The sequence below is a fragment of the Duganella aquatilis genome (assembly GCF_009674565.1).
GTDB lineage: Bacteria > Pseudomonadota > Gammaproteobacteria > Burkholderiales > Burkholderiaceae_D > Rugamonas > Rugamonas aquatilis.
This window is the reverse complement of sequence record NZ_WKJL01000036.1, coordinates 1-46,440: the sequence shown is the minus strand read 5'-3', so window position 1 is coordinate 46,440 and position 46,440 is coordinate 1. Positions and strand designations below refer to the sequence as shown.

General features: G+C 63.9%; 46 protein-coding genes and 1 pseudogene. 20 read left to right on the top strand and 27 right to left on the bottom strand.

All coding sequences use genetic code 11. From position 1 onward, the window contains the following. Positions 1-79: 79 nt before the first annotated feature. The 7 genes from GJ698_RS28120 to GJ698_RS28090 form a co-directional block, all read right to left on the bottom strand. Positions 80-1,444 (bottom strand): TAXI family TRAP transporter solute-binding subunit, encoded by a 1,365-nt coding sequence (locus GJ698_RS28120; protein ID WP_154361159.1) that lies wholly within the window; start codon positions 1,442-1,444, stop codon positions 80-82. Positions 1,445-1,603: 159 nt separating this feature from the next. Next, complete coding sequence (locus GJ698_RS28115) at positions 1,604-4,720, bottom strand: transglycosylase domain-containing protein (RefSeq protein WP_154361158.1); 3,117 nt, start codon at positions 4,718-4,720, stop codon at positions 1,604-1,606. Positions 4,721-4,938: 218 nt separating this feature from the next. Next, the gene (locus GJ698_RS28110) at positions 4,939-5,724 is read right to left on the bottom strand and encodes a competence/damage-inducible protein A (protein ID WP_154361157.1); all 786 of its coding nucleotides are present in this window, start codon (positions 5,722-5,724) and stop codon (positions 4,939-4,941) included. 3 nt (positions 5,725-5,727) lie between these two features. Next, on the bottom strand, positions 5,728-6,540 hold the full coding sequence (locus GJ698_RS28105; protein WP_154361156.1) for an EI24 domain-containing protein: 813 nt from the start codon (positions 6,538-6,540) through the stop codon (positions 5,728-5,730). Beyond that, a complete protein-coding gene (locus tag GJ698_RS28100; RefSeq protein WP_154361155.1) occupies positions 6,540-7,481 on the bottom strand; it encodes a sterol desaturase family protein in 942 nt (313 codons plus the stop codon). The genes GJ698_RS28105 and GJ698_RS28100 overlap by 1 nt, the downstream gene beginning before the upstream one ends. Continuing rightward, a complete protein-coding gene (locus GJ698_RS28095; protein ID WP_154361154.1) occupies positions 7,478-8,353 on the bottom strand; it encodes a polysaccharide deacetylase family protein in 876 nt (291 codons plus the stop codon). Before GJ698_RS28095 ends, GJ698_RS28100 begins: the two co-directional genes overlap by 4 nt. Further along, entirely contained in the window at positions 8,353-9,315 is a 963-nt protein-coding gene (locus GJ698_RS28090; protein ID WP_154361153.1) for a YVTN family beta-propeller repeat protein, read from the bottom strand. The genes GJ698_RS28095 and GJ698_RS28090 overlap by 1 nt, the downstream gene beginning before the upstream one ends. A gap of 145 nt (positions 9,316-9,460) precedes the next feature. On the opposite strand from GJ698_RS28090, the gene GJ698_RS28085 reads away from it, so the two are divergent. Beyond that, positions 9,461-9,817, top strand: a complete 357-nt coding sequence (locus GJ698_RS28085; RefSeq protein ID WP_154361152.1) for an FKBP-type peptidyl-prolyl cis-trans isomerase — start codon at positions 9,461-9,463, stop codon at positions 9,815-9,817. Between the two features lie 7 nt (positions 9,818-9,824). Here the strand turns inward: GJ698_RS28085 and GJ698_RS28080 are convergent, their stop codons facing one another. Continuing rightward, complete coding sequence (locus GJ698_RS28080; protein ID WP_154361151.1) at positions 9,825-10,598, bottom strand: zf-HC2 domain-containing protein; 774 nt, start codon at positions 10,596-10,598, stop codon at positions 9,825-9,827. Positions 10,599-10,813: 215 nt separating this feature from the next. On the opposite strand from GJ698_RS28080, the gene GJ698_RS28075 reads away from it, so the two are divergent. Together GJ698_RS28075 and GJ698_RS28070 are read left to right on the top strand one after the other, a co-directional pair. Further along, on the top strand, positions 10,814-11,101 hold the full coding sequence (locus tag GJ698_RS28075; protein ID WP_110847097.1) for an HU family DNA-binding protein: 288 nt from the start codon (positions 10,814-10,816) through the stop codon (positions 11,099-11,101). 162 nt (positions 11,102-11,263) lie between these two features. Further along, a complete protein-coding gene (locus GJ698_RS28070; RefSeq protein ID WP_154361150.1) occupies positions 11,264-11,515 on the top strand; it encodes an acyl-CoA-binding protein in 252 nt (83 codons plus the stop codon). Positions 11,516-11,556: 41 nt separating this feature from the next. Here GJ698_RS28070 and GJ698_RS28065 read toward each other — a convergent pair whose 3' ends face one another. Beyond that, positions 11,557-11,835 (bottom strand): polyhydroxyalkanoic acid system family protein, encoded by a 279-nt coding sequence (locus GJ698_RS28065; RefSeq protein WP_154361149.1) that lies wholly within the window; start codon positions 11,833-11,835, stop codon positions 11,557-11,559. Positions 11,836-12,077: 242 nt separating this feature from the next. Between GJ698_RS28065 and fdxA the strand changes: the two genes are divergently transcribed. From fdxA to nth, 5 genes are all read left to right on the top strand, one after another. After that, on the top strand, positions 12,078-12,401 hold the full coding sequence (fdxA, locus tag GJ698_RS28060) for a ferredoxin FdxA (protein ID WP_154361148.1): 324 nt from the start codon (positions 12,078-12,080) through the stop codon (positions 12,399-12,401). Between the two features lie 36 nt (positions 12,402-12,437). Further along, complete coding sequence (locus GJ698_RS28055; RefSeq protein ID WP_154361147.1) at positions 12,438-13,505, top strand: NAD(P)/FAD-dependent oxidoreductase; 1,068 nt, start codon at positions 12,438-12,440, stop codon at positions 13,503-13,505. 224 nt (positions 13,506-13,729) lie between these two features. Continuing rightward, positions 13,730-14,965, top strand: coding sequence for a polyhydroxyalkanoate depolymerase (locus tag GJ698_RS28050; protein ID WP_154361146.1), 1,236 nt, complete (start codon positions 13,730-13,732; stop codon positions 14,963-14,965). Positions 14,966-15,035: 70 nt separating this feature from the next. Beyond that, positions 15,036-15,710, top strand: coding sequence for an electron transport complex subunit RsxB (rsxB, locus tag GJ698_RS28045; RefSeq protein WP_371865460.1), 675 nt, complete (start codon positions 15,036-15,038; stop codon positions 15,708-15,710). Further along, the gene (gene nth, locus GJ698_RS28040) at positions 15,707-16,354 is read left to right on the top strand and encodes an endonuclease III (protein WP_154361145.1); all 648 of its coding nucleotides are present in this window, start codon (positions 15,707-15,709) and stop codon (positions 16,352-16,354) included. Before rsxB ends, nth begins: the two co-directional genes overlap by 4 nt. Positions 16,355-16,418: 64 nt before the next feature. Here nth and proB read toward each other — a convergent pair whose 3' ends face one another. The 4 genes from proB to rplU form a co-directional block, all read right to left on the bottom strand. Beyond that, positions 16,419-17,537 (bottom strand): glutamate 5-kinase, encoded by a 1,119-nt coding sequence (gene proB / locus GJ698_RS28035; RefSeq protein WP_154361144.1) that lies wholly within the window; start codon positions 17,535-17,537, stop codon positions 16,419-16,421. A 160-nt stretch (positions 17,538-17,697) separates the two neighbouring features. After that, a complete protein-coding gene (gene obgE, locus GJ698_RS28030) occupies positions 17,698-18,807 on the bottom strand; it encodes a GTPase ObgE (RefSeq protein ID WP_154361143.1) in 1,110 nt (369 codons plus the stop codon). 114 nt (positions 18,808-18,921) lie between these two features. Beyond that, the gene (gene rpmA / locus GJ698_RS28025) at positions 18,922-19,182 is read right to left on the bottom strand and encodes a 50S ribosomal protein L27 (protein ID WP_019921557.1); all 261 of its coding nucleotides are present in this window, start codon (positions 19,180-19,182) and stop codon (positions 18,922-18,924) included. 39 nt (positions 19,183-19,221) lie between these two features. Continuing rightward, complete coding sequence (gene rplU / locus GJ698_RS28020) at positions 19,222-19,533, bottom strand: 50S ribosomal protein L21 (RefSeq protein WP_154361142.1); 312 nt, start codon at positions 19,531-19,533, stop codon at positions 19,222-19,224. 250 nt (positions 19,534-19,783) lie between these two features. On the opposite strand from rplU, the gene ispB reads away from it, so the two are divergent. Together ispB and GJ698_RS28010 are read left to right on the top strand one after the other, a co-directional pair. Beyond that, positions 19,784-20,773 (top strand): octaprenyl diphosphate synthase, encoded by a 990-nt coding sequence (ispB, locus tag GJ698_RS28015; protein WP_154361141.1) that lies wholly within the window; start codon positions 19,784-19,786, stop codon positions 20,771-20,773. A 200-nt stretch (positions 20,774-20,973) separates the two neighbouring features. Next, complete coding sequence (locus tag GJ698_RS28010; protein ID WP_154361140.1) at positions 20,974-21,873, top strand: TIGR03571 family LLM class oxidoreductase; 900 nt, start codon at positions 20,974-20,976, stop codon at positions 21,871-21,873. A gap of 64 nt (positions 21,874-21,937) precedes the next feature. On the opposite strand, the gene arsC is transcribed toward GJ698_RS28010, so the two are convergent. From arsC to GJ698_RS27995, 3 genes are all read right to left on the bottom strand, one after another. Beyond that, a complete protein-coding gene (arsC, locus tag GJ698_RS28005; protein WP_154361139.1) occupies positions 21,938-22,285 on the bottom strand; it encodes an arsenate reductase (glutaredoxin) in 348 nt (115 codons plus the stop codon). A 41-nt stretch (positions 22,286-22,326) separates the two neighbouring features. Continuing rightward, entirely contained in the window at positions 22,327-24,648 is a 2,322-nt protein-coding gene (locus GJ698_RS28000; protein WP_154361138.1) for a TonB-dependent receptor, read from the bottom strand. 94 nt (positions 24,649-24,742) lie between these two features. Beyond that, positions 24,743-25,657: a LysR family transcriptional regulator gene (locus tag GJ698_RS27995; RefSeq protein ID WP_154361137.1), complete on the bottom strand. Its 915-nt coding sequence runs from the start codon at positions 25,655-25,657 to the stop codon at positions 24,743-24,745. Positions 25,658-25,757: 100 nt separating this feature from the next. Between GJ698_RS27995 and GJ698_RS27990 the strand changes: the two genes are divergently transcribed. The 4 genes from GJ698_RS27990 to pyk all read left to right on the top strand — a co-directional run bounded on the left by GJ698_RS27990 (position 25,758) and on the right by pyk (position 31,016). Continuing rightward, positions 25,758-26,846: a tartrate dehydrogenase gene (locus tag GJ698_RS27990; protein ID WP_154361136.1), complete on the top strand. Its 1,089-nt coding sequence runs from the start codon at positions 25,758-25,760 to the stop codon at positions 26,844-26,846. 71 nt (positions 26,847-26,917) lie between these two features. Next, positions 26,918-28,309, top strand: a complete 1,392-nt coding sequence (locus GJ698_RS27985) for a dicarboxylate/amino acid:cation symporter (RefSeq protein ID WP_154361135.1) — start codon at positions 26,918-26,920, stop codon at positions 28,307-28,309. Beyond that, on the top strand, positions 28,306-29,592 hold the full coding sequence (locus tag GJ698_RS27980; protein WP_154361134.1) for a glycerate kinase type-2 family protein: 1,287 nt from the start codon (positions 28,306-28,308) through the stop codon (positions 29,590-29,592). Before GJ698_RS27985 ends, GJ698_RS27980 begins: the two co-directional genes overlap by 4 nt. A gap of 2 nt (positions 29,593-29,594) precedes the next feature. Further along, positions 29,595-31,016, top strand: coding sequence for a pyruvate kinase (pyk, locus tag GJ698_RS27975; protein WP_154361133.1), 1,422 nt, complete (start codon positions 29,595-29,597; stop codon positions 31,014-31,016). On the opposite strand, the gene GJ698_RS27970 is transcribed toward pyk, so the two are convergent. The 4 genes from GJ698_RS27970 to GJ698_RS27955 all read right to left on the bottom strand — a co-directional run bounded on the left by GJ698_RS27970 (position 31,013) and on the right by GJ698_RS27955 (position 36,011). Next, positions 31,013-32,065 (bottom strand): DMT family transporter, encoded by a 1,053-nt coding sequence (locus tag GJ698_RS27970; RefSeq protein WP_154361132.1) that lies wholly within the window; start codon positions 32,063-32,065, stop codon positions 31,013-31,015. The two genes, pyk and GJ698_RS27970, sit on opposite strands and share 4 nt — an antisense overlap. Before the next feature lie 75 nt (positions 32,066-32,140). Next, positions 32,141-33,526, bottom strand: a complete 1,386-nt coding sequence (locus GJ698_RS27965; protein WP_154361131.1) for a cytochrome c — start codon at positions 33,524-33,526, stop codon at positions 32,141-32,143. A 7-nt stretch (positions 33,527-33,533) separates the two neighbouring features. Further along, entirely contained in the window at positions 33,534-35,312 is a 1,779-nt protein-coding gene (locus GJ698_RS27960) for a GMC family oxidoreductase (RefSeq protein ID WP_154361130.1), read from the bottom strand. 9 nt (positions 35,313-35,321) lie between these two features. Then, a complete protein-coding gene (locus GJ698_RS27955) occupies positions 35,322-36,011 on the bottom strand; it encodes a gluconate 2-dehydrogenase subunit 3 family protein (RefSeq protein WP_154361129.1) in 690 nt (229 codons plus the stop codon). Between the two features lie 184 nt (positions 36,012-36,195). Here GJ698_RS27955 and GJ698_RS27950 point away from each other — a divergent pair, with 184 nt between their 5' ends. Beyond that, positions 36,196-36,951, top strand: coding sequence for a FadR/GntR family transcriptional regulator (locus GJ698_RS27950; protein ID WP_154361128.1), 756 nt, complete (start codon positions 36,196-36,198; stop codon positions 36,949-36,951). Here GJ698_RS27950 and GJ698_RS27945 read toward each other — a convergent pair. Continuing rightward, positions 36,944-37,744, bottom strand: a complete 801-nt coding sequence (locus tag GJ698_RS27945; protein WP_166454955.1) for a substrate-binding periplasmic protein — start codon at positions 37,742-37,744, stop codon at positions 36,944-36,946. The two genes, GJ698_RS27950 and GJ698_RS27945, sit on opposite strands and share 8 nt — an antisense overlap. 7 nt (positions 37,745-37,751) lie before the next feature. Continuing rightward, positions 37,752-39,074, bottom strand: a complete 1,323-nt coding sequence (locus tag GJ698_RS27940) for a chloride channel protein (RefSeq protein WP_154361126.1) — start codon at positions 39,072-39,074, stop codon at positions 37,752-37,754. 73 nt (positions 39,075-39,147) lie between these two features. Between GJ698_RS27940 and GJ698_RS27935 the strand changes: the two genes are divergently transcribed. Continuing rightward, a complete protein-coding gene (locus GJ698_RS27935) occupies positions 39,148-39,636 on the top strand; it encodes a MarR family winged helix-turn-helix transcriptional regulator (RefSeq protein ID WP_154361125.1) in 489 nt (162 codons plus the stop codon). Here the strand turns inward: GJ698_RS27935 and GJ698_RS27930 are convergent, their stop codons facing one another. Next, a complete protein-coding gene (locus GJ698_RS27930; protein ID WP_229260199.1) occupies positions 39,637-40,254 on the bottom strand; it encodes a DUF1109 domain-containing protein in 618 nt (205 codons plus the stop codon). Between the two features lie 20 nt (positions 40,255-40,274). Further along, positions 40,275-40,859 (bottom strand): sigma-70 family RNA polymerase sigma factor, encoded by a 585-nt coding sequence (locus GJ698_RS27925; protein WP_154361123.1) that lies wholly within the window; start codon positions 40,857-40,859, stop codon positions 40,275-40,277. Between the two features lie 137 nt (positions 40,860-40,996). Between GJ698_RS27925 and GJ698_RS27920 the strand changes: the two genes are divergently transcribed. Both GJ698_RS27920 and GJ698_RS27915 read left to right on the top strand, forming a co-directional pair. After that, a complete protein-coding gene (locus GJ698_RS27920) occupies positions 40,997-41,197 on the top strand; it encodes a pentapeptide MXKDX repeat protein (protein ID WP_154361122.1) in 201 nt (66 codons plus the stop codon). Between the two features lie 10 nt (positions 41,198-41,207). Beyond that, positions 41,208-41,522 (top strand): FlxA-like family protein, encoded by a 315-nt coding sequence (locus tag GJ698_RS27915; protein WP_154361121.1) that lies wholly within the window; start codon positions 41,208-41,210, stop codon positions 41,520-41,522. On the opposite strand, the gene GJ698_RS27910 is transcribed toward GJ698_RS27915, so the two are convergent. The 3 genes from GJ698_RS27910 to GJ698_RS27900 form a co-directional block, all read right to left on the bottom strand. Further along, positions 41,523-42,488 (bottom strand): 2-hydroxyacid dehydrogenase, encoded by a 966-nt coding sequence (locus GJ698_RS27910; protein ID WP_154361120.1) that lies wholly within the window; start codon positions 42,486-42,488, stop codon positions 41,523-41,525. Beyond that, positions 42,485-43,807, bottom strand: a complete 1,323-nt coding sequence (gene dctA / locus GJ698_RS27905) for a C4-dicarboxylate transporter DctA (RefSeq protein WP_154361119.1) — start codon at positions 43,805-43,807, stop codon at positions 42,485-42,487. The genes GJ698_RS27910 and dctA overlap by 4 nt, the downstream gene beginning before the upstream one ends. 83 nt (positions 43,808-43,890) lie before the next feature. Next, positions 43,891-45,057: a mandelate racemase/muconate lactonizing enzyme family protein gene (locus GJ698_RS27900; RefSeq protein WP_154361118.1), complete on the bottom strand. Its 1,167-nt coding sequence runs from the start codon at positions 45,055-45,057 to the stop codon at positions 43,891-43,893. 85 nt (positions 45,058-45,142) lie between these two features. On the opposite strand from GJ698_RS27900, the gene GJ698_RS27895 reads away from it, so the two are divergent. Continuing rightward, positions 45,143-46,036, top strand: coding sequence for a LysR family transcriptional regulator (locus GJ698_RS27895; RefSeq protein WP_154361117.1), 894 nt, complete (start codon positions 45,143-45,145; stop codon positions 46,034-46,036). A gap of 71 nt (positions 46,037-46,107) precedes the next feature. After that, positions 46,108-46,440 (top strand): annotated as a pseudogene (locus GJ698_RS27890) (RND transporter); the annotation flags it as partial.

Genomic DNA, 46,440 nt, shown 5'->3' with positions numbered 1-46,440 from the left:
CTGCCAATCGCACACGGGCTCTGCCGTAGCGGCCGCTACGGCAGAGCCCGTGTGCGATTGGCAGAACTGACCCCGGTTTTTAAACAGGCACGGCGTCCGGTGCGGCGGGGCTGGCCTCGCCCATCAGGAACAGGATGCGCTTGCGCACGAACTGTATGTGGCTGCGCAAGCCATATAAGCCGTCGGCAAACGACAGCGGGATCGACACCTGGTTGACCAGCTCCTCGATCTCGTCGAGACGCTTGAGCTGCTCTTCATACACCTGCATGCGCGTCGATTGCGGCGCTTCCTCCACCTTCTGCTCCACCGCGCGCAACTGGCCATACCACTTGTACACGCGCGAACGGATGCGCCACACGTACAGCGGCGGGATCACCTTCGACAGCGGCAGGATCAGCGCGCCCAGCGCCACCACCAGCACCCACATGCGGTCGAAGAAGTTGGCCAGCCAGAAAGTCATGTAGCGCTGCAGGAACGGCGGCCCGCTTTTGTAGAACTTGGCCGCTTCCGCATCGACCGGAATCTCGGTGTACTTGGCCGACGGGAACTGTCCCTGCTGCTGGAACCAGCCGGCGCCGCTATGAATGGTCGATGCCGCCTGCACGAACAAATCCACCAGCGCCGAATGCAGGTCGTCGCGCGCCACCAGCGTGGCGGTCGGCGCGATCAGGTTGTAGTCTTCCGATGGAATATTGCGGCCCAGATCGACAATCCCCTGCGGCAGCATCACATGCGTCAGAAACGGCATCTTGCGCGCATACGCTTCGGCCTGGTTGAAGTCGAACAGCTTGATGCCCGGCGTTTGCAGCAGCATCTGGATCAACGGCGCTTCCGGCGCCGAGGTGAACACCAGGCCGTCGATGCGGCCTTCCAGCAACTCCACCGTCGCCGGCGTATTCGCCAGCGAAAAGCGCTCTACTTCGTCCTTCTCGACGCCATTCAGCTCCAGGATCTGGCGGAACAGCCGAGGCGAACCGGCCCCCTTGGGACCGTAGTTGATCTTCTTGCCGCGCAAATCGGTCAGCTTGGTGATCGGCGGCTTGCTCTTGTCCTCGCGCACGAACAGCCACAGCGGCTCAACAAACAGGCTGCCCAGCGAGGACAGGCCTTCGCGCTCGGCCGCCTCCTCATTGGTCGAGCCGCTTTGCACGAAAGCGATATCGACCTTGCCGTCGCGCAGATTGCGCAGATTCTCGCTGGAACCGGCGGATGGCACCATGGTCACCTTCACGCCATGCTTGGCCAGCGCGGCGGCGTACTTCTTGCCGAATTCCTCATAGGCCGAATTCTCCTGCCCCGTGCCGAGCCGCACCGTGCGCGGCGGCGCCGGGTCCACCAGCCAGTACGCCAGCAGGCAGACGCCGACGATCAGCAACACCGTCGGCGCAGCAGCGACAAACAGATCCCGGAGCGAGAACTGGGTGAACTTCAGGATTTTGGACATGTGATGGCGCATAGGTTTCATGGGCTCACACATTGCCAACAAATAGGCAACTATGCAAGAGAAACACGCGACCGAAGAGTGAGCCGCACAGCACCCCTTTGCGGCAAAGGGTCTGACCCAAGGGGTCAGACCCTAACGGAGCGCAGTGCGGGGTGAAAATTAACCGCCGCAGGCCTGCAGTAGTGGCTTCGTCACTTCGGGTGCAACGCCCCCGACTTTAACCACAGCCGCCGCGCCGGGTTTAGGCGCGGCATGCGGCTCAATCAGCGGCATCAGGCTAGGCGCCAGCACCACCAGCAACTGCACCGGCAGCGCACTGGTAAAGTCATAATTCTTCGACTCCGGCCCATGCACATACGCCGTCATCGAACCAAAGAAGCGCTCGCCGATATTGAATACAAACGTCGCCGACCGGTTCACATAACGCGACTCGATCAAGCGCCCGCCCGACGCATACACATCAAAGCGCTGGTCGCCAGTCCCGGTCTTGCCGCCCACCGGAATAATGGCGCCATCCGCCGCCACAAACGCCGCCTTGGCGCGCTTGGCCGTGCCGTCCGACACCACGCCACGGATCGCATCGGCCACCACGCGCGCCACTTCCGGCGCCAGCACCTGCTCGTTGGTGGTCGGCGGCGCCTTGGTGATCAGCGTCTCATACGGCGTGCCCTGCGCAAAGTGCAGCGACGTGATGCGCTGCGAACTCTTGCGCACACCGCCATTCACCACAATCCCCATCAACTCCGCCAGCGCGGCCGGTCGGTCGGCCGACGCGCCCAGCGTGGTCGCATACGACGGCACCAGCGATTCGAACGGATAGCCCATCTTCTTCCACTGCTTGTGGATTTCCATGAAGCCTTCCACCTCGATCAGCCCGGCGATGCGCTTGTCCTGCGCGTGCTTGCGGTGCGTCTTGAACAGCCACTGGTACACGTCCTGGCGTTCCTGCTCGCTGGCCTTGGTCATCTCGCTCAAGGTCGCGCCCGGATGCAGGCGCAGATACGCCGCCATCCACAGTTCCAGCGGGTGCACGCTGGCCAGGTAGCCTCGGTCCGCCAGCGACCAGTTGCCGATCGCATACTGGTCGTACAGCTTGGCCACGCGCTCGTCCGGCACCTCGTTCTGCGACGGCAGGTTCTCTTTCAGGAAGGCCGCAAACTGCTCCTGCGTCGCCAGCGGATACACGGTGCGGTGGATCACCGCCAGCCGCACCGGCGTGCTGCGGATGTTCGCCAGCAGGATCTTGTCGATCTCTTCCGGCGGCTTGCCCTTGTACTTGGCGTAGAAGCGGCCCAGGAATTCCTTGCCTTCCTTGTCCGCGAAGCGCGCCAGGTAGCCGGCGCGGCGCGGATCGTCCGCGTCCGCCAGCAGCGAGGCCGACGAGCCCGGATTGGAGAACATGTAGAACTTTGCCACGTCGCGCATCAGCCGCACGAACACCAGGTTGGTCGAATGGCGCAGCGCCTCGGTCACGGTCAGGATCTTCGAGTTGTCCTCTTTCGAGAAGTTGCCGAAGTGGTGCAGACCGCCGCCGGTGAAGAAGCCTTCGCCCGGATTGCCCGAATACTTGCGCTCCATGGCCGCGTTCAGCATCGGCGTCAGCTCGCGCTTGTCCAGCGCCAGCGGCTTCAGGTAATCCAGCGCCCACTGCGAAATCTTATCCTGCGGATCGACCTTGACCTGGCCCAGCGCCGCCGCGTCCATGCCGCCGTACTTCTTGTGCAGCTGGTCGACGATGTCCAGGTAGGTGATCAGCGTGCGCAGCTTGGCGGTCGAGCCGAGGTCCAGCTTGGCGCCTTCATTGATGTCCAGCGGCTGGTCGAAGTTATCGGTTTGCAGGCGCAGCAGGTTGTTGTCCTTGCCCTTCTCCAGCAAGGTGAAGCTGTACACCACGTTGGCCGGGTCGCCGTTGCCCAGCATGCCTTTGCCGGTCAGGCCGGCGGCCTTGGCTTTTTCCGGATCGCGCAGATCGCGCAGCACCTGCGTGACGGCGGTCTGCGCCTGCGCGTCCAGCGTGCTGACCACGCTCAGGTCGAGGCGGTCCAGGTTGTACATGCGGTTGTCGCCCAGCAGGTTGGCCAGGTGGTTGCGGATCGCGTTCGAGGCCTTGCGGCTGACGAAGGTCTGCGCCGGCGCCGACTGCAGGCCGTTGCCGGTGGCCGGATGCAGGTGCTGCTGCAAGGCCACGTCGCGCATGGCCGGCGTGATGGCGCCGTCGTTGGCCAGGATGCGCAGGTGGCTGTTGGCCAGCACTTCCAGGTCGGCCGCGCCGTCACCCAGGTAGTAGCTTGGACGGCGCTGCGCGATCATCAGGCTCAGCGCTTCCTTGAACACCAGCGCGGTTTCCGCGTCCGGCCTGTCGAGCTTGCCGCTGAGGCGCTTGTTGACGTCGTCAAACGAACGGCCGTACCACACCCACATGCCGTCGCCGATGCCGTTCACCTCGCCGTAACCAGGCTTGGCCGACAGCGGCACGGTGTTCAGGTATTCGATCACGATGCGACGCCGCGCCTTCAGCGTTTCCGGGCCGTCCTGGTAGGAACGCAGGCTGGCCGACACCATCTGCTGCAGCTTGTCCTTCATCGAACCGGTGCGGCCTTCCGGCGAGTGGCGATACTTTTCGATCTGCGTCGCCAGCGTGCTGCCGCCGGCCGCGCGGTGACCGCCGGCCACGGCGCTGACGCTCTTCTCCAGCACCGCCTTGCCCAGCCGGTCCCACTCCACCGCCGGATTGCGCTTCGGATAGGTGTTGTCCAGCAGCTCGCGGTTTTCGATGAACAGCAGGCTGCTGATCAGCACCGGCGGCGCCTGCTCGAACTTGTTGTAGATGCGTTCCGGATAACTGGCGGCAAACAGCTCCTGCGCGCGGCAGTCGACAATGCGCAGGCCGGTCTTGGTCTTTTCGCGGTAGGTGGCGAACACGCCCATGTCAGCCAGCTCGGCCATTTTCGGCGAGATGCGCGCCTGCGCCGCGACCTGGTAGTCGCGCTGGCTCAGCTTGCCGATATAGTCCGGCAGGCCGGCATAGCCCAGGCGCTCGTCGTACGGGCTGTCGTGCGGGAAGCGGATCGATTTGCTCGGTCCCTTCTCCACCTTGTAGGTCATCTTGCTGGCGAGGTCGGTGAACACGCGCGCCTGCATCGACGAGGTCAGCGTTTCGCGATAACCCCAGTAGACGGCAAACGACACGCCTACCAGCAGCACCAGCAGGAAGGCATTGCGCGGACGCTTGCTCTTCTTCGGCGCACCGGACTCCGGCGGTGGCGGCGGGTCCATTTGTGCTTGCGCCAGATGGGCTTCGGTTGATTCAGGTGTATTAGGAGGCAGCATCGCGATGTTTCAGTAAAACTTACTAGTTACCATTGCACCACATCAGAGCGTCGCTGACCGGAGCGAACGCACAATAAATCAAAAGCGCTGTTTATTTTCGCAAAAAAACAACGGCGCTCTCCTGTGTGGGAGAGCGCCGCGTCACCCTGCCGTCACAATGCGGATCAGGTCGGTTTGAACTCTACGTGGAGCTTGCGCAGCTCGTCGCACAATTGAATGAAGGCGGTGGCCGTCTGCACCGGCTCGCCTTTGACGCCAAGCTCGATATGGCGGCGCGTGTTGGCGTCGCCCACGCTCGGCAGGCTGAACACTTTGACGCGCGGATACTGGTTTTCCAGCGCCACCATCAGCGGCGTCAGCGCCGATTCGGCCGCCTCGTACACCAGCACCGACTGCTCCAGGCGCGGCTCGCGGTTGAACAGGTCGGCGTAGTGGTTGTCCAGCACCCATTCCAGCATCGGCCACGCCATCACCGGAAAGCCCGGCACAAAATAATGCTTGTGCAGCGCGAAGCCGGCGATGTTGTTGTACGGGTTGGGGATCAGCGCCGCGCCCTCGGCGAACTCGGCCATTTTGAGGCGGTGCAGGTTCTCGGCCGACTCCAGGTCGGCGACCTGGCCGGCTTCCTGCGCCATCTGCACGATGCGCTGCTGGATGTTGATCTTGCCCTGCTCGTGCAGCACCAGCGGCAAACCCAGCGCGTCGGCGGCGGCCTGGCGCGTGTGGTCGTCCGGGGTGGCGCCGATGCCGCCGCAGCACAGCACGATGTCGTCGCTGGCGAAGGTGCGCTTCAGCGTGGCGGTGATGCGCGCCGGATCGTCCGGCAGCACCTCGGCCCACGTCAGCTGCAGGCCGCGCGCCGCCAGCATCTGCACAACCTTGGGGAAATGCTGGTCGACGCGCCTGCCGGACAGGATTTCGTCGCCAATGATGATGAGTCCGATTGCCATTGCCTACTCCTTTTCGATGACTTCCTGAGCCCGCAAACGCGCCAGCGCATCCAGGCAATAATACGCAAACCACAGGCCGGTGAAGATAAAAATCAGCACATACAGCCAGATCGACACCGCTGCCAGGAACGGGAACATGACCACCGCCATCACGCCGCTGAGCCAGATCGCGCCCGGCAGCGCGCCGGCGGCGCCCGACACCACGCCGATGATCAGCAGCCGCCAGCGGTGCTCGCTCAAGATCTGGCGCCGCTCTTCGGCGCTGGCGTAGTCGGCCAGCGTGTCGTAGACCATCACGCGGCAGGTCAGCCAGCCCCACAGCAGCGCCTGCACCACCACCGCCAGCGGCGGGAAGGCGTACAGCGGCAGCGTCAGTATCCACAGCCCGATGAAAATCGCCATGCCGCCCAGCGCCACGCCGATGCTGCCGATGATCGAGCCGCCGTGGCGCTGCTCCAGCTGCGGATAATGGCGCAGGCCGACGTGGCGGCCGATCAGCGGCATCGCCACCACGCCGATGAAGATCAGCGCGGTCAGTATCATCAGCGGCAGCAGCGCCAGCATGGCGATCAGCGGCACCACCACCGCCGTCAGCGTGCCCAGGCCCAGGCTGCGCAGCCAGCTGGTGCTGGTCGAGAACAGATTATGCTCGGTGAACAGCGCGTGCAGGTAATCGATCAGCGGCTGCAGGCCGAAGTACAGCGCGGCCGCCCACACCGCCAGCGCTAGCAGGAACGGCGCAATGCTCATCAACAGCATCTTGCCATGCCACTGCGACAGAAACGCCCGTCCCCATGTGCGGAACACTGCACCCATCAGACCACATCCTTTCTTGCGTATTCAATCATGCGTTTGAGGCCCAGCCATTGCTGCGACCAGAAGCCGCGTCCGTATTCGCGCCCGCTCAGCTGGTCGCGGATGCCGGTGGCGACGAAGCGCGGCGTAAAGTCGGCGGTGCGGAACAGGATATCCCACACTGGCAGCAGCACCGCAAAATTGCAGCCGCCCTGGCCGGCGCCGATGGCGTGGTGCATGCGGTGGTAGCGCGGCGACACCAGCAGCCGCTCGCCCAGCCAGCCGAAATGAATCCGCACATTCGCATGCTGCAGGCTTTGCAGGATGCGCGACACCGACACCAGCAGCACGTACTGCGCCGGCTCGACGCCGATGCCGAGCGCGATCACGCCCATGTAAACGTCGCGCAGCAGGTCGTCGAGGATGTGGTTGCGGTCGTCGCTCCACAGATTCATGTTCTGCTGACTGTGGTGCAGGCCGTGCAGCGCCCACCACCAGTTGAACTTGTGCGAGGCGCGGTGATACCAGTAATCGCAGAAATCCAGCGCCACGAAATACACCGCGAAGGCGCCCAGCGGACCGATGCCGGGCCACAGCGCCTCCAGGTTGAACGGGTGGAAGCCGTCAAAGCGCAGCCAGCCGGCGATGCTGTCCAGCAGCGGATCGAGCGTGAAGAAGATCAGCAGCGAGAACACGCCGATGCGGTGCAGCACGGTGTAGAGGAAGTCGTTCCAGCGCGCGCGCGGATCGGTGATCGGCTGCGCCGGAATCAGCGACTCCAGCGGCCGCAGCACCAGGAACAGCAGCGCCAGTTCGAGCATGCCGATCAGCAGCCATTCCGTGCCTTCGAACGCATCTTCGACAAAGGCGCCGAAGCCGAGCTGGAACACCAGCGGCTGGATCACGGTTTCGAACAACCAGCCCTGGGCCACGCCCAGCCAGTCGGAGAGGGTTTCTGTCATTTCTTATAGTCCGGATGCGCGCGCAGCGTGGCAAAGCACATGCCCTTCTGTTCCAGCCCGCTGATCAGCGGTTCCAGATTGGCCGGCGCCCAGGCATCCTTGCGCGACCAGATGCCCATGTGGATCAGCACGATATCGCCGCCGCGCAGGTCGCGCAACGACTTTTGCAGAAGTACCGGATTCGGATACTTTTCGCTCGACAGTTCGTCGCCCGAGAAGCCGGCCGGCGACCAGCCCACGTGCGCATAGCCGCAGCTTTTGCCGATGTCCAGCAGGCGCGGCGAGGTATGGCCGGCCGGCGCGCGCCAGAACGGATCGAGATGCTTGCCGGTCAGTTCGACAAAACGCTGGTCGACGCGCTGCATCTGTTCGCAATACTGCTGCGGCGTCCAGCTGACCTGCTTGCCGGCCTGCGGACCGAAACCCGGCTTGAACACCACCTTGCCGTCGGCGCCATCGCGCACAAACACCGCGTGGTCCCAGGTGTGGGTGCCGACCGCATGGCCTTCCGCCACGCGCGCCTTCCAGTACGCCGCCCAGGACGGATCGAGCGAATAATCGCCGCGCACGGTTTTCTCGTTGGCGAGGAAGAAGGTGGCCTTGATCTGGTGGCGGTTCAGCGTGTCGGCGATCAGCTCGGCCTGCGACTGGCTGCCGGTGTCGAAGGTCAGATAGATCGTGCCCTTGCAGGCGGCGCGCGGCGCGGCGGCGTGACCGGCCAGTGTTTTCAGCTGGCGCGCCTCGGCATTGGCGGCGCGGGCCGCGGCGTTGACGTCGCGCGCGCTGTTATTGACCGACTTGGCGCTGTCATCCGCGCGCACGGCCGGCGCGACCGCCAGCGCCAGCAGGGTCAGGACGGCGGCGCGCTTCATCAGCGTTGCGCGGAGTTGAAGAAGAACACGCCGTGCGGCGAGCGGCCGACCGGAATGGTCTTGATGACCTTGCGGCTGGCCAGGTCGATCACCGCCACCTTCTTAATCCAGCGCAGCGTGACCCACATGGTCTTGCCGTCGTCGGTCACTTCCATGCAGTCCGGGCCGCCGGGCACGTTGATCTGGCCGACGTTTTCCAATGTCTTCTGATCAATGATATTGATCGAATTGGAAACACGGTTCGACACGTAGGTGTAGCGGCCGTCGCCGGCCGAACGGAAGTTGTGCGCGCCCATGCCGGTCTTGATGCGCTTGACGGTTTTCTGCGCCTTCCAGTCGATCACCTCGACGTAGTCGCTGCCCATGATGCCGACCAGCAGATACTTGTCGTCCGGCGTCATGGCGATACCGGCCGGCAGCTTGCCGACCGGGAGCGTCCACTTGACGCTCTGCGTGGCCAGGTCGATGGCGCTGACCTGGTCGCTGCCCTGCTGCGTGATGAACACCATATTGCTGGCGGCGTTGAAGGCCATATGGCTCGGCAGCTTGGCCAGCGGGATGCGCTTGGCCAGCGTCATGCCGGCGCCGTCGTATTTGTACAGGTCCACGCGGTCCAGCCGCAGCGAGTTCGAGACGAACCATTTCTGGTCCGGCGAAAAGCCGATCTGGTACGGGTCGAGGATGTCCTTGATGGTGCGCTGGACCTGGCCGGATTTCGGGTCCAGGAAAATCAGCTCATTGCCGACCGAGCTGGCGACGATCAGCGACTTGTTGTCCGGCGTCGCCATCAAATGGTGTGGCTCTTTGCCGACCGGGAAGGTCGACAGATCCTTGTAGCTGGCCTGGTCCAGCAACTGCACGGTGGCGTCGCGCGAATTGAGCACCACGACCACGTTGGCCTGGGCGCTGCCGACGGCGGCAAGAAGGCAGGAAAGGAGGACACGGCGCAGACGACGAAACATGAAGGACTTCACTATGAGGAACAAAGCCTTATTTTACGTGCAAACCAGCCCCAGGCAAGGCGAAAGCCGGACAAAACTTCATGCCCGGCGTCGTCCCGCTACAGCCCTGCTACAATTCGGGCCTGTTTCTAATGAAAGGAAGATCATGTCCACCATCACTACCGACTCCGGCCTGCAATACATCGAACTGACCGTGGGCGAAGGCGAAGAAGCCAAAGCCGGCCAGAATGTCACCGTGCACTACACCGGCTGGCTGCGCAACGACGACGGCACCAAGGGCCCGAAATTTGATTCGAGCAAAGACCGCAACGATCCATTCGAGTTCGCCCTGGGCGCCGGCATGGTCATCCGCGGCTGGGACGAAGGCGTGCAAGGCATGAAGATTGGCGGTACCCGCCAGCTGATCATTCCAGCCGACCTGGGCTACGGCTCGCGCGGCGCCGGCGGCGTCATCCCGCCAAACGCCACGCTGATTTTCGACGTCGAACTGCTGGGCGTTTAAGCCCCCGTTAGCGCTGCCAGTTCCTGCGCAGCGCTTCCAGTTCGGCTCTCGTATCAAGCATGCCGCCGACGATGCGCTGGTCGATCGCCTCCAGCAGCGCCGTCGGCATCTCGGCGCCCATGCGGTAGCCGCCCGCCCCCGCCACCGGCCGGCCGTTCTGCACCACCACCGGTATCCGCCACTCCTCGTTGGCGCGACAGGCAATTCCCACCAGATCCTGCGACACGCCCACCAGCGTAAAGCTGCGGCAGTAGGTGCCCTCGTTCGACAGAAAACTCAGGCCGACGCGCACATCGCCCTCGGTCTGCGCCGAGCCGCCCAGCTGCTGGCTCAAGGCCGCCGCCAGCTTGCCCTGCGCGACCAGCAAACCGCTGCGGCTGCTGACCTCGGTCTGCGGCTGCGCGCGCTCGCCGCTGAACCAGTCGGGCTGCCACTTCGCCAGGCCGAATTTGCCGGCCGCCAGCCCCACCACCATCACCAGCGCCAGCGCGCTCCATTCCAGCCAGCCCCAGTGCCGGCGCGTGGCCTTGCGCGCGGCCTGCTGCGTGGCCAGGCGCTGCGCCCGCACCGCCGCCAGCTGCACCACGTTGGCACCGTGGCGCGCGCGGCCGGCGGACGGGCTGCGCTGGTCGGCGTAGACATCGTCGCGCGCCGCGCGCAGCCGCGCCACCCGGCGCACCAGGCTGCTGTCATGGCGCATGGCGGCCTCAAGCTCCTGGCGGGTTTCCTCGTCCAGTTCGCCATCGGCATACGCTATCAGTGTCTCGTCTGAAAAGCTCATATTCCCGTCCTTTTACGCGTTCCATCATAAACCTTTTTTGCCGGTCATGCGGTTTTGTCGAAACTGAGAAACCCTTTAAATACAAGGCCTTGTTCGCGTTGCGGTGCAGCGAGGCAGCGGACACAAGGCTTACTTCGTACGTAGTTCGTACAGAAACCATTACTTTTAACAATATTTATGCTAATCTGCGCGCTCCAATAACCAAGGAGGTAGTAATGAAAAAAGGCGAACTGATTGCAGAATTTGCGAAACGCACCGAGCTGTCCGCTGCTGCCGCCAACGGCGCAGTGAACACCCTGATCGCCATCATCACCGAGCGTCTGAAAAAAGGCGACACGGTTGGCATCACCGGCTTCGGCACCTTCTCCGTAGCCAAACGCGCTGCACGCAAAGGCCGCAATCCCGCAACCGGCGAAGCGATCAAGATCGCTGCGTCGAAAACCCCGAAATTCTCGGCTGGCGCCACGCTGAAATCGGCTGTCAACCCGACGAAGAAGAAGTAATTCTTCCGGAGTTTTACGCGTGCCCGGAAGGGCACCGGAGACGGCGGTTCATGCCGGCACATGCCGGGCATGGCCGCCGTTCTGTTTTGGAGCGCGCACTCTAGCGGCTTTTGCCATGGCTGCGGTTATGATGGTGCATCCATTCACAGCCAGGAGTTAGGTATGAGTTTGCAAGAACAGTTTGAACAAGCGCAGGCGGACTCGAAGAATCTGTCCGAGCGTCCGGACAATATCACGCTGCTGAAAATCTATGCGCTGTTCAAGCAGGCATCCAGCGGCGACACCACCGGCGAGCGTCCCGGCATGACCGACTTCGTCGGCCGCGCCAAGTTCGATGCATGGGCCGAGCTGAAAGGCAAAACCCAGGACGAAGCGAAACAGCTGTACATCGACCTGATCGAAGACCTGAAGTAAGACCGACGCAATAAAAAAGGCCCGCACGGGCCTTTTATTTTTTAGACAACAAACACCTTCCGCATCTTCTCGGCCACCTTGGCCTCGATCTGCGACGCCATCATGCTGATCGGGAAGCCTAGGTCCAGTTGCAGCTGCGCCTGATGCGGCAGCAGGCTCAGCGAACCACTGACGCCGCTGCGCTCGAAACGCAGCACATCCCCCTCCCAGCGGCAGGCCAGTTCAAATTGTTCGGCCAGCTTGTCGGCCACTTGTTGGGCGGCCGCGCGTGCCTGCTCCGGCGCCAGGTGGTGTTCCTGGACGATGTTGATGTCCGCCATGCGGCTCTCCCTGCTCTGAATAACAAAGCCGCCATGATGCCAGTTGCGCCCCGCCCGCGCCAGTCCACAACGGCAGGGGCGAAGTGTTTCATCCCGCCCGAATGTATTTGCTTATATGTATTGTATATAAGCCCAATTTGTGAGAAATAGCGAATTACCTTAAAATACAGTGCTTTGCCAAGGTTAGCCAGGCAACTGCCCCGCCGCCGACGCTACTGCACACCAACATTGATAGGACTGTTATGACCCACGTTGTCACCGAATCTTGCATCGCTTGCCGTTATACGGACTGCGTCGATGTTTGCCCGGTAGATTGTTTCCGCCAAGGCCCGAACTTCCTCGCCATCGACCCGGACGAGTGCATCGACTGCGCCGTCTGCGTGGCCGAATGCCCGGTCAACGCCATCTACGCCGAGGAAGACGTCCCAGGCGACCAGCAGCAATTCATCAAGATCAACGTCGATCTGGCGCGTAACTGGCCTTCGATCACCAAGACTATTCCTGCGCTGCCGGATGCGGAACAGTTCAAGGACGTCAAAGAAAAATTGCAGCTGTTGGTACGCTAAGCAGCGGCCATCATTGAAATCACAGGAAAACCACGTATGAATAGCACTGTCACACCACCTGGCGTCATCGAAGCCGATGCCGTCATCATTGGCGCCGGCCCGGTCGGCTTGTTCCAGGTCTTCGAGCTCGGCCTGCTGGAAATCAAGGCCCACGTGATCGATTCGCTGGGCGCCGTGGGTGGCCAGTGCGTGGAACTGTACCCGGACAAGCCGATCTACGACATCCCGGCCGTGCCGTCGTGCACCGGCCAGGAACTGACCGACAACCTGCTCAAGCAGATCGAACCGTTCGAGCCGACCTTCCACCTGGGCCAGGAAGTGACCAAGGTCGAGCGCCGCGACGACGGCCGTTTCGACGTTGAAACCACGCTGGGCACCCAGTTCATCACCAAGACCATCTTCATCGCCGCCGGCGTCGGCTCGTTCCAGGCCCGCACGCTGAAAGTGGACGGCATCGACGTGTTCGAAGGCTCGCAGCTGCACTACAAGGTCAAGGACCCGGCGCAGTTCGAAGGCAAGAACCTGGTCATCTGCGGCGGCGGCGACTCCGCGCTGGACTGGGCCCTGAACTTCGTCGGCAAGGCCGAATCGGTGGTGCTGCTGCACCGCCGCGAAGACTTCCGCGCCGCGCCAGCCTCGGTCGCCAAGATGAAAGCGCTGTGCGACGACTACGAAATGCAGCTGATCATCGGCCAGGCCACCGGCTACGAAGCCTCGGAAGACGGCAAGCTGAACCACCTGAAAGTGACCGGCGCCGACGGCGTCACCCGCCGCGTGCCGCTGGACATGCTGCTGGTGTTCTTCGGCCTGTCGCCGAAGCTGGGCCCGATCGCCGAATGGGGCCTGGACATCGAGCGCCGCCAGCTGAAGGTGCAGAACACCGAGAAGTTCGAAACCAACGTGCCGGGCATCTTCGCCGTGGGCGACATCAACACCTACCCGGGCAAGAAAAAGCTGATCCTGTCGGGCTTCCACGAAGCCGCGCTGGCCGCTTTCGGCGCCGCGCCGTACATCTTCCCGGACAAGAAGATCCACATGCAGTACACCACCACCTCTCCGAAGCTGCACAAGGTGCTGGGCGTGGAAACGCCTGTGTTCGATTAAGCACTGACGACGGGCAAATGTCCTACACAAAAGCAGCGGAAACGCTGCTTTTTTTATGCCCGCCGCAGTATTATTCTTAATAGCAAGATTGCCTGTGGATAGTACGTAGCCCTTGCTGGGCAGCACCTCAGAGTGCTTTACGTCAAAAACACAGCGCCTATAATATGGCTTATGATGTCGGCATTGGTGCACCGCACCAAAACCTATAAAAACCGGGATGTCCTATGCTCTACCAACTCCATGAAATGCAGCGCTCCTTCCTGACGCCCCTGATGCAATGGGCGGACGCGTCGGCCAAGCTGTTTACCAATCCGGTGTCGCCGCTGGCGCATACGCCGTTCTCCCAGCGCATCGCCGCCGGTTACGAACTGATGTACCGATTGGGCAAGGACTACGAAAAGCCGGCATTCGAAATCGACAGCACCGTGATCAAGGGCGAGACGGTCGGCATCATCGAGCACGTGGCGGTCAACAAGCCGTTCTGCCGCCTGATCCATTTCAAGAAGGACCTGGACGACAAGAAATTCAAGGCCCTGAAGCAGCCGACCGTGCTGCTGGTGGCGCCGCTGTCCGGCCACCACTCGACGCTGCTGCGCGACACCGTGCGCGGCCTGATCGTCGACCACGACGTCTACATCACCGACTGGACCGACGCCCGCATGGTGCCGCTGTCGGAAGGCCCGTTCCACCTGGACGACTACATCTATTACGTGCAGGACTTCATCCGTCTGCTGGGCCCGAACGTGCACGTGATCTCCGTATGCCAGCCGACCGTGCCGGTGCTGGCCGCGATCTCGCTGATGGCCTCGGAAAACGATCCGAAACTGCCGAAAACCATGACCATGATGGGCGGCCCGATCGATCCGCGCAAATCACCGACCGCCGTCAACAACCTGGCCACCGAGAAGAAATTCTCGTGGTTCGAAAACACCGTGATCTACCCGGTGCCGCCGAACTACCCGGGCTTTGGCCGCAAGGTCTATCCGGGCTTCCTGCAGCATGCCGGCTTCATCGCCATGAATCCGGGCCGCCACGCCGAAAGCCACCGCGACTTCTACAACCACCTGGTCAAGGGTGACGAGGAAACCGCCGAATCGCACCGCAAGTTCTACGACGAATACAACGCCGTGCTGGACATGCCGGCCGAATACTATCTGGACACCATCAAGACCGTGTTCCAGGACTTCGCGCTGCCGAAAGGCGACTGGCTGGTCGGCGGCAAGCTGGTGCGTCCGGCCGACATCAAGACCGTCGCCCTGTTCACCGTTGAAGGCGAGCTGGACGACATCTCCGGCGCTGGCCAGACCCAGGCCGCGCACGACCTGTGCACCGGCATTCCGGCCGACATGCAGCAGGACTTCGTGGCGCCGGGCGCCGGCCACTACGGCATCTTCTCCGGCCGCCGCTGGCGCGAGATGGTGTGCCCGAAAATTACCGAGTTCATCAAGAAACACGGTTGATCGAATAGTAAAACGCCCCGTCTGACGGGGCGTTTTACTATAATGGCGTTTTATCGCCCAGCTACCTTCCGTGTCCAGCCCTCCCTCACTCGCCGACCGCATCGAAGACGTCCTGCCGCAGACGCAATGCACCAAGTGCGGCTATGATGGCTGCCGCCCGTATGCGGAAGCCATCGCGGCCGGCACGGCCGACATCAACCAGTGTCCGCCCGGCGGCGCCGAAGGCATCGCACGGCTGTCGTCAGTCACCGGCCGCGGGGTCATCCCGCTGAATCCCGTCAACGGCCTGGAACGGCCGCGCGCCGTCGCCTACATCGACGAAGCGCTGTGCATCGGCTGCACGCTGTGCATCCAGGCCTGCCCGGTGGACGCCATCGTCGGCGCCGGCAAACTGATGCACACCGTGGTGCCGGACCTGTGCACCGGCTGCGATCTGTGCGTGGCGCCCTGCCCGGTCGATTGCATCGTCATGTACCCGGTGACGGAAACCACCGGCTGGGCCGCGTGGACGCAAGCCGATGCCGATGCCGCGCGCGAACGCCACGACTTCCGCGCCTTCCGCCTCAAGCGCGACAAGGACGAAAACGAAGCCCGCCTGGCGGAGAAGGCCAAAGCCAAGATGGAGAAAGTCAACACCATCGATCCAGCCGACGCCGAATCGGCCGCCGCGCTGGAACGCAAACGCGCCATCATCGCCGCCGCGATGGAGCGTGCCCGCCTGAAAAAAGAATCCGAGAACAAATGAACGCAGCCAAACGCTACGAAATGTTTGTGCGCTTCCGCGCCGCCAATCCCAAGCCCGTCACCGAACTCGCATACACGACGCCCTTCGAACTGCTGATCGCCGTGCTGCTGTCGGCGCAGGCGACCGACGTCGGCGTCAACAAGGCCACGCGCCTGCTGTACCCGGTGGCCAACACGCCGCAGGCCATCCTCGACATGGGCGAGGAAGAGCTGACGGGCTACATCCGCACCATTGGCCTGTACAAGACCAAGGCCAAGAACGTCATCGCCACCTGCAAGATCCTGGTGGAGAAGCATGGCGGCGTGGTGCCGCAGGATCGCGAATCGCTGGAAGAACTGCCGGGCGTCGGCCGCAAGACCGCCAACGTGGTGCTGAACACCGCCTTCGGCCAGCCGACGATGGCGGTGGACACGCACATCTTCCGCGTCTCCAACCGCACCGGCCTGGCGCCGGGCAAGAACGTCGACATCGTCGAACAAAAGCTGCTGAAATTCGTGCCGCAGGAGTTTCTGCACGACGCCCACCACTGGCTGATCCTGCACGGCCGCTACACCTGCAAGGCGCGCAAGCCCGAATGCTGGAACTGCATGCAGATCGACCTGTGCGACTACCGCGCCAAAACACCGGCGCCCGCCACCGCCTGATCCTGGGTCAGTTCTGCCAATCGCACACGAGCTCATGTACCAATGGCAGAACTGACCCCGGTTTTTAGACCAGCACCAGGTTGTCGCGGTGGATCAGTTCCTGGCCTTCGACGAAGCCGAGGATCGCTTCGATTTCGCTCGACGGCTTGCGCATGATGCGGCGCGTTTCGGCGCTGGTGTAGTTGGACAGGCCGCGCGCCACCGGCACGCCGTCCGCGCTGACGCAGGTGATGACCGCGCCGCGTCCGAACTCACCCTTCACTTCCACCACGCCGATCGGCAGCAGCGACTTGCCCTCGCCGGTCAGCTTCTGCACCGCGCCGGCGTCCAGCACGACCTGGCCCGCGGTGTGCAGGTGATCGGCCATCCACTGCTTGCGCGCCGTCAAGTGGCCGGTCTGCGCCGCCAGTTCGGTGCCGATGGCTTCCCCGCCGGCCAGGCGCGCCAGCACTTCGTTCTCGCGGCCATAGGCGATGACGGTGTGCGCGCCCGATTTGGCGGCGCGCTTGGCGGCCAGGATCTTGGTCAGCATGCCGCCGCGTCCCAGGCTGCTGCCGGCGCCGCCGGCCATCGCCTCCAGCGCCGCGTCGCCCGCACGGCCGTGCTGGATCAGCGTTGCCGACGGATCCTTGCGCGGATCGGCGCTGTACAGCCCTTGCTGGTCGGTGAGGATGATCAGCGCGTCGGCTTCGATCAGGTTGGCCACCAGCGCGCCCAGCGTATCGTTGTCGCCGAACTTGATTTCGTCGGTGACCACCGTGTCGTTCTCGTTGATGATCGGCACCACGCCCAGGCGCAGCAAGGTGGTCAGCGTCGAGCGCGCGTTCAGGTAGCGTTCGCGGTCGGCCAGGTCGGCGTGCGTCAGCAGCACCTGCGCCGTGCCCAGCTGGTGCGCGCGGAAGCTGGTTTCGTAGATCTGCGCCAGGCCCATCTGGCCGACGGCGGCGCAGGCCTGCAGTTCGTGGATATCGGTGGGGCGCTGCTCGAAGCCCAGGCGCAGCATGCCTTCGGCGATGGCGCCGGACGACACCAGCACCACTTCCTTGCCCAGCCCACGCAGGCCGGCGATCTGCGAGGCCCAGCGCGCGATGGCGGAATGATCGAGTCCGCGCCCATCATTGGTGACCAGCGACGATCCAACCTTGATGATGATGCGGGTGGCTTTTTGTATGACGGAATTCATAAGGCGACAATCTCAAAACAAGCGGAGGAAAATATGCTGTATTTTGGCGGGCGGATTGCCCTGCTTTGCCGCGACAGTCGCCGGCTCCGGGATGCGGAGGCGGCGCCGAATGGGAAAGGCATAACCAGCTGATAACTGATTATGCCGGTGATGCACTGGATTAGTCGAGGATTTTGAAGCGCGGATCGTCCGGATCGATCGACGAAATGCCGCGCGCCTCTTCGGTCATCTGCGTTTCTTCCGAGCGCTGCTCGGTATGGCGCGTTGCTTCCAGGTGCTTCTGGATGGCGTTGACCAGCTCCTGCGTGCCGTCGTGGCTAAGCGCGGAGATCTCGAACACCGGACCCTTGAAGCCGAACTTCTTGATGAAATCCTTGACCTTCTTGGCGCGTTCTTCTTCCGGCACCATGTCCAGCTTGTTCAGCACCAGCCAGCGCGGCTTGTCGACCAGTTCTTCATCGTACTTCTTCAGTTCATTGACCAGCGCCTTGGCTTCCTTGACCGGATCGACGCTCGCCTCGAACGGCGCCAGGTCGACGATGTGCAGCAGCAGGCCGGTGCGCGACAGGTGGCGCAGGAACTGGTGGCCCAGGCCCGCACCTTCGGCGGCGCCTTCGATCAGGCCCGGAATGTCGGCGATCACAAAGCTCTTCTCGTGCGACACGCGGACCACGCCCAGGTTCGGATGCAGGGTGGTGAACGGATAGTCGGCGATCTTCGGACGCGCGTTCGACACGGCGGTGATGAAGGTCGACTTGCCGGCGTTCGGCATGCCCAGCAGGCCCACATCGGCCAGCACCTTCAGTTCCAGGCGCAGCGTGCGCACTTCGCCTTCCTTGCCCGGCGTCTTCTGACGCGGCGCGCGGTTGGTCGAGGTCTTGAAGTGGATGTTGCCCCAGCCGCCCTCGCCGCCCTTGGCCAGCAGCTCCTGCTGACCGTGTTCGCTCAGGTCGGCCAGGATCTCGCCGCTGACGTCATCGATGATCAGGGTGCCCAGCGGCATGCGCAGGAACATGTCGTCGGCGCCTCGGCCATAGCAGTCGGCGCCACGGCCCGGTTCGCCGTTGCCGGCGCGGTGCACTTTGGAGAAGCGGAAATCGACCAAGGTATTGATGTTACGGTCCGCTACGGCCCAGATCGAGCCACCCTTGCCGCCGTCGCCGCCGTCAGGGCCGCCAAACGGGCGGAATTTTTCACGGCAAAACGACGAGCAGCCATTGCCGCCGTCACCACCGATTACTTCAATTTTTGCTTCGTCGATAAACTTCATGATGTACCGCCATAAAACTAAAAGGCTCTACCGGGGGGGGCAGAGCCTTTCGATTGAAGGCTTGCGCCTTACAAAACAGCCCGACACGACATGCGCGCGGGCCGTGAGCGTAATTTACGCTGCTGCTACTACGGTGACGTACTGTTTCGAGCCTGCGCCCTTAACAACAAACTTCACCACGCCGTCCACCAGGGCGAACAGGGTGTGATCTTTGCCGGTGCCTACACCTTCGCCGGCGCGCACTGGGGTGCCGCGTTGACGAATGATGATGCCGCCTGCATTGATGGTTTGGCCGCCGTAGACTTTAACGCCCAGACGTTTTGATTCTGAGTCACGACCATTTCGCGTTGTGCCGCCGCCTTTTTTGTGTGCCATGCTAAAGCTCCTTGGATACTAAAAAGTGTCGATACGCGATTAGGCGTTGATCGAAACAACTTGGATTTCGGTGTAGTTCTGACGGTGACCCTGATGCTTCTGGTAGTGCTTACGACGACGCATCTTGAAGATCGTCACTTTTTCGTGACGGCCGTGGGAAACAACAGTAACCAGAACCTTCGCACCTTCAACCAGCGGAGCACCGAACTTGATGCTGTCGCCCGCGCCAACGGCGAGGACTTGGTCAATGGTGATTTCGGAACCAATGTCTGCCGGTATCTGTTCTACTTTAAGTTTTTCGCCAGCGGCAACTTTGTATTGTTTGCCACCGGTTTTTATGACCGCGTACATGATTTGAAACCTCTCAAATGTTTAGAAAAATCCCCGGAGAAACCGGAGAACCGCAGATTATACACAGGAACCATTTTTGCGTCAAAAACTATTCACAAACGGCGGGTGGCGTGGTATGTCAAACAATTTTACCGGGGCGGCGCTTGACATTACAGCAAGCGAATTGCAGCAAACAGAGGGGCTGACGCCCCTGTGGACGGGGCCATGACGTATAATCTCGCCACCATTAGTCTAACTGCACAGGTTCGCCTTGTCTGCCGCTACCCAAAACGCCACCCAAAACACCATCACCCAAACCATTGCCGCCGATATGGACGCGGTCAACCTGGTGATCCGTAAAAGCCTGCATTCCGAGGTTTCCCTCGTCAATCAGATTGCTGAATACATCATCAGCGCCGGTGGGAAACGCATCCGCCCGGTCCTGGTGCTGCTGGTGGCCAACGCCTGGTCCTACAAGGGCACGGCGCACCACGAACTGGCCGCGGTGGTGGAGTTCATCCACACCGCGACGCTGCTGCACGACGACGTGGTCGACGAATCGTCGCTGCGCCGCGGCCGCGCCACCGCCAACGCCCTGTTCGGCAACGCCGCCTCGGTGCTGGTGGGCGACTTCCTGTATTCGCGCTCGTTCCAGATGATGGTCGGCCTGAACAATATGCGCGTGATGCAGATCCTGTCGGACGCCACCAACGTCATCGCCGAAGGCGAAGTGCAGCAGCTGCTGAACATGCACGATCCGGACGTGACCCAGGAACGCTACCTGCAAGTGATCCGCTCCAAGACCGCCAAGCTGTTTGAAGCGGCCGCTGAGCTGGGCGCGCTGGTGGCTGGCGCCAATGACGAGCAGATCGCCGCCGCCGGCGAATACGGCCGCTCGCTGGGCACCGCCTTCCAGCTGATCGACGACGTGCTGGATTACGCCGGCGACGCCGCCGAAATCGGCAAGAACGTCGGCGACGACCTGCGCGAAGGCAAGCCGACGCTGCCGCTGATCTACCTGATGGAAAACGGCACGCCGGAGCAGCGCGAGCTGGTGCGTTCGTGCATCGAACAGGGTGACGAGCAGCATTTCGACACCATCCTGGCCGCCATCACCACCAGCGGCGCGCTGGACTTCACGCGCGAACAGGCGGTAATCGCCGCCAAGCGCGCCTCGGAAGCGATCGCCGGCCTGCCGGACAGTGTCTACAAGGAATCGCTGCTGCAACTGGCGCACTTCTCGGTACATCGAAATCACTAAAACTTAAACCCGGGGTCAGGTCCCTCATTTCTACACGAGCTCAACCCTATGTACACATACGGTTGAGCTCGTGTAGAAATGAGGGACCTGACCCTGGGTTTTTCATTGCGGCCACCGCAACAATCATTTGTTCCCGCACCGATTTTTCTTTGCCCATCAGAAGCCTAGACTGAGGCCTTCTAATATCGCAAGGACTCATCATGCTGGACAAACTGACGCAAGGCGGCTTCTCGATCGGCCTCGAACTGCCGCTGGATAACGACTGGTCCCCTGCCGGCGACCGCGCCCGCCGCGAAGCCGGCCGCCTGCCGGGCCAACCGGACATGCAGCACCACGCCGAACTGGCGGTGCTGGCCGACCGGCTCGGCTTCCGCGCGCTGTGGGTGCGCGACGTGCCGCTGTACGACCCATCGTTCGGCGACGCCGCCCAAGTTTTTGAAACATTCAGCTACCTCGGCTACCTGGCCGGCGTCACCAGGAACATCCTGCTCGGCACCGCCGCCGTGGTGCTGCCGCTGCGCGAACCGGTGCTGACGATGAAATCCGCCGCCACCGTGCAACAGTTGAGCAACGGCCGCCTGCTGCTCGGCACCGCCAGCGGCGACCGTCCCGTCGAATACCCGATCTTCGGTCGCGACTTCGACACGCGCGGCGCCGAGTTCCGCGACCAGGTCGCCAAGCTGCGCGCCGGGCACGATCCCGCCTGGCCGCCCGGCATCCAGCTGCTGCCGCGCGCAACGCAGCCGATCCCGCTGCTGGTGGCCGGCCTGGCACAGCAGACGCCGCAATGGGCCGGCGCCAACATGGACGGCTGGCTGGCCTATCCCGGCACGCCGGAAGACCACGTGCGCCGCGTGGCGCTGTGGCGCGAGGTGGCCGGCGCCAAGCCCTACGTCAGCTTCATCCACCTCGACTTGCTGGCCGATCCCGACGCCCCGCTGCGCCGCCACCGCTTCGGCGCCTCGACCGGCCGCAACGGCCTGATCGCCGAACTGCAAGCGATGCAGGATGCCGGCGTCGACCACATCGGCCTCCACCTGCGCCGCAACCAGCGCCCGCTGGCCGAGACAATCGAAGAAATCGCCGCCTACATCCTGTAAAAACCGGGGTCAGTTCTGCCAATCGCACACGAGCCCATGTACCAATGGCAGAACTGACCCCGGATTACAGGATTTCCTGCACCAGCTCGGACGGGCGGCACAGGCGCACGCCTTTGGCCGTCACCACGAACGGGCGTTCGATCAGGATGGGATGGGCCATCATCGCGTCCAGCAGCGCGTCGTCCGACAGCGCGGTGTCGGCCAGGCCCAGTTCGACGTACAGGTCGCCCTTGTTGCGCATGGCCTGGCGCACCGTCAGGCCGGCCTTGGCGATCATCTTCTGCAGCGCCGCGCGCGTTGGCGGGTTCTTGACGTAGTCGATGATCTCCGGCTCCACGCCGCTGGCGCGGATCGCTTCCAGCGTTTTGCGCGACGTGCCGCAGGCGTTGTTGTGGTAGATGGTGACGCTCATGATGCTGCCCTCGTGCTGAATAACAAAGGCAGCATTATCGCTTAAAACTTCGTCGCCAGACTCACGCCGATGCTGCGCGGCGCCAGCCGGTAGCCCTGCACAATCGACGCCACCTGCGGATGCTGGATGATGGTGTCGGTATCGAACGCGTTCTTCACAAACACGGTGAACGCATAGCTGCCGAAGGTCATGCCGCCGCTGAAGTCCGTGCTGTGATACGCCGGACGCTCATGGTCGGTCTGCTCCGGATCCAGCGAGCCAGTGCTGGAGCCGACCCACTGCATGCCCGCCATCACAAACGCCGGCCGCTCCCACGCGGAGAAGTTGTAGGTGGCGTTGACCGCCGCGTTATATTTCGGCACGCCCTGAATCTGCGCACCGGCCACCGCACCCACCACGCCATTCTGGCTGCCGACATCGTTCGACAGTTCCGCCTTCACATAGCCGCCCGATGCGCTCAGCGTCAGGCCAGGCAGCGGCTTGGCCTTGATATCGAATTCGAAGCCCTTGGTGGTGGCGTCGCCTGCATTCGCGTTGTAGGTGTAGGCGCAGGTCGGCAGGTACACGCCCTGCTGGATGTTCTTCCACTTCACGTAGAACACGTCGGCATTCACGCTCACGCGGTTGTTGAGGAAGCGCGATTTGCTGCCCAATTCATAGCTCCACAGGCTGTCCGGCGAATACGACGGCGGCCCGGCCGTGATGCCGTTCGCTTCCAGGTCCGGCCCGCAGGTGGTCGGCGGCACGTAGATGTTGGCGCCGCCCAGGCGGAAGCCCTTGGCCACGCTGGTGTAGACGGTGTTGGTCGGATTGACTTCCCACGTCAGCGCATACTTCGGCGTGAAGGCTTTCGAATCCGTCTCGGCGCCGCTGTTGTTGCCGGCGCCAGCCAGGTAGTTGCCGTTGCGCTGTTCCAGCGTGGTATTCGCCTTCAGGTAGCGCGCGCCGACGGTGGCGTGCACGGTCGGCGTGAAGTAGTAATTCAGCTCGCCGAAGATCGACGCCTGCTTCTCGCGGTAGTGGAAGGCGCCGGCAAACGAGTTATCGTTCGGGAACTGGCCCGGACGCGCATCCGGCAGCAGATCCGGGTCGGCGATATCGAAGCCGAACTGCTTGAAGGTGTCGGTGACGCCGAAGATCGGATCGTTCTCGATGATGTTGGTATGCTGGCGCGAGAAGTACGTCCCCGCCAGCCAGGTCCACGGCGACACCTTCTCGTCGTAAGGACGCGAAGCCAGGCGGAACTCCTGCGATACCTGCCGCACCTGGTTATTCAGGTACACCGCCGACGGCAGGCCGGCAATCGCCTCGATCAGCTCCGGCGGCGCCTTGCCGCCATCGGCCGTCGAGGTCAGGAAGGTCGACAGCGAATAGCTGTTGTAGGCCGAACCATTCTGCGTGCGGTCGAACTTGCGCTCGAAGTAGCTGGTGGCCGAGGTCAGATCAAACGCGCCCAGGTCCCAGTTGACGGTCACGCTGGGCGCCATCAGCTTGTCGATCGACGGTTCGCGCACCTGCTTCTGCGCCTGGTACAGCGGCAGGTCCAGGTTGAAGGCCGCGATGTCCTTGGCGTCGATGCGCTGGTAGTAGACCGACAGCGTCACCGTCAGCGTGCGCGTCGGCCGCCACTTGAGCGAGGCGCGCACTTCCTGGTCGTTGATCTTGTTGATGTTGTTGGCGATGACGCCGCCGTCGCCGTCCACCTGCTTGATAAAGCCGCCCGTGTGCTGCGCCTGCACGCCGATGCGCAGCGCCAGTTCGTCGGGAATCAGCGGCAGGTTGGCGACCACGTTGGCCGCATAGTTGGCGCTGCCGCCCTTGGTGTTGGAGGCCTCGGTATAGGTGGTGAATTCGCGCTCCTTCAGATCCGGCTCGTTCGGCACGAACTTGATGGTGCCGCCCATCGAACTGGCGCCGTACAGGGTGGCCTGCGGACCGCGCAGCACTTCCACCCGGTCGATGTCGAAGAAGCGCGGCTCGATATTCCCCATGGTGTAGACGTTGCCCACCGTGACCGGCGTGTCGCCGAGGTAGATGCCCACCGTGGCCGCACCCGCCGTCGAGCTGATGCCGCGGATTTCAACGTTGGAGGTGCCCGGTCCCGCGCCGCCGTTGCCGCTGGCGGTGGTGAAGGAGATATTCGGCACCACGCGCGTCAGGTCGGTGATGTCGCGCACGTGTTCCGCCTGCAGCTGGGCGCCGGTGACGGCGGTGATACTCATCGCCACCTTGGCCGGATCTTCCTTGCGCTTTTGCGCGGTCACCTTCACGACTTCGATTTCGTCCGACTGCTGCTGCGCCCAAACCGGGGCACTGAATGCCGCCAGCACGGCGGATGCGATGAGTTTGCGTCGAATATCCATGTCCGATCTTCTCCTTGGCGCCCCAAAATTGGGCATATGCTTATATTTACCACATTGGTATTTTTACAAAGCAAAAAACTTGCCAAGGTGTGTTCTATTTGAAACGTTTAAAACTTTCGGACAGGAAGTCGACAAAGGTGCGGATGCGCGCGGAAAGCTGGTGCCGCTGCGGATACACCGCATAGATGTCCGCATCCGGCGTCCGGTAGTTGGCCAGCACCGGCGCCAGCCGCCCGCTTTGCAGATAGCGTTCGATGTCCCACTCGGCCCGCATCAGGATGCCGTGGCCATCCAGCGCCCAGTTGACGGCGATCTCGCCATCGTTGGTGGTCAGGTTGCCGCGCACGCGCACCGCGTCGCCGGTGCGGTCGCCTTCGCGTCCCGTGAACAGCCGCCACACGCCATACGCCTCGTCGCCCTGGCGGATGCAGATGCAGTTGTGCCGCGCCAGCTCGGGCGGCGACTTCGGCTCGCCGTGCTTTTCCAGGTACTTGGGCGAGGCGCACAGCAAGCGCCGGTTGGCCGCCAGCCGCCGTGCGATCACCCGCGTGTCGGCCGGCGCGCCGAATCGGATGCAGACGTCGAACTGGTCGTCCGTCAGCGGCGGCGGATCGACCGACAGCTGCAACTGCACGTCCACCTGCGGATACTGCAGCACGTACTGCGAAATCGCCGGCGCGATATGCAGCCGGCCGAAGCCCAGCGTGGCGTTGACGCGCAACTGCCCTTTCGGCACGCCCTTGGAAGTGGTCAGCAACTGATCGAGATCGGCGATTTCACCGAGGATGCGGCGCGCATGCTCGAGCAGCACCTCGCCCTCCGGCGTGAGGCTCATGCGGCGCGTGGTGCGGTTCACCAACGGCACGCCGATACGCGACTCGATGAATGCCAGCCGCTTGCTGACCGCCGACGTGGTGATGCCCAATTCGCGCGCCGCCCCGCTCAAACTGCCCGCATTGGACAGGGCGACGATAAAACTCAGCTCCGCTGGTTGAAAACCGCTGCTCATCGATTGTGGAGTCCAGGGTTGATAATGGATTGAGTTTAGCCACCTTAACGCGTGCCGTCCATTCCTTAAAGTGCATCCATTCACTTTTAAGGAGACAGCAATGAAGACCTACCACATCGCAACCATTCCAGGCGACGGCATCGGCAAGGAAGTCGTGCCCGCCGGCCAGCAGGTGCTGGCCGCGCTGGCCGCCGCCAGCAACACCTTCCAGTTCACCTTCGAAGACTTCGACTGGGGCGGCGACTACTACCGCAAGCACGGCGAAATGATGCCGAAGAACGGCCTGGACGCGCTGCGCAACAAGGACGCCATCCTGTTCGGCTCCGCCGGCGATCCTGACATCGCGGACCACATCACGCTGTGGGGCCTGCGCCTGAAGATCTGCCAGGGCTTCGACCAGTACGCCAACGTGCGCCCGACCCGCATCCTGCCCGGCATCGACGGGCCGCTGAAACGCTGCAAGCCGGAAGACCTGAACTGGGTCATCGTCCGCGAAAACTCGGAAGGCGAATACTCCGGCGTCGGCGGCCGCGTGCACCAGGGCCACCCGATCGAAGCCGCCACCGACGTTTCGATGATGACCCGCGTCGGCGTCGAACGCATCCTGCGCTACGCCTTCAAGCTGGCGCAATCGCGTCCACGCAAGCTGCTGACCGTGATCACCAAGTCCAACGCCCAGCGCCACGCGATGGTGATGTGGGACGAGATCGCGCTGGAAGTCTCGCGCGACTTCCCGGACGTGAAGTGGGACAAGGAACTGGTGGACGCCGCCACCGCGCGCATGGTCAACAAGCCGGCCACGCTGGACACCATCGTCGCCACCAACCTGCACGCCGACATCCTGAGCGATCTGGCCGCCGCGCTGGCGGGCAGCCTGGGCATCGCCCCGACCGGCAACATCGATCCTGAGCGCCGCTATCCGTCGATGTTCGAACCGATCCACGGTTCCGCCTTCGACATCATGGGCAAGGGCCTGGCCAATCCGGTCGGCACCTTCTGGTCCGTGGTGATGCTGCTGGAGCACCTGGGCGAACACGAAGCGGCGCAGCGCGTGATGCAGGCCATCGAATCCGTCACCGCCACGCCGTCGCTGCACACCGGTGACCTGGGCGGCAAGGCCACCACCGTCGAAGTCACCAACGCCGTCTGCGCCTGCCTGGCCGCCGACAAGGAGCGTAAAGCCGCTTGATCAAACGCCCGCCTCCACCGGCCATCAAGAGCCGGGGAGGCACGCCTCGGGGAACACATAAAGGAGACATCATGTACAAGCGATTCTTTGGCAAGCTATACGTGCAGGTGCTGGTCGGCGTCATCGCCGGCGGCCTGCTCGGCTATTTCTATCCCTCGCTCGGCGCGGACTTCAAGCCGCTGGGCGACGCGTTCATTAAACTGATCAAGATGGTGTTCGCGCCGGTGATCTTCGCCATGGTGGTGCTGGGCATCGCCAAGATGGAAAGCATGAAGGAACTGGGCCGCGTCGGCGTGCGCGCACTGATCTACTTTGAAGTGATGTCCACCTTTGCGCTGGCGCTCGGCCTGCTGGTGGTGAACGTGGTCAAGCCCGGCGCCGGCATGAACGTAGATGCCGCCACGCTCGACACGCACAGTATCGCCAGCTACACCGCGGCGGCCGCGCACACGGACGGCTTCATCGAATTCCTGCTGCACATGATACCCACCAGCGTGATCGATGCGCTGGCCAAGAACGACATCCTGCAGATCCTGGTGTTCGCCACCTTGTTCGGCATCGCCCTGTCGCACATGGGCCGCCGCGCCAAGCCGGTGGTGGATTTCCTGGAAGCGTTCAGCAACAGCATGTTCATGGTGGTCGGCATGATCATGCGCGTGGCGCCGCTGGCGGCGTTTGGCGCGATCGCTTTCACGGTCGGCAAATACGGCCTCGGTTCGCTGCTGTCGCTGGGCCAGCTGATGGGCAGCATGTACATCACCTGCATCGGGTTCGTGTTCGGCGTGCTGGGTATCGTGGCCAAGGTGTCGGGCTTCAGCCTGTGGAAATTCCTTCGCTATATCAAGGACGAGATCTTTACGGTGCTGGGCACCAGTTCGTCGGAATCCGTGGTGCCGCAAATGATGCGCAAGCTGGAGCACCTGGGCGTGTCCAAGCCTGTCGTCGGCCTGGTGATTCCGGCCGGCGTGACCTTCAATCCGGATGGGCAGTGCATCTACTACACCATGGCGGCGATCTTCATCGCACAGGCCACCAATACGCCGCTGACGATGATGGATCAATTCGTGGTGCTGGGCGTGCTGATAGTGACGTCCAAGGGTTCGGCCGGCGTCACCGGCTCCGGTTTCATCACGCTGGCGGCCACGCTGGCGTCGATGGGCAAGATTCCGGTGGCGGGCATGGTGCTGCTGCTGGGCGTGGACCGTTTCATGTCCGAGGCGCGCGCCATCACCAATACCATCGGCAATGCGGTCGCCACCATGGCGATTGCCAAGTGGGTCGGCGCGGTGGACCAGGAGCGCATGCACCGCGTGCTGAATGGCGAATCGACGGCGGAAGAACTGCGTTCGCTGTACGAGGTTGAGGATGCGCCGGAGCGGCCAGTCGCCGCGCCTGCGGCCAACGCGCCTGTCATCGCCTCGGTGGCCGCCGGACCGGCTGAAGTGCACAAGGTCACGGCATGAACACGCTGAACGACAAGGCGGCGCGCTTGCTGCTGCGCCGGATGTTCGACGCCGCCATCGCCGCCGCGCAGCCGGCGCTGTGCGTGCCGCCCGCCCTGCCGGCCGCGCCGAACGGCCGCTTGATCGTCATCGGCGCCGGCAAGGCATCCGCCGAAATGGCGCGCGCCGTGGAGCGCAACTGGCAAGGCCCGCTCACCGGCCTGGTGGTCACGCGCTACGGCTACGCGGTCCCTTGCGAACGCATCGAAATCGTCGAAGCCGCGCATCCGGTCCCCGACGCGGCAGGCCTGCAGGCCGCCCGCCGCATCCTCGAACGCGTGCAGGGCCTGAACGCCGACGACACGGTGCTGTGCCTGATCTCCGGCGGCGGCTCCTCGCTGCTGCCGTTGCCGCTGGAAGGCATCACGCTGGAAGACAAGCAGCAGGTCAACCACGCGCTGCTGCAGTCCGGCGCCAGCATCAGCGAAATGAACTGCGTGCGCCGCCACCTGTCCGCCATCAAGGGCGGCCGGCTGGCTGCGGCCTGCCATCCCGCCAAGGTGGTCACGCTGCTGATCTCCGACGTGCCCGGCGACGACACGCGCGACATCGCCTCCGGCCCGACGGTGGCCGACGCCAGCACCTGCGAGGACGCCCTCGCCATCATCCGGCGCTACGCCATCGACCTGCCGGAGCGCGTGCTCGAAGTCCTGCGCAGCGGCCGTGGCGAGTCGATCAAGCCTGGCGATCCGCGACTGGCCGGCAATGAAATCCGCATCATCGCCACGCCGCAGATGGCGCTGGAAGCCGCCGCCCGCGTCGCTGCGGAACACGGCGTCACCGCCCACATCCTCGGCGACAGCATCGAGGGCGAAGCGCGCGACGTCGGCAAAGTCATGGCCGGCATCGCGCTGCAAGCGGCACGTCGCAGCCAGCCGTTCACTGCGCCATGCGTGCTGCTGTCCGGCGGCGAAACCACCGTCACCGTGCGCGGCACGGGACGCGGCGGACGCAATGTCGAATTCCTGCTGTCCAGCGCCATCGCCCTGCGCGGCGAAGCCGACGTCTACGGGCTGGCCGGCGACACCGACGGCGTCGACGGCCAGGAAGAAATCGCCGGCGCCTGCGTTACGCCGGACACGCTGGCACGCGCCTTCGCCGCCGGCCTGCGTCCAGCCGACAGCCTGGATAACAACGACGGCCACGGCTTCTTCCAGGCGCTGGGCGACAGTGTCGTCACCGGCCCCACGCTCACCAACGTCAACGACTTCCGCGCGCTGCTGATCGCGCGCAGCGAGGATTAACCATGCACCGCAACCGCCACGCCAAAATCGTCGCCACGCTCGGCCCGGCCAGCAGCGACCGCGCCACCATCGAAGCCTTGTTCAAGGCCGGCGCCGACGTCTTTCGCCTCAACTTCAGCCACGGCAGCCACGCCGACCACAAACAACGGCTCGACATCATCCGCGCCATCGAACGCGATAGCGGCCGTCCCATCGGCGTGCTGCTCGACCTGCAAGGCCCCAAGCTGCGCCTCGGCGCGTTTGCCGACGGCCCGGTCACGCTGCAAGCCGGCGATGCCTTCCGCGTCGACATGGACCACGAACTGCTGGGCGACCAGCGCCGCGCGCCGCTGCCGCATCCGGAAATCTACGCCGCGCTGGAAGTCGGCACCGACCTGCTGATCGACGACGGGCGGGTGCGCCTGCGGGTGGAATCCTTCGGCCCGGAGCATGCCGAAACGCGCGTCATCATCGGCGGCCGTGTGTCGGATCGCAAAGGCGTCAACGTGCCGGGCGTGGTGCTGCCCATGTCCGCCATGACGCAGAAGGACCACGCCGATCTTGACTACGGCTTGAACCTGGGCGTCGACTGGATCGCACTGTCCTTCGTGCAGCGCGCCGAGGACATTGAAGAAATCAAACGCATCGTCAACGGCCGCGTGGGCATCGTCGCCAAGCTGGAAAAGCCGGCCGCCATCCACAGCCTGGAAGCCATCGTCGCCGCCAGCGATGCGGTGATGGTGGCGCGCGGCGACCTGGGTGTCGAGATGCCGCCGGAGCAGGTGCCGGCGATTCAGAAGCGCATCGTGCGCGCCTGCCGCAAGGCCGGCAAGCCGGTCATCGTCGCCACGCAGATGCTGGAATCGATGGTCGGGGCGCCAGTGCCGACACGCGCCGAAGCGTCCGACGTCGCCACCGCCATCTATGACGGCGCCGATGCGGTGATGCTGTCGGCGGAATCGGCCTCCGGCCAATATCCGCTGGACGCGGTCCGCATCATGGATTCCATCATCGCGCAGACCGAGGCCGATCCGCACTATCGCGAAACAGTGGCGGCGGGTGTCGGCAACGAAGGCGCGGCGCTGGCGTCGGACGGCATCGGCGTGGCCGTGCGCAGCGTGGCGGCGGCAATGCCGGTGGCCGCCGTGGTGGCCTACACCAGTTCCGGCTACTCCGCGCTGCGCATGGCCCGCGAGCGTCCCGGCGCGCCCATCGTCGGCATGACGCCGCGCGAAGCCATCGCGCGCAGGCTGGCGCTCTGTTGGGGCGTTTATCCGGTGCTATGCCACGAAGTGGTGGACGTGATGGAGATGAGCGAGTGGGCCTGCAGCACCGTGCAGCGCGAAGCCGTGGCGCAGGTGGGCGACACCATCGTCATCTCGGCCGGCATCCCCTTCGGCACGCCGGGCACCACCAACCTGCTGCGGATCATGCAGATAACCTAGTGTTCGTGGCGGTGGTGAATGTCCGGATAGTGCGCGTGACTGTGCCGCAGCCGCGCGTGCTGGTGCGGATGCGCATGCGGCTCCGTCCCGTCCCAGTCGAAATCATGCGTGTGCTGGTGGTGCGCGTCGTGGGAGTGCATGTGTGCGTGCGCCATCGGCAGGTGTTCATGCTCGTGGGCGTGCGACTCGGTTAGGTGCAGCCAGATGCCGCCCGCCATCAGCGCGGCGGCGATCCAGAACACCAGGTCCGGCGCCTCGCCCAGCATCAGCAGCGACAGTGCGGCGCCGGCGAAAGGCGCCATCGAAAAGTAGGCGCCGGTGCGCGCCGTGCCCAGATGGCGCAGCGCCAGCACGAACAGCACCAGGCTCAAGCCGTAGCCACAAAATCCCACCACGCCGGCCAGCAGCACGGTGCGCGTTTCCGGCAGATCTCCACCCAGCGCCAGGCCGATCGCCAGGTTGACCGAGCCGGCGGCCAGTCCCTTGATGCAGGCGATCTGCAAGGGATCGCTGGCCGACACCTTGCGCGTCAGGTTGTTGTCGATGCCCCAGCACAGGCAGGCGCCGATGATGGCGACCACGCCCCAAGGTCCGCCTTCAGCCGCCGTGTGATCCCACGACAGCAGCACGCCCGCCGCGATAATCAGCAGCATGCCGATGAAAATTCGGCGATCGAAATTCTCCTTGAAGACAAACCACGCCAGCAGCGCGGTCAGCACGCCCTCCATGTTCAGCAGCAGCGAAGCGCTGGAAGCGGAAACGCTGTGCAATCCCAGCATCAGCAGCACCGGTCCCGCCACGCCGCCTGCGGCGACAGCCGCTGCGAACCACGGCAGATCGCGCGCCGTCAGCGTCGACGGCTTGTCCTGAGCCTCGCGATTCAGCACCGCACGCACCGCATAGCAGATCGCCAGGCCGATGCCGCTGCCGAGATACAGCAGGCCCGCCAGCGCCACCGGCGGCATCTGCCCCACCAGCACTTTGGCAAACGGCGTGCTGGCGCCAAACAGGATGGCGGCAGCCAATGCGTAGATAACGCCTGTATGCATGATGGTGTCCGATAAAGAAATGGCCTTCCGAAGAAGGCCATATTCTACAGCGATATCATTTGCTGACTTCCCCGCTTACTTCGTATCCAGCTCACCGATGCGGCTCGGACGCACAATCGCCTTCGGCAGCGTGCCCGCGCGGCCGGCGGCATATGCGGCCTCGGTCACCGGCTGCACCGGTATCGACACCTTGCGCACCTTGGCCACGTCCTTGGCGGTCGTGGTGCCGCCCTGGTTGCCCCAGCTGGTCTGGATGAAGTTGACCACTTCGGCCACCTGCTGATCATTCAGCTCCTTGGCATACGGCGCCATGGTCAGCGTGGACGGCGCGGTATGCGTCCCCGGCACCGAGCCGCCGGACAGGATGATGTTGATGGCCGACGTGGCGTCCGCCGTCTGCAGCACCGCATTGCCGGCCAACGCCGGGAAGGCCTTGCCGTAGCCCATACCGTCCGAACGGTGACAGCCCGCGCACTTGTTCAGGTAAGTCAGTGCGCCAGCGGTGGCAGGCTTGCCGTTGTACAGCGCCTGCGCCGTCGTCTGATCGCTGACAAATGGCTTGGCGCTATTCGCAGCAGGAAGCGACTTCAGATAGCCGGCGATGGCGGCCAGATCGGCCTCGTTCAGATACTGCGTCGAATGCGCCACCACATCGTTCATCGCGCCGAACGACGCCGTGTGGCCGTTGCGGCCGGACCTCAGGAACGCCACGATGTCCGCATTGGTCCAGCGAGCCAGCCCGCCGCCATGCTCGTTGCGCAGCGATGGCACGCCCCAGCCGTCGATGACCTGGCCGCCGGCCAGATACACCGTGTTATCCAGCCCATTCAGCGCCTTCTCCTGCATGCCGACGCCGCGCGCGGTGTGGCATGCGCCGCAATGGCCCAGGCCTTCCACCAGATACGCGCCACGCAGCAGTTGCGCATTCGCGTCCGAGGCAGCCGGCGCCTGATACGGCTGCGGCTTCGGCGCAAACACCCAGCGCCAGATCGTCAGCGGAAAACGCATCGACAGCGGCCAGACGATGTCCGACTTGCGGTTCGGCGTCGCTGCCGGCTGCACGCCGTGCATGAAGTAGGCGTACAGCGCCTGCATGTCGGCGGTACTCAGCCGCGAATACGACGGATACGGCATCGCCGGATACACCGTGTAGCCGGCCTTGGTGACGCCGGTGCGCATCAACTTGTCGAAGTCGGCAAAGCTCCAGTCGCCAATGCCTTCCTTCATGTCCGGCGTGATGTTGGACGAATAGACCTTGCCGATCGGCGTAGACATGCCCAGGCCACCGGCAAACGGCTTGCCGCCCGCCACGCTGTGACATGCAAAGCAGTCGCCCGCACGCGCCAGGTATTCGCCCTGCTTGATCAGTTGCTGATCCACGCCTGCCGCCCAACTGGCGGAGCCGGCCAGCGCCAGCGCCAGGCCGGCGATGAGGTTCGTTAGATTAAATTTTTTGTTCATGGGCGGCTCACGCGGCAACTAGTGGACGGGGATCTTTCAGGTACTGCTCGCGGATCGCCTTGGCGCACCAGTAGGTCAGCGCGGCGGCCAGGCCGGTCGGGTTGTAGCCGATCCCCACCGGGAACACGCTCGAACCCACGGCGAAGACGTTGGACACGTCCCAGCTTTGCAGATAACGATTGAGCACACTGGTCTTCGGATCGGTGCCCATCGCCGTGCCGCCGGCCCAGTGCGTGGTCTGGTAGCTGCGCAGGTCCAGGTGATCGCCGAAGTTCTTGACCGCGACGTGGATCGATTTCGGATTCATGGCCTTGGCCACCGCCAGCATCTTGTCGGTGACGTAGCGGCTCATCTTGATGTCGTTGTCCTTCCAGTCGAAGGTGAAGCGCAACAGCTTCTGGCCGAACTGGTCGGTGTAGGTCGGATCGAGATCGACATAGCAGTCGCGGTACACCATGTTGGCGCCGTGGACGTCGAACGACACCGTGTTCGCATAGTTGTCCTTGACCGCGCGTTTCCACGCCGCGCCCCAGGCCGGCGTACCGTTCGGCACCGGAATGCCGGCAATCGGCTTGACGCCGGCCGGATTACACCATGCCGGCGAACCGCCAACGAAGCCCAGCGGTCCGTGATCGAAGTTGTCGCCGTTGTAGTCGTCCACCGCCACGCCGTTGCCGCCGGAGCCGATGAAGGGATTGATGTTCTTGTCCGGATCGAAGAACATCTGCACGGTCGACATGGTCTGGTAGGCGATGTTGCGGCCCACCACGCCTTGGCCGCTGACCGGGTCGTACGGCTTGCCGACGCCGGACACCAGGAACAGATGCGCGTTGTTGTAGGCGAAGGTGCTGGCGATCACCAGGTCGGCCGGCTGCTCGACGGTCTTGCCATCGGCGTTGACGTAGGTGACTCCGGTGGCCTTCTTCTTGCTGGCGTCCAGATTGATGCGCAGCACATTGCAGTTGGCGCGCAATTCAAAATTGCTCACCTGGCGCAGCGCCGGCATGATGTTCACCTGCGGCGACGCCTTGGAATAGTTATAGCACGCGAAGCCCGAGCAGTAGCCGCAGAAATTACACGGTCCCATCTGGCAGCCATACGGATTGGTGTACGGGCCGGAAGCATTCGACGACGGCGCCACGAACGGATGCAGGCCGACTTCCGCTGCCGCCTTCTGGAACAGGTGCGCGGTGTACGGCACTTTTTGCGGCGGCAGCGCGTAATGGTCCGAGCGGCTCGGTTCGAAGAAGTTGCCTTCGCCGACCACCTTGCCGTTGACGCGATAAGCCACGCCCGAGGTGCCGAACACTTTTTCGACAAAATCGAAATGCGGCTCCAGCTCCTCATAGGTGACACCGAAGTCCTGGATGGTCATGCCTTCCGGGATGAACTTCTTGCCGTAGCGTTTTTCGTAGTGCGACTTCAGTTGCAGCTCTTCCGGCAGCACGCGCCAGTGCTGGCCAGACCAGTGCAGGCCGGCGCCGCCAACGCCGGTGCCCGGCTTGAACGCGCCGATCTGGCGGTAAGGCACGGCCACGCCGCCCACATCGTGGCGGAAGGTGAAGGAACTCTTGGACATGTCCTGGAACAGCTTGGAGCGCTGGATGTAGGTCAGCTCGTCCAGCGTTTTCGGATAGGCGCCGTCCGGATAGGTATCGCGGTACTCGCCGCGCTCCAGCGCCAGCACTTCCATGCCGGCCTCGGTCAGTTCCTTGGCCATGATGGCGCCGGTCCAGCCGAAGCCGACAATGACAACCTCGACTTTTTTCAGTGTGATATCTGCCATGGGGATTCCTTAAGCGATCGAGGCAGGCGGCAGCGGATAGTGCTTGCCGTATTGCTCGACCCAGTCCATATAGTCGCCGCGCGCGCCGGGGAAATTGATCATGCGCCACGCCGCCATGTCCTTGTTGCCACCGTGGACGGGATCGCTGAAATAGCCTTCACGGGTGTTCTGCAACAGCTGGCCGAAGAAGACCGCCGGCGGCACCTCGCCGATGGCCAGCGTGCCCTTCTCCAGTTCGCCGATGACGGCGTCCTGCTGCGCCGCATCCAGTGCGGCGAAGCCCTTGCCCAGCTTCTGCTGGGTGGCCGTGTTCAGGCCGGCCAGCGCGCTGCGGTACAAATCGCGCGGCGCCATGTGGAACTGGTAGCCGAACTCCGGCGGCGATGCCACGAACGGCGCCTGCATGAACCACAGCTTGCCGTAGGCATACGGCGTGTTCATTTGCAGGTCGATGAATTCATGCACGCCCGCCTCCAGCGCGCTGGGGCCGTCGCTGTTCGGCGGGATCAGCCGCTGGACCAGCGCCATCAGCGTTTGCCATTCCACGTCGGTGAAATAGGCGGGACGATACGCCTCCGCCGGTGACACGCTGGCCGCCACGCCGACGCCCGCGCCGGCGATCAGCGCCACTGCCGGCGCCGCCGTCACAGCCTTGCGCAGGAAGTTGCGCCGATGCGGAGAGATGCCAATAACTTTCATGATTAGCCTTTCTGATTGTATAAAATCTGTTCTTATTTGATCTTAATTTGTGCAATGATACTCGTAATTCAGTATTTTTGTACATTGATGAAATAATGTGTACCGAGCAGATTCTGTCGAAAGACGTGCTTAACCACTGTGCGGTGGCTACAATAGCGCCGCAACCAGAGCCAACATTTACATCATGGATACATCGCACACCACCCAGGGTTCCTTCGCCGCCGGCACGCTGGGCGAGCGGGTCGCCGCCGCACTGCGCAAGAAAATCCGCGACGACGCGCTGGCTGTCGGCACCCGTTTGCCGTCGGAACAGGCGATGGCGAGCCACTTCCAGGTCAGCCGCAACATCGTGCGCGAGGCCATCGCATTGCTGAAGAAGGAAGGCATCCTCGATACCCGCAAGGGCAGCGGCGCGTTCGTGCACCGGTTGCCGGAAGCGGAGTCGGATGCGCTGACGGCGCGCTCCATCGAATCGCTGCTGAACCTGATTGAAGTGCGGCGCGGGCTGGAAGGCGAAACGGCGGCGCTGGCGGCATTGCGCCGCACGCCCGGTCAATTGCTGGAACTGGAACGCGCCCTGCAAAGCATCGAGGTGGCGGTGGCGAATGGCCAGGACGGCGTGGCGGAAGATTTTCGCTTCCACCTGCTGATTGCGCAGGCGACCGGCAACAGCGCCTGGTCGACGCTGGTGGAAATGTTTGCCGCGCCGATCCGCTCGGCGGTGCAGGTGACGCGCGCCAACGAAGCGCGGCGCGCGGAACTGGCGGAACAGGTATTGAACGAGCACCGCCAGATCCTGGCGGCCATCAGCGCCGGCTCACCGGAACAGGCGCGCGCGGCGGCGATCGAGCACATGCAGCAAGCCGCCAACCGCGTGCGCCAGGCCGACCGCGAGTTCTGGCAAGGCGACGGCGGCGCGCTGGCGCGTCAGATCATTTGATGACGGCCTTGGCGACTTCCTTCGGCGTCAGGTATTTTTCCAGCACCCGCTTGACGAAGCCGTCTTTCTGCATCGACTTCACCACGCCTTCCCACGCCTGCAACTGATCGGCGGAGAAATTCTTGCGCGAGAACGCCAGCGTGCGCAGCGGCGCGGTCTCGTCGGGGAACCAGTCGATGATCTCGACACGGTTCTGCATGTCCAGGTCGGCCAGTTCCTTTTCATACTGCAGGGGAATCGCAAACATCGCGTCGAAGCGGCCGGAACCCAGCATGCGGAACGCGGTGGTCGGCGAAGCGCCCTGCTCCAGCCGGCGCTCGCGCTCCATGCGCGCCACCCATTGGTCCCGTTCACCGCCATAGTTCACGCCGCGCACGGCGCCGAAGCGCAGCGCCGGACGCGCCGCAAAGGCGTTGGCGGTCTTGATGCCGGCCGCCGTATCGCGCCGCAGCACGATGGCGAAGCGCTGCTGCATATAGGGGACGAAAAACGCGTAGCTGTCGCGCTGGTGGTTGACCAGGGCGGCGGTGACAATATCGACCTGGCCAGCCTGCAACATGGCATAGGCGCGCGCGCGTGGCGGCGTCAGGGCTTCGATGCGGCAGCCGGAACGCCGGACCAGCTCCGCCACCAGCTCGCGGTCGACACCCTTGTCGCCAAAAGACAGATAGCCGGTTTCATAAAACGCCACCCGCAGCGGCGCGGCTGGGCATGGCGCTGCGGCATGCGCGGCGCATGTGGTCAGTGCAAGGCTCAGCGTTACAACGGAAAACGTCAGACGGCTGGCAGGCATGGTTCCCCTATTTTTCGGCGGCGGTCGCATTCGTCAATTGCTGCTGCGCCAGCACGCTGTACAGCGGCGCGCTGATGACGCGCGAGAGGGTGCGCGCCACCATCGCGCAAGCCATCAGGCTCAGCACCATTGAATGGCCATCCACCATCTCCATCACGATGATAAACGAAGTCAGCGGCGCCTGGGTGGCGGCGGCCAGGAAGCCGACCATACCCAGGGCGATCAGCGCGGTGGCGTGCGGCGAATGCAGCAGCAGTGCGATGTCGTTGCCGATCGCCGCGCCGATGGCCAGCGATGGCGCGAAAATCCCCGCCGGCACGCCGGACCAGGTGGTCAGCCAGGTGGCGACAAACTTCAGCAGCAGGAACAGCGCCGGCAAGGTCTCCTGCCCCGCCACCATGTGGCGCGTGTGGCCGTAGCCGCTGCCGAAGGTGGCGCCGGCCGACACGTAGCCGATCAGCGCCACCAGCAGGCCGCAGACGGCGGCGAACAGCACCGGCCGGGCGCCGCGCAGGCGCGACATCAGGTCGCGCCCCTTGCCGCCCAGCGAAGCTTGCAGCAGCCGCGAAAACACGCCGCCCAGCAGGCCGCTGGCGACGGCGACCAGCAGCCCCGGCAGCAGCAGCGACAGGTCGATGCCGCTGGCATGGATGATCCCGAAATAGGTGGCGTTGCCGTACACCGACACCGCCATCAACCCGGCCAGCACGATGGCCGACATCAGCAGGCCGCTGCTGCGCTGCTCCGGCGTGCGCGACAATTCTTCGATGGCAAACATGATGCCGGCCAGCGGCGTGTTGAAGGCGGCGGCGATGCCTGCGGCGCCGCCGGCCACCAGCAGGCCGTGCGTGCTGATGGCCGAGCGCTCCGGCAACCAGCGGCGCGCGGTCAGCATGATGCCGGCCGCGACCTGCACCGACGGCCCTTCCCGGCCCAGCGACAGGCCGGCCAGCAGCCCCCAGGTCGTCAGTCCGACCTTGGCCAGGCTGAGTTTCAGTGACACCAGCCTGTTTTGCACCGGCGCCGACGCCAGCGGATCGAGCGCCGCCATCACTTGCGGAATGCCCGATCCGGCCGCCGCCGCGAAATAGCGCCGCGTGACCCAGACGATGGCCGCCGTGCACAGCGGCGTCCACAGCAGCGCGATCCAGGGACGGAAGCGGAACGCCTGCATGAACAATTCCAGTGCCTGCTCGCCCAGCCAGGTGAAGGCGACGATGGTCAGGCCGGCGACACAGGCAGCCGCCACGACAATGCCGCGCGTGGCCCAGATGCGCCAATCGCGGAATTCGCGGTTAAAGGACGAGGTGATGTCGTGCCGGGTTTTCATAGGAGAGCAAAATATATTTGTACAAATATACTTTGCTTTATTCCAGACTGTCAATTGAGCTATCATCCTGCCCATGCAAGCGAATCAACCTCCCCCATCCGAGGCAGCGCCGGCCACGCGGGTGCTGCGCCAGTTCCGCGTGGTCTTCAATGCGGTCAAGACCCATTTCCGCAACGTTGAAAAAACGGCCGGCATCGGCGGCTCGCAATTGTGGGCACTCAGCGTGATCCAGCAGCAGCCGGGCATCGGCGTCAACGGCCTGGCGCGCGCGCTGGATATTCACCAGACCACCGCCAGCAACCTGGTCAAGGCGCTGGTGGCGCAAGGCTTGATCGAACAGTCCAAGGACGGCGCCGACCGGCGCGCAGTCGCCATGACGCTCTCCCCTGCCGGCGAAGCCAGCCTGCGCAAGGCGCCGATGCCGTTTGCCGGCGTGCTGCCGGATGCGCTGGCATCGATGGACGCCGCCACGCTGGCGCGCATGGAACAGGATCTGAATACGCTGATCCTGGCGCTGGAGGCCGGCAACGCCGGCGCCGATACGCCGCTGTCCGACCTGTAGTTACCAGGCCAGCGCGCGCGGCCCCGCCAGCGCGCCGATGGCGCTGGAAATCAGGATCCCCAGCAGATACCACGAGCCGACAAACACCGCACTCATCTCCGGGCAGTGCAGGCAATACACCAGCGCCGCCGAGGCGCCGGCGGCGAATCCCGCCGCCGCGCCGGCCAGGCGCAGCCGTGTCGGCGCCAGGCCGCGCATGATGCGCAGCGCGGCGGCCAGCATGGGCAGCGACAGCAACGCAATCAGGAACGGGCAGTAGCGCCAGGTGCGGCCCCAGAACAGCGCCTCGCGAAATTCCGGCGACGTCTGCCAGAACACGGCCGCCGCCGCCAGCCAGACCGCCAGCACCGGCGCAGCCAGGTACAGCGGCAGCCTGGCCGTTCTGGCGCCGGGCGCGGCCAGGCGTTTGACCGCCAGCCAGCCAGCCCAGGCCGCCGCAGCTGAAAAACCGACCTTGAGCCAGAAGGCCGGCAACGCCGCCGCCTGCGCCAGGTCGGGCCGCACGCCCAGCAGCGCCAGCATCAACAGGACGCAGGCCAGCAGGCCGCCCAGCAGCGGCAGGACGGTGGCGCGCGCCGGCCGCGCGGCAACGCCGACGTCCGGCCCGCTGGACAACATTGTGATCAAGTCATCTGTCTTCATAGTGCATCTTTCAAGATCGCGGCCAGGGCTTTCAAGCCGCGATGTACCGATACTTTGATGTCGGCCTCCGACATGCGCAACAGGCCCGCCGCCTCGCGCACCGACAGGCCATCCAGCTTGGTATGAATAATGGCGTCGCGCTGCTTGTCCGGCAGTTTGGCCAGCAGCGTGGCCAGGTCGCGGCGCGCATCGCCGGCCGCTTCGTCGGCGCTGGAAAACAGCGCGCTCTCGCCTTCGCTCACCTCGTCCAAAGGATCATGCAGGCTGTCGCGCCGGGCGTGGCGGCGCAGCCAGTCGACCAGCTTGTAGCGGGCAATGGCGTAGACCCAGGCCGTCAGCGGCACGCCGGTGTCGTAGCTGAGGCGCTGGTTGTGGATCGCCAGCAGCGACTCCTGGACCAGGTCTTCCACCTCGTCCGGCCAGCGGCTCAGGCGCCGCCGCAGGAAGGCGCGCAAATGCGTCGCCGTCGCCTGCAGGAAGCGGCGATAGGCCAGGGCGTCGCCCTCCAGGCCTTGCAGGAACAAGGCATGCAGGCGTAGTTCGGTACTGCGTAAAGGATCCACCTCTGATATTCGTTGCATCGCGGCCTAAGGTTACAGCGTTGGCAAAATAAATTTTATGCGAGCGCCGTGTAACCAATTTCCCGCCTGCTGCGAACTCACTGTTACTGCGGCGCCGTCGCACGACTTCTGCTGTTTAACTTCACTGAGGAACCATCATGAAAAAAATCACCGCCACCTTGATCGCCGCCTGCCTGATGCTGTCCGGCGCCGTCTACGCTCAGGATGCCATGAAAAAGCCCGAGCAAAAGGAAAAAATGGCGAAGGACGACATGAAGAAAGACAAGATGGCCAAGAAGGAGATGAAAAAAGACGAGATGAAGAAGGACGAGATGGCCAAGGATGCGATGAAAAAGTAAGCGCACCGCCATGTCGCTCGCCATTTCCACTGGCGCATCGCCGGCAGCCTCCTCCGCGTATGGCGGCGGCGGCCCGTCCGCTGCCAGCCTGCAGGCGCAATTGCAGCGCTATCAGCAGCAGTTGTCGGATTGCGTGAACTGCGCGTCGGCCAAGACGCCGAAGGGCAAGCAGGATATTCAGGCCATTTCGGCGCGCATCAGCCAGATCGAACAGCGGATTGCGCAAGCGGATGGCTCCGGCGCCAGGGCGGCGCCGGACGCGCCGTCGCCAGCCTCGGCCCCGGCGGCTTCGGCTTCAGGCAATTTAATCGATGTGTTTGCCTGATCAGGCGAGCGCGTCGCGCGGCGTATGGCCGGCCAGCACATCGGCCACATTGTCCAGCGCGCGGTGGCCCATGGCTGCCCGCGTTTCGACCGTGGCCGTGCCCATGTGCGGCGTCATGAAGACGTTCTGCAGCTGCTGGAAGCGCAAATCGTATTCCGGCTCGGCGCGGAACACATCCAGGCCGGCGGCGGCCAGCTGACCGCTCTCCAGCGCCGCGACCAGATCGTCTTCGTTGACCAGCGAGCCGCGCGAGGTGTTGACCAGCGCCGAGCCGCGCGGCAGCAGCGCCAGCATGCCGGCGTCGATGGAACCGTTGGAAGCGGCGTCGCCCGGCGCGTGCAGCGACAGGATCTGGCAATGCGGCAGCATGGCGCGCACGTCGCTGTAATAGACGGCGCCCTGCTCCAGCTCCGGCTCCAGGCGGCGCCGGTTGTGGTACAGCACCTTGACGCCGAAGGCGGCCGCCCGCTTCGCCACCGCCCGGCCGATGCGGCCCATGCCGATGATGCCCAGCGTCTTGCCATGAAAGTCCAGGCCCAGCATGTCGCTCAGGCCGAAACGCTCGCGCCAGCCGCGTTCCATGATGGCGGCGTACTCACGGCCGCGCCGCAGCGCGCCCAGCATCAGGAACAGCGCCAGGTCGGCGGTGGCTTCGGTCACCACATCCGGCGTGTTGGTGACGAAAATCCCGCGCGCCCTGGCTGCGGCCACGTCGATATGCTCGTGGCCCACGCTGCAGGTCGCGATCAGCTTGACGTTCGCCGGCAACTGGTCGATGGCGGCGGCGTCGAAGCGGATACGGCTGGAAATCAGCACCGCGTTCAGGGACGGCGTGTTCTTCAGCGCGTCGATGGTTTGCGCCACCGTCAGCTGGGCGTCCTGCGACGCGATGACGCCAAACTCGTGCTGCGCGCGGTCGATCAGCGGCTGTATCAACGGGGTGGCGCAAAGCAGGCGTGCGGTCATACGTTCTGTCTCCTGGCGGGTACCACGGTTGGGGCGGCGACAGGCACGATGACGGCCTCGCCGGCAAACGCGCGTTTCATCTGCTCGATGTCCAGCGCGCCTTCCCATTTTGACACGGCGATGGTGGCAATGCCATTGCCGATCAGATTGGTCACGGCGCGCGCCTCGTTCAGGAAGCGGTCGACGCCGACCAGCAGCACCAAGCCGGACAGCGGAATCTTGTGCATCGACGCCAGGCTCGCGGCCAGCGCCACGAAGCCGGCCCCGGCCACGCCGGCCGAACCTTTCGAGGTCAGCAGCATCACGCCCAGAATCCCGAGCTGGTCCCAGACGGTGATGTCGACATTGGTGGCCTGGGCGATGAAGATGGCGGCCATGGTCAGGTAGATGGCGGTGCCGTCGGCATTGAAGGTGTAGCCGGTCGGCAGCACCAGGCCCACCACTTTTTTCTGGCAGCCCATGGCTTCCATCTTCAGCATCATCTGCGGCAGCACGGCCTCGGTCGACGCCGTGCCCATCACGATCAGGATTTCATTCTTGATGTATTTCAGGAAGCCCCACAGCGGCACGCGGCAATAGCGCATCACCGTGCCCAGCACCAGCACCACGAACAGGAAGCAGGTCAGGTACACCGCGATCATCAGCTCGGCAAACGAGTTCAGCGTGCCGATACCGTACTTGGCAATGGTGAAGGCGATGCCGCCAAACGCGCCGATCGGCGCCAGGTGCATGACGATGCGCACCACGCCGAACATGCCGTGCAAGAACATATCCAGGCCATCGACCAGCGGCGCGACCTTGTTGCCGAGGCGGTTCAAGGCAAACGAGAACAGCAGCGAGAACAGAATGATCTGCAGCATATTGCCCTGCGCGAAAGAGCCGACCACGCTGTCCGGCACGATATTCATCAGGAATTCCAGCGTGGTGTGGTGCTGGGCCGCCGCGGCATAGGTCTTGATGGAGGCGGTGTCGATCTGCGCCGCGTCGATGTTCATGCCGACGCCCGGCTTCATGACGTTGACCACGATCAGGCCGAACACCAGCGCCAGCGTCGAGCAGATTTCGAAATACAGCATGGCCTTGGCGCCGACCCGTCCGGTCTCCTTGACGCTGCCCATGCGCGAAATGCCGACCACCACCGAGGCGAAGATGATCGGCGCCAGCAGCATCTTGATGAGTTTGATGAACAGGTCGCCGAGCGGCTTGAGCTCGACGCCGATATTGGGATAGAAATGTCCGACCAGGACGCCGGCGGTCAGGCCGACAATAACTTGGATATAGAGTGTGGAAGCCAGCTTTTTGAAACGTTGCGCATTCATGGAATCTCCTCCAGCGAAACAGAAAATGGCCATGCGCCGGCTCTGCGGCCGGTTTGCATGGCGGGTGTGAAGCTCCTTGCGCGTTATTCGGCGAGTTTTTTCATCTCGACGTACAGGTCGGCCTTGCCTTCGAAGCCGATGCCCGGCAGGTCCGGCATGGTGATGTAGCCGTTGTCGACCTTGACGCCGTCCGGGAAGCCGCCGTATGGCTGGAACAGGTCCGGATACGATTCATTGCCGCCCAGGCCCAGGCCGGCCGCGATGTTCAGCGACATCTGGTGACCGCCGTGCGGGATGCAGCGTTCCGGCGACCAGCCGTGTTCGCGCAGCATGTCCAGCGTGCGCAGGTACTCGACCAGGCCGTAGCTCAGCGCGCAGTCGAATTGCAGCCAGTCGCGGTCCGAGCGCATGCCGCCGTAGCGGATCAGGTTGCGCGCGTCCTGCATCGAGAACAAGTCCTCGCCGGTGGCCATCGGATTCTTGTAGTAGTTGCGCAGCGTGGCTTGCAGTTCGTAGTCCAGCGGATCGCCTGGTTCCTCGTACCAGAACAGGTCGTATTGCGACAGCGCCTTGGCGTACTTCACGGCGGTGTCGAGGTCGAAGCGGCCATTGGCGTCCACCGCCAGTTTCTGGCCGTCGCCCAGCACGCTCAGGATCGAGTCGATGCGGCGCAGGTCTTCGTCCAGCGAGGCGCCGCCGATTTTCTTCTTGACCACCGTGTAGCCGCGGTCGATGTAGCTGCGCATCTCGTCCTTCAGCTTGCCGTGGTCCTGGCCCGGGTAGTAGTAGCCGCCGGCGGCGTAGACGAAGATCTTGCGGTCCGGCGTGCCGTTGCCGTAGCGGTCGGCCAGCAGCTGGAACAGCGGCTTGCCTTCGATCTTGGCGACCGCATCCCAGATCGCCATGTCGATAGTGCCGATGGCCACCGAGCGCTCGCCGTGGCCGCCCGGTTTTTCGTTGGTGAACATGCAGTTCCAGATCTTGTGCGGATCGAGGTTGGTGCCGGCGTCGTTGACCAGCGTGGCAGGATCGGCTTCCAGGATACGCGGGATGAAACGCTCGCGCATCAGCGTGCCCTGGCCGTAGCGGCCGTTCGAGTTGAAGCCGTAGCCGATGACCGGCTTGCCGTCGCGAATCACGTCGGTCACCACCGCCACCAGGCTCAGCGTCATCTTGCTGAAGTCGATATAGGCGTTACGAATAGGTGAGCTGATCGGTACGGTTTTTTCGCGGATTTCAACGATTCTCATTGCAGTCTCCAGTTGTGAAGCCGTTAGCTTACTCTTGAATTTAACTGTTAAAATTAACTTAGATTGAAACCTTTATTCACTTTAAATGAAAAATGACACCGCGCCGGACCTGACCTTCTTCGTGCTGCTGGCCAAGCTGAGCAGCATGACGGCGACCGCCCGCGAACTGGGCATCACGCCGCCGGCCGTCACCAAGCGGCTCAGTCTGATGGAGCAGCGGCTGGGGGTGCGGCTGGTCAACCGCACCACGCGCCGCATCAGCCTGACCAACGAAGGGGAAGCCTACCTGTCGCAGGCGACGCAGATCCTGAACCAGATCCGCGAGATGGAGGAATCGGTGTCGAGCAGCCGCGCCGCGCCGAAAGGCCTGCTGCGCATCAACGGCACGCCGGGCTTCGGCCGTACCCGCATCGCCCCCATCGTCTCGCGCTTCGCCCATGCCTATCCGGAAGTGGAAGTGGAACTGCACCTGACCGACCGGCCGATCAGCCTGGTGGAGGAAGCCTACGACTTGGCGATCCGTTTCGGCGAGCTGCCGGACACGCGGCTGACCGCGCGCAAGCTGATGGCCAACAGGCGTTTCCTGTGCGCCTCACCGGCCTACCTGAAGAAGCATGGCGAACCGAAGACGCCGGCCGACCTGCACCACCACCGCTGCATCCTGCACCGCCAGAACGACGACGTCTACGGCACCTGGCGCCTGCTGAAGGGCAAGACCGAGGAACTGGTGAAGGTGCGCGGCGCGGTCTCCAGCAACGACGGCGACATCGTCATGAACTGGGCGCTGGACGGGCAAGGCATCGTCCAGCGTTCCGAATGGGACGTGGCCAAATACCTGGCAAGCGGCCGCTTGAAAGAAATCATGCAGGGCTACACGCTGCCGGACGCCGACCTCTACCTGTACTACCTGACCCGCAGCAACCTGCCGGCCAAGGTGCGCGCCTTCATCGATTTCCTGGCCGAGGAGTTCCGCTCGTAGCGGCAGTTTTCTGACAGATTTGTAATTTTGGCGACAGCGAGGCGTTGGCGGCAGCCCGCTAAAGTGGCGCCATGAATACTTTCCCACGCCCATCGATCTTGTTCTGCGCCGCCCTGCTGGCCGGCTGCGCGGTCGGCCCGGACTACGTCAGGCCGGCCATGGACATCCCCGCCGCCTACCGCGAAGCCGGTCCGTGGACCGCCGCCCAGCCGGCCACCGCCGACGACCAGTCCGCCTGGTGGAACGCCTTCAACGACCCGGTGCTGGACGATCTGGTGCGCCAGGCCAACCTCGCCAACCAGACGGTGGCACAGGCCGAAGCCCAGTACCGCCAGGCACTGGCCCTGGCCGATGCCGCCCGCGCCGGCCTGACGCCCACCGTGGCGGCCGGCGCCGCCAGCAGC

Excerpts from the sequence above, each read along its gene's own strand:
- GJ698_RS28120 (WP_154361159.1), bottom strand. The coding sequence starts at position 1,444 with ATGTCCAAAATCCTGAAGTTCACCCAGTTCTCGCTCCGGGATCTGTTT.
- GJ698_RS28115 (WP_154361158.1), bottom strand. The coding sequence starts at position 4,720 with ATGGACCCGCCGCCACCGCCGGAGTCCGGTGCGCCGAAGAAGAGCAAG.
- GJ698_RS28110 (WP_154361157.1), bottom strand. The coding sequence starts at position 5,724 with ATGGCAATCGGACTCATCATCATTGGCGACGAAATCCTGTCCGGCAGG.
- GJ698_RS28105 (WP_154361156.1), bottom strand. The coding sequence starts at position 6,540 with ATGGGTGCAGTGTTCCGCACATGGGGACGGGCGTTTCTGTCGCAGTGG.
- GJ698_RS28100 (WP_154361155.1), bottom strand. The coding sequence starts at position 7,481 with ATGACAGAAACCCTCTCCGACTGGCTGGGCGTGGCCCAGGGCTGGTTG.
- GJ698_RS28095 (WP_154361154.1), bottom strand. The coding sequence starts at position 8,353 with ATGAAGCGCGCCGCCGTCCTGACCCTGCTGGCGCTGGCGGTCGCGCCG.
- GJ698_RS28090 (WP_154361153.1), bottom strand. The coding sequence starts at position 9,315 with ATGTTTCGTCGTCTGCGCCGTGTCCTCCTTTCCTGCCTTCTTGCCGCC.
- GJ698_RS28085 (WP_154361152.1), top strand. The coding sequence starts at position 9,461 with ATGTCCACCATCACTACCGACTCCGGCCTGCAATACATCGAACTGACC.
- GJ698_RS28080 (WP_154361151.1), bottom strand. The coding sequence starts at position 10,598 with ATGAGCTTTTCAGACGAGACACTGATAGCGTATGCCGATGGCGAACTG.
- GJ698_RS28075 (WP_110847097.1), top strand. The coding sequence starts at position 10,814 with ATGAAAAAAGGCGAACTGATTGCAGAATTTGCGAAACGCACCGAGCTG.
- GJ698_RS28070 (WP_154361150.1), top strand. The coding sequence starts at position 11,264 with ATGAGTTTGCAAGAACAGTTTGAACAAGCGCAGGCGGACTCGAAGAAT.
- GJ698_RS28065 (WP_154361149.1), bottom strand. The coding sequence starts at position 11,835 with ATGGCGGACATCAACATCGTCCAGGAACACCACCTGGCGCCGGAGCAG.
- fdxA (WP_154361148.1), top strand. The coding sequence starts at position 12,078 with ATGACCCACGTTGTCACCGAATCTTGCATCGCTTGCCGTTATACGGAC.
- GJ698_RS28055 (WP_154361147.1), top strand. The coding sequence starts at position 12,438 with ATGAATAGCACTGTCACACCACCTGGCGTCATCGAAGCCGATGCCGTC.
- GJ698_RS28050 (WP_154361146.1), top strand. The coding sequence starts at position 13,730 with ATGCTCTACCAACTCCATGAAATGCAGCGCTCCTTCCTGACGCCCCTG.
- nth (WP_154361145.1), top strand. The coding sequence starts at position 15,707 with ATGAACGCAGCCAAACGCTACGAAATGTTTGTGCGCTTCCGCGCCGCC.
- proB (WP_154361144.1), bottom strand. The coding sequence starts at position 17,537 with ATGAATTCCGTCATACAAAAAGCCACCCGCATCATCATCAAGGTTGGA.
- obgE (WP_154361143.1), bottom strand. The coding sequence starts at position 18,807 with ATGAAGTTTATCGACGAAGCAAAAATTGAAGTAATCGGTGGTGACGGC.
- rpmA (WP_019921557.1), bottom strand. The coding sequence starts at position 19,182 with ATGGCACACAAAAAAGGCGGCGGCACAACGCGAAATGGTCGTGACTCA.
- rplU (WP_154361142.1), bottom strand. The coding sequence starts at position 19,533 with ATGTACGCGGTCATAAAAACCGGTGGCAAACAATACAAAGTTGCCGCT.
- GJ698_RS28010 (WP_154361140.1), top strand. The coding sequence starts at position 20,974 with ATGCTGGACAAACTGACGCAAGGCGGCTTCTCGATCGGCCTCGAACTG.
- arsC (WP_154361139.1), bottom strand. The coding sequence starts at position 22,285 with ATGAGCGTCACCATCTACCACAACAACGCCTGCGGCACGTCGCGCAAA.
- GJ698_RS28000 (WP_154361138.1), bottom strand. The coding sequence starts at position 24,648 with ATGGATATTCGACGCAAACTCATCGCATCCGCCGTGCTGGCGGCATTC.
- GJ698_RS27995 (WP_154361137.1), bottom strand. The coding sequence starts at position 25,657 with ATGAGCAGCGGTTTTCAACCAGCGGAGCTGAGTTTTATCGTCGCCCTG.
- GJ698_RS27990 (WP_154361136.1), top strand. The coding sequence starts at position 25,758 with ATGAAGACCTACCACATCGCAACCATTCCAGGCGACGGCATCGGCAAG.
- GJ698_RS27985 (WP_154361135.1), top strand. The coding sequence starts at position 26,918 with ATGTACAAGCGATTCTTTGGCAAGCTATACGTGCAGGTGCTGGTCGGC.
- GJ698_RS27980 (WP_154361134.1), top strand. The coding sequence starts at position 28,306 with ATGAACACGCTGAACGACAAGGCGGCGCGCTTGCTGCTGCGCCGGATG.
- pyk (WP_154361133.1), top strand. The coding sequence starts at position 29,595 with ATGCACCGCAACCGCCACGCCAAAATCGTCGCCACGCTCGGCCCGGCC.
- GJ698_RS27970 (WP_154361132.1), bottom strand. The coding sequence starts at position 32,065 with ATGCATACAGGCGTTATCTACGCATTGGCTGCCGCCATCCTGTTTGGC.
- GJ698_RS27965 (WP_154361131.1), bottom strand. The coding sequence starts at position 33,526 with ATGAACAAAAAATTTAATCTAACGAACCTCATCGCCGGCCTGGCGCTG.
- GJ698_RS27960 (WP_154361130.1), bottom strand. The coding sequence starts at position 35,312 with ATGGCAGATATCACACTGAAAAAAGTCGAGGTTGTCATTGTCGGCTTC.
- GJ698_RS27955 (WP_154361129.1), bottom strand. The coding sequence starts at position 36,011 with ATGAAAGTTATTGGCATCTCTCCGCATCGGCGCAACTTCCTGCGCAAG.
- GJ698_RS27950 (WP_154361128.1), top strand. The coding sequence starts at position 36,196 with ATGGATACATCGCACACCACCCAGGGTTCCTTCGCCGCCGGCACGCTG.
- GJ698_RS27945 (WP_166454955.1), bottom strand. The coding sequence starts at position 37,744 with ATGCCTGCCAGCCGTCTGACGTTTTCCGTTGTAACGCTGAGCCTTGCA.
- GJ698_RS27940 (WP_154361126.1), bottom strand. The coding sequence starts at position 39,074 with ATGAAAACCCGGCACGACATCACCTCGTCCTTTAACCGCGAATTCCGC.
- GJ698_RS27935 (WP_154361125.1), top strand. The coding sequence starts at position 39,148 with ATGCAAGCGAATCAACCTCCCCCATCCGAGGCAGCGCCGGCCACGCGG.
- GJ698_RS27930 (WP_229260199.1), bottom strand. The coding sequence starts at position 40,254 with ATGTTGTCCAGCGGGCCGGACGTCGGCGTTGCCGCGCGGCCGGCGCGC.
- GJ698_RS27925 (WP_154361123.1), bottom strand. The coding sequence starts at position 40,859 with ATGCAACGAATATCAGAGGTGGATCCTTTACGCAGTACCGAACTACGC.
- GJ698_RS27920 (WP_154361122.1), top strand. The coding sequence starts at position 40,997 with ATGAAAAAAATCACCGCCACCTTGATCGCCGCCTGCCTGATGCTGTCC.
- GJ698_RS27915 (WP_154361121.1), top strand. The coding sequence starts at position 41,208 with ATGTCGCTCGCCATTTCCACTGGCGCATCGCCGGCAGCCTCCTCCGCG.
- GJ698_RS27910 (WP_154361120.1), bottom strand. The coding sequence starts at position 42,488 with ATGACCGCACGCCTGCTTTGCGCCACCCCGTTGATACAGCCGCTGATC.
- dctA (WP_154361119.1), bottom strand. The coding sequence starts at position 43,807 with ATGAATGCGCAACGTTTCAAAAAGCTGGCTTCCACACTCTATATCCAA.
- GJ698_RS27900 (WP_154361118.1), bottom strand. The coding sequence starts at position 45,057 with ATGAGAATCGTTGAAATCCGCGAAAAAACCGTACCGATCAGCTCACCT.
- GJ698_RS27895 (WP_154361117.1), top strand. The coding sequence starts at position 45,143 with ATGAAAAATGACACCGCGCCGGACCTGACCTTCTTCGTGCTGCTGGCC.